The sequence below is a fragment of the Streptomyces sp. NPDC059649 genome (assembly GCF_042734445.1).
Taxonomy (GTDB): Bacteria; Actinomycetota; Actinomycetes; order Streptomycetales; family Streptomycetaceae; genus Streptomyces.
Map to the genome: position 1 here is coordinate 1 of NZ_JBHWDV010000011.1, position 55593 is coordinate 55593.

Here is a 55593-nt window from a genome sequence, read left to right on the forward strand (position 1 = left end):
ATCAGGCCAGCCCCCACTGAGCTCTCACCTCCTACTCACGGGAGGGGCTGGACCGGAGGACGAAGTCTGGAGGGCCGGCACCGCACCCGACAACACCACGCCCGCCGCTGGGGGCACCTCCCACGCCCTTTAGGCAGTGGGGGAGCTACGGCGAGACGCCCCGCGGCGGGACGGCCAGGTACGCGGGAGGGAACAATGGACGCATGTCCAGTCCCCGCCGTGCGTGCCCCGTCTGTGTCCGAGAGATCGCCGTGGTCGGCGGCCGCTTCGCCCGGCATGATCCGCCGGGGCGGCGTACGGGCCTGGAGCTGATCTCCTGCCCGGGGTCACGCCGGATCGCACCGTTGATGGCCCCCGCAGAGCGGCTCTTCGACCCCGAGGAGCCGCCGTTCCCGGGCCAGCAGCCGCTGTTCTAGGCCGGCGCGCGCTCCCTTACGGGCACTCCCACGGTCCGATCGTTTTTCCCCCAACGGGAGGGGCTGGACCGGAGGACGAAGTCTGGAGGGCCGGCACCGCACCCGACCACCACCCAGCCCGCCGCAGGCGCAACGGCGGGCAACACCCGTGGCGGGACAGACAGGTACGTGGGAGGCGCCGCCAAGCGCAGCGGCCAGGTACGTGGGAAGGCCCAACTACGGCGCGAGGACGTCCAGTTCTGCCATGGCCCCCGTCGTGATCTCGCGGGTCAGCCGCTCCGCGGTGTCCGCGTCGCCGGTGCGGACCGCCTCGGCGACCTGGACGTGGAGGGTGACCGCCGCCGGGTCGGGGTCGGTGAACATGACGTGGTGGTGGGTGCGGCCGGTGAGGACGGCCGCGACGACGTCCGCGAGGCGGGCGAACATCTCGTTGCCCGAGGCGGTCAGGATCACCCGGTGGAAGGCGACGTCGTGGACCAGGTACGCGTCGAGTTGCTGGCCGCGCGAGGTGGCGACCATGCCCATCGCGTGCTCGGTGAGTTCGGCGCACTGCGCGGGGGTGGCGTGCTCGGCGGCGAGCCCCGCGGCGATGGGTTCGACGGCCGAGCGCAGCACGGTCAGTGAGCGCAGCTGGCGGGGGCGGTCCCGGCCGGCCAGTCGCCAGCCGATGACGCGCGGGTCGTAGACGTTCCACTCCTCGGTGGGGCGGACGGTGACCCCCACCCGGCGCCGGGAGGCGACCAGTTGCATGGATTCCAGGACCCGGATCGCCTCGCGGATGACCGTGCGCGAGACGTCGAAGCGCTGCGCGAGTTCGTCGGTGCGCAGGACCGTGCCCGGAGGGTGGTCGCCCGCGGTGATCTCGGGCCCGAGGGCCTCCAGCACGCGGCCGTGCAGGCCCTTCCCCTCGTTCTCCATGGGGTAAGGGTACGTTCCCGCATCCCGGCCAATTAAGTATGACGTTTGCATCACAGACTCTTGAATACGTCGTATGTAATGGGCTTCAGTGTGGGGGCACGGGTCAAGGAAGACAGTGAGGTAACCCGGGATGAGCACTCCCGACGCCGCCCCTGACGTCATCGTCGTGATGGGCGTGGCCGGCACCGGCAAGACCACCATCGGCCCGCTGGTGGCGGCCGAACTGGGCGTCCCGTACGCCGAGGGCGACGACTTCCATCCCCCGGCCAACATCGCCAAGATGACGGCCGGTATCCCGCTGGAGGACGCCGACCGCGGCCCCTGGCTGGACGCGATCGGCGCCTGGGCGCACGACCGCGCCGGGCGGGGCGGCGTGGTCAGCAGCTCGGCGCTCAAGCGGGCCTACCGGGACCGGCTGCGGGCCGCCGCCCCGGGCCTGGTCTTCCTGCACCTGACCGGTGACCGCGCGCTGATCCAGGCGCGGATGGCCGAGCGCAAGGGCCACTTCATGCCGACCGCGCTGCTCGACTCGCAGTTCGCCACGCTCGAACCCCTCGGGCCGGACGAGGCGGGCGTCGCGGTCGATGTCTCCGGTACCCCGCAGCAGATCGCCGGGCGGGCGGTGGCCGCGCTCCGTGCGCTGGCCGCCTCCGCCGGGTAGCCCCCTTCTTCCCCACCCGCTCACCCAAGTCCCCCCTCCCGTCCAACCAAGGGAAGCGCCGTGTCCCATCTCAGCGTCGAGATGCTCGCAGCGGACGCGACCGTGCCGATCACCTCGGCCGGTCACGCACAGCTGGGCATCGCCGTCCTGGCCGGCATAGCCGCCATCGTCCTGCTCATCACCAAGTTCAAGCTGCACGCCTTCCTGTCGCTGATCATCGGTTCGCTGGTGCTCGGCGCGGTGGCCGGGGCACCGCTCGACAAGGTCATCGCCAGCTTCTCCACGGGGCTGGGGACGACCGTCGCCGGGACCGGGGTGCTGATCGCGCTCGGTGCCGTCCTCGGCCGGCTGCTCGCCGACTCCGGGGGCGCGGACCAGATCGTCGACACGATCCTGGCGCGGTCGAGCCGGCGGGCGATGCCCTGGGCGATGGTGCTGATCGCCGGGATCGTGGGGCTGCCGCTCTTCTTCGAGGTCGGCATCGTGCTGCTGATCCCGGTGGTCCTGCTGGTCGCCAAGCGCGGCAACTTCTCGCTGATGCGGATCGGCATCCCGGCGCTGGCCGGACTGTCCGTCATGCACGGGCTGATCCCGCCGCACCCCGGCCCGCTGGTGGCGATCGACGCGGTCGGCGCGAACCTCGGCATCACCCTGGCGCTCGGCGTGGTCGTCGCCGTGCCGACCGCGATCGTCGCGGGCCCGCTGTTCTCCCGTTACGCGGCCCGCTGGGTGGACATCAGCCCGCCGGAGAAGATGACCCCGGAAAGGGCCTCGGACGACCTGGAGAAGCGGCCGGGCTTCGGGATCACCGTGGCCACCGTGCTGCTGCCGGTCGTGATGATGCTGGCCAAGGCCCTGGTGGACGTGGTCGTCGACGATCCGGAGGCCGGTGTGCAGCGGGTCTTCGACGTGATCGGGTCGCCGCTGATCGCGCTGCTGACCGCGGTGATCGTCGCGATGTTCACGCTCGGCCGGGCGGCCGGTTTCAGCCGCGGGCGGACCGCGGCCACGGTGGAGAAGTCGCTCGCCCCGATCGCCGGGGTGGTGCTGATCGTCGGCGCGGGCGGCGGCTTCAAGCAGACGCTGGTGGACTGCGGTGTGGGCCAGATGATCCTGGACGTCTCCAAGGGCTGGCATCTGTCGACGCTGCTGCTGGCCTGGCTGATCGCGGTCACCATCCGGCTCGCGACCGGCTCGGCGACGGTGGCGACCATCTCGGCCGCCGGTCTGGTGGCGCCGCTCGCCGCGGACCTGAGCACCCCTCACGTGTCGCTGCTGGTGCTGGCGATCGGCTGCGGCTCGCTGTTCTTCAGCCATGTCAACGACGCCGGATTCTGGCTGGTCAAGGAGTACTTCGGGATGAGCGTCGGGCAGACCCTGAAGACCTGGTCGGTGATGGAGACGCTGATCTCGGTGGTCGGGATCGGGTGCGTGCTGTTGCTCTCCCTGGTCGTGTAGCCGCCGGCCGTGGACCTTTCGGGCGGACCCCTCCCGCCCCGGGTGCCTCCCCCCCCTCAGGTGCCCGTTCCCGGCGCGAGGCCGTACGAGCGGAGTTCCCGCTCGTACGGCCTCGCGCGCTCAGGGACCGCGGGTCAGGCGGCCGGCTGCGGGGTGGGTGTGCCGGTGTACGTGGCGAGGACGGCGGCCACCGCGGTGGTGGCGTCGGTGGCCGGGGCGGCGAGGGCGAGGTAGCCGTCCGGACGGACGAGAAGGGCCGCGGGGCCGTCCCCGTAGGCGGCGCGGAGGTGGCCGTCGGTGTCGATCAGATCGGGGTCCGGGCCGCCGGCGCGGACGATCCGCAGCAGTGCCGGATCGGCGGGCAGCGCGGCGGCGTCGAGGTCGGTGTCGCCGAGGACGAGCAGGGTGAAGTGCGGGCCCCGGTAGACGTCGAAGAGCCGGACGGCCTTGCCGTCGGGGGTGTGGCAGGGGGCGTCGGGCGCCCGGTCGCCGGCCCGCAGGGCGTTCTCCGGCAGGCCCGTGCGCAGCTCCCGGGTCAGCGGGCCGTCGGGGTAGCCGATGTCGAGCTGGTGCAGGTCGCGGCCGCGGCGCAGCGAGCGCGTGCGGTGCAGCCGGGTGCTGGTGTCGAGGATGCGCTCGGCTATCGGGCGGCGCTCGGCCTCGTACGTGTCGAGCAGGGTGTCCGGCGCGCCGTACCGCAGCACCTGGCCGAGCTTCCAGCCGAGGTTGTAGGCGTCCTGGACGCTGGTGTTGAGGCCCTGGCCGCCGGCCGGCGAGTGGATGTGCGCGGCGTCACCGGCAAGGAAGACCCGGCCGGTGCGGTAGGTGTCGGCGAGGCCGACCCGGGGCCGGAAGACGGAGGTCCAGACGACGTCGGTGATCTGCTCGGCGGTGAGGTGGGTGTGTGCCGCGAGCGCCGCCCGGACCGTCTCGGGTGAGCTGTCCGGGGCCTCGCCGAAGGCCGCGATCACACCCTGGAAGAGGTCGGTGCCGGCGAGCGGGAGCAGGGCGACGAAACCGCCCTGCGGCAGTTCCCAGCGGTGCCAGTGGTCGCGGTCGAGGCCGCTGATCCGGACGTCCGCGAGCAGGGCGGCGCCCGGCTCCAGCTCCAGTCCTCCCGGTCCGCTCATCCCGGTGCCGAGCGCCCGGCGGACCGTGCTGCGCCCGCCGTCGGCGGCGACCAGATAGGCGGCGCGTACGGAGTGCGGGGTGCCGTCGGCACTGAGGAGACGGGCCGTCACCCCGTCCGCGTCCTGGGTGAAATCGGTGAGTTCGGTGGCGAGGAGGACGCTGCCGCCGAGCTCGGTGAGCCGTTCGTGCAGCAGCTCCACGTTGCGGAACTGCGGCACCATCATCGCGTTCGAGTGCGGGGTGGCGGGCGTCGGATCGACCCGCTCGATCATCACCTCGGTGCCGATGATCCGGCCGTTCTCCCAGCGGGCCGTGACCGGGTAGTCGCCGCCGGCCGCGCGGATCGCGTCCAGCACCCCGAGGTCTTCGTAGACCTCCTGGGTGCGCGGCTGCAGGCCGGTGCCGCGGGCGCCGGGGGAGAGGCGGTCCTGCCGCTCGACGATCAGGGCGCGCACGCCCCGGCGGGCGAGGTCGATGCCCAGTGCGAGGCCGGTCGGGCCCGCTCCGGCGATCAGTACGTCGACGGCCGCGGGGAGGGTTTCCGGCTGGCCGCTCATGTCCTTAACGCTGTTAAGTTCCATGCTTCCGAGGATCGCCTTAACGGTGTTAAGTTGTCAACATGGTTTCGCGCATCGACCGAAAACAAGTGGTCACCACCGCCCTGCGGCTGCTGAACGAGGTCGGCCTGGACGGCCTGACCCTGCGGAGGATCGCCAAGGAGCTGAACGTCCAGGCCCCCGCGCTCTACTGGCACTTCAAGAACAAGCAGGAACTGCTCGACGAGATGGCCACCGAGATGTTCCGGCGGATGGCCGCGCCCTTCATGGGGCAGGGGGCGGACGGGCCGGGCCACGACGGGACCTGGCAGGACGTCCTGCTCACCACCTGCCGGAGGCTGCGCCGGGAACTCCTCGGCTACCGCGACGGCGGGAAGGTCTTCAGCGGGACGCGGATGACGGACACCAGCTACGCCCAGCCGTTCGACGGCTTCCTGCGCCGGCTCACCGCGGCCGGATTCACGCTGGGCGAGGCGGCGCACGCGTGGTGGACCGCGTACAACTTCACCATCGGGCTGGTGATAGAGGAGCAGTCGGTGCACCCGGAGCCCGGCCGGCCGGAGGCCCGGGACCCCGCCTACGACCTGGACGAGCGCGAGGAGAATCTGGGCGAGCGCTATCCGCTCGCGGCGCGCGCCGGCCGGGAGATGTTCGGTGACCTCGACCGCAGCTTCGAGGCCGGCCTGCGGATCATCCTCGCGGGGATCGAGGCGACGGCCGGCCCGGAGGCCCGGGCCGGCAGGTGATCAACGCCGCGGGTCGAGCGCCCGCTTCAGACGGGGCGTCAAGGGGCGCTCCACGCAGCGGTACAGCACCCACGCCAGCAGCAGCATCAGACCGACCGTGAGGATCAGCGTGCCGGCGGACGGTATGCCGAGGGTGCGGTGCAGGGCCCGCACCACGACCCAGCCCAGGTGCTCGTGGACCAGGTAGAAGGGGTAGGTGAGCGCGCCGGCGACGGTCAGCCAGCGCCAGTCCGCCCACCGCAGGGCGCCCAGCGCGACCGCCCCGACCAGCACGAAACCGAGGGTGACGACGGCGATGATGCCGGCCGTCGAGCGGTAGGAGAAGGCGTGCACCGACGCGGCGTGCCAGAGCCCGGCGACCGCGTAGTGCTGCCCGAGCAGCCAGCTGACCAGCACGATCGCCCAGGCGACCGGGTCCCGCGGGCCGTAGCGGTGCAGCAGGTAGAGTCCGATGCCGCCGATGAAGAACGGTGCGTACTCCGGCATCAGGACGACGTCCAGCAGCGGCTGGTGCGCGGCCTGGGCCAGCGCGGCGGCCAGCGTCCAGCCGGCGCAGAAGAGGACCACCCGGCCGCGGGTGGCGCCCGGCAGGACGACGCAGAGCGCGAAGAGCGCGTAGAAACGCATCTCCGCCCAGAGGGTCCAGCACACGCCGAGCACCCGGTGCACGCCGAGCGGCTGCTGGAGCATGGTGAGGTTGGTCAGCACCTCGCTGGGCGCGAGCGCCTTGTAGGCGACGAAGGGGAGTGCGAAGACCGCGGTGACCAGCAGGATCGCGGCCCAGTAGGCGGGGTAGAGACGGGAGATGCGGGAGGCGATGAAGGCCCGCAGGGTCCGGCCCCAGCCGGACAGGCAGATCACGAACCCGCTGATCACGAAGAAGATCTGGACACCCAGGCAGCCGTAGGCGAACAGCGGTGCCAGCGTGGGGAATTGATGGGCCGGGGAGCCGCCCCAGGCCCCGGCTATCTCGCCGCCGCGCCCACCGTAGTGGTACGCGGCGACCATCAGGGCGGCCAGCAGCCGCAGCCCGTCGAGGGCGCGCAGCCGGGACGGTCCTCCGTCACGGCTGCGCCGTCGTATCAGGCGCTGCGGGGCGGTGGTGACGAGATCCGGCGCGACGGGTGGCGCGCCGGTCGCCAGCGGCGGGGTCGTCGTCATCCGAAGACGGCCCGCTTCTTCAGCCGCCGCTGCACCGCCCGGGCCCGGCGGGCGACCCGGCGGACCGCGGCGTTGCGCGGGAGGAACGAGAGCTGGGAGGGGATCGCACCGGGCAGCGCCAGCGCGGTCAGTCGGCGGCGCTTGAAGTAGCGCCAGGTCCGCGCGTCGAGGTGGGCGGCGAGATAGCGCTCGGCGTCCGGCCGCAGACCCGGGTAGATCTGGTGCTGCATGGCATAGCCGACCGCGGCGACCAGCCCCTCGACGGACGCCGCGGTGGCGACCGTACGCCGCTGCCCGCCGGTGTCCTCCAGATCGGGGACCAGGGCGTCCACCAGCGTCACCGGGATCCGGTTGCTGTTCTGGTACGGCGTCAGCCGCTCCAGCAGCAGATCGGTCCCGGTGCGGGCGACCGGCAGGTCGTAGAAGGTGGCCGCGGTCAGCAGGGCGGTGGAGAAGCAGCCGACGACCAGCGCGGGCCGCATCCGCTGGTAGACCACCTCGGCCAGCACCGGGCTGTCGAGCACGGTCAGCGTCACGTCCAGCTTCGCCGCCTCCCGCTCCAGCAGCCGCGACCAGCGGGCCGGCGCGGACGGGTGCGGCTTGAAGACGATCTCGCGGTGCCCGCGTCCGACGGCGCCGCGCACCATCCGCACATGCAGTTCCTCTTCCTCCTCGGGAGTGAGGATGCCCAGCGCGGAGAGGTACTGGCCGAGGAGCAGCGCCCCGCCCTCGGGCACGTCGAACTCGCCGCTCACCTCGCCGAGTTCGGACAGCACCTTGGTGAAGGCGTCGGTCGGGACGGTCTCGGCCGGTACGTCGAACTCGGTGAGCAGCAGCGGCGACAGGCCCGGCACCAGGTCCAGGTGCAGCAGCCGGCCGATCCGGGTGCCGACCAGCGGGTCGAGCTTGTTGCGGGTCGGGCCGTAGCTCATCAGCCCGTCCGCGTAGACCTCGATCGGCGCGTCCGGGAAGAGCTGGGCGATCGCCAGTGCCGGATTGACCTGGATGGACTCCACGACCAGCTCGACCTGGTCGTCGCCCAGGCCCCACAGCAGCCGCAGGTACCGCTCCCACAGCGGGACGTCGTCCGCGCGCGGGGACCAGCCGCCGGGGTGGAAGGGGCTGATCGTGTCGTTCCACGACAGCACCCGGTCGAAGCGGCCGCGCAGCCGCTCGAAGCCGGGCATGGTGTCCAGCGACGCGGTGGTCTCCGGAGTGGTGGCGTTGTTGCTGAGCAGCAGCAGCCGGCGGCCGGCCGGCGCGAACCGGTCGGCGTCCAGCGCCGCGGCGAGCGTCGCCGCCCCGTACAGCGTGGACGCGACGAAGATCTGGGTGCGGGCTCGGGTGGGCATCAGGCGGCCACCTCGGCAGGGACCGGACGACGGCGCAGCCGCCGCAGTCGGGACGCACGCTGCACATCCATGGAATCCAGGGCTTCCTTCAGTACGTCCTGCGGCATGCGTTTCATGGCCGCGGCACTCATCGAACGCAATTTACGGGCCACCTGCGGCTCGAATCGTTCGATCGAACCGAGATGGTGGGAAATGATCGCGCAATAGGTCCGGACCGCTTTCGGCAGCAGCCGGTCCGCATCGCGATCTTGTGCGGTTTCCTCGATCACCTGGTCGAATGCCCGGATGAAATCCAATTGCCGCACGTCGCCGATCTGGGTGAGCGAGGAGGCCACCCCGCGCCGGTAGAAAACGCCGAGCAGGCCGACCACCGCCATGGACTTCGCCTCGCGGTGCAGCCGCCAGATCCACGGCCGGTCCTCGGCGGTGCGCAGACCGTCCTTGAAATGCAGCACCCCGTCGTCCAGCAGCCGGCGGTGGTAGATCCCGGCCCAGGCGTAGGCGTAGTCGACCGAGGTGGAGCGGTCCGCGGGCAGGATCATGTCGCGCGGATCCATCACCACCCCGCGCCGGCCGTGCGGGACACGGTGCACGGTGCGCGCCCTGGCGGTGCACTGGACATGATCGGTGCGCACGAAGTCACACCCCAACTCCTCGATCGCGCCGAGGAGTTCGGTGAAGTAGCCGGGCGCCAGCCAGTCGTCGCCGTCGAGGAAGGTGAGGTACTCCCCGCGTGCCTGGTCCAGGCCCGTGTTCCGGGCGGTGGCCAGGCCGCCGTTCTGTTCGTGCCGCAGCACTCTGGCGCCCGGCAGCTCGCGCTCGGCGCGCGCAAGGATCTCCGGGGTCTCGTCGCGCGAACAGTCGTCGACGAGCAGGAATTCAAAGTCGTCACGGGCGTTGGCCGCGAGGCTTTTCAGGGTGTCGGGCGCGTATGTCTGCACGTTGTAGAACGGCACGATGACGGAGAGCTTAACCACCCGGGTGACGTTAGGTGCCGGTCCGGCATTCGTCTTTACGCGGTGGGGACACCGGGGTGAACGAAGAATGGCGGGATGGTTAACCAGGCCGGTAATCGGGCCGGTTCGCCATTCGTCGACCCGCTGTTAACCCTTTGTTGCGGCCCAGTTGGCCCGACAAACGGAATGCCTTCCTAGCGTCTTCGACGTGCCATCACGTACCGCTTCCTCGCCGCGAGTCGCCGTGCTCGCCGACTCGGATACCCGATGGAAATGGGGCGCTTTGACAGCGTACCGAATCCAATCGGACATCCGCCTCGACGGGTATCTGCTCCGCGGCCGCGCCACTCCCACGGTCCGCCAGCTCGACGAGGTCGGTGCCCGGGCGGACGCGCTGCGCGAGATCCGGGGCGTCGACTTCGTGCGCACCATCGACCGCACGCGCTACGACGTCGTCGTGCTGGCCTGCGTCGGCGGCGCGGTACAGGCGATGCTGCACGGCCTCGCCCGTGCCTGGGAGGGCGCCGAGCACCGCCCCGTGGTCGTCACCGGCTACGTCGGAGTGGTCTACGAGAAGCTCGCCGACGGGCTGCTGCTGCGGCACGGCGCGGACGTCGTCCTCGCCAACTCCCGGCACGACGCCGACCGGTTCCGCGCCGTCTACCGCGGGGTCGGCGCCGACGACGACAGCGTCGTCGAATGCGCCCTGCCGTTCCTCGGCGGCGACCGCTACACCGCCGAACACGACCCGTACACCGTGGTGTTCGCCGCCCAGCCCTCCGTCCCGGAGAACCGCGCCGACCGAACGTACCTGCTGCGCCGGGCCGTTGAGCACGCCCGCCAGCACCCCGGCCGCGAGGTGCTGATCAAGCTCCGCAGCAAGCCCGGCGAGCACACCACGCACATCGAGGAACTGCCCTACCAGAAACTCGCCGCCAAGATCCCCGGCGGACTGCCCGCCAACTGCCGCCTGGTGTACGGCAACATGGGCGAGGTCCTGGACCGCACCGACCTGCTGGTCACGGTCAGCTCCACCGCCGCCCTGGAGTCCCTGCACCGCGGCATCCCCACCGCCGTCCTCACCGACCTCGGCGTCCGCGAGGTCCTCGGCAACCACCACTTCCTCGGCTCCGGCTGCCTGGCCTCCTGGGACGAGCTGGACGCCGGCCACCGCCCGGCACCCGACCCGGAGTGGCTGGCCCGCCAGGGAGTCGCCGCCGACGGGGAGTACGAAAGCGCCTTCGACGCCGCCCGCGCCCGGGTCACCGCCCTCCGCGAGGCCGAGAGCCTGCCGCCGCTGCGCCCGTACTACACACCGCGCACCGCCCCCGGCTACCTGCCCGGCATCCTCGCCCGGCACGGCCTGGACCCGCGGGGCGCCCCGCTCCCCGGCCACACCGACGCCCCCGAGGAGACCGGCGGACTGCGCCGGATCGCCCGCGAGACGGTCCGCGAGGCCGCCCGCGGCGCCTACCGCCACGGCGTCCAGCGCGTCGCCCCCGCCATCCGCCGCTGGGGGCAGCTGTGACGTCCCCCGGCCCGACCAAGGAGCCCGCAATGCCACCCACCGTGGTTGCCGTCATCCCCGCCCGCGGCGGATCCAAGGGCGTGCCCGCCAAGAACCTCGCCGCCGTCGGGGGCGTGCCCCTGGTGGCCCGCGCGGTCCGTGAATGCCGCGCCGCCCGCCTGGTCACCGATGTCGTGGTCTCCACCGACGACGCCGGGATCGCGGCCGCCGCGCGCAGCGCCGGAGCCGTCGTCGTCCGGCGCCCCGGCGACATCGCGGGCGACACCGCCACCAGCGAGGCCGCCGTCCTGCACGCCATGGACGCGTACGAGGCCGAGCAGGGCACCACCGTCGACGCGGTGCTGCTGGTCCAGTGCACCAGCCCCTTCCTGGTCCGCGAGGACGTCGACGGGGTGGCCGCCGCGGTCGTCGAGGGCGGCGCCGACAGCGCGCTGACCGTGGCGCCCTTCCACGGCTTCGTCTGGCGCGACGCCGAGCCCGCGGTGGGCGGCGCGACCGCCACCGACGGCGGCAACGGCGTCAACCACGACAAGTCCTTCCGGCCGCGCCGCCAGGACCGCCCCCAGGACCTGCTGGAGACCGGCGCCGCCTACGCCATGGACGCGGCCGGCTTCCGCGCCAGCGGCCACCGCTTCTTCGGCCGCACCGAACTCGTCCGCACCGACCCGGCCCGGGTGCTGGAGGTCGACGACCCGCACGACCTCGCCCGCGCCCGTGCGCTGGCCCCGCTGCTGGACGCCCCGCGGCCCGGCGCGCTGCCGACCCGCGACGACATCGACGCCGTCGTCCTCGACTTCGACGGCACCCAGACCGACGACCGGGTGCTGATCGACGCCGACGGACGGGAGATCGTCGCGGTCCACCGCGGTGACGGCCTGGGCATCGCCGCCCTGCGCCGGGCCGAGCTGAAGCTGCTGATCCTGTCCACCGAGACCAACCCGGTCGTCGCCGCCCGGGCCCGCAAGCTGAAGGTGCCCGTCCTGCACGGCATCGACCGCAAGGACCTCGCCCTCAAGCAGTGGTGCGAGGAGGCCGGAGTCGCGCCCGAGCGCGTGCTCTACGTCGGCAACGACGTCAACGACCTCCCGTGCTTCGACCTCGTCGGCTGGCCGGTGGCGGTCGCCGGGGCGCACGACGTGGTGCGCGGCGCGGCCCGCGCCGTCACCGCCACGCCCGGAGGCAGCGGCGCGATCCGCGAGATCGCCGGCTGGCTGCTGGGCCCCTCCCTCTAGCCCACCCCACCCCACCCCCTGACCCCCACTCCGCACACCCCTTATCCACACGAAGGAATCTCCCATGAGCACCAACTCCCGCCTCCGCAAGCTCGGTGACCGCGAGGCCGGCCCCGGCCGCCCCGTCTACGTCACCGGCGAGATCGGCATCAACCACAACGGCGACCTGGAGAACGCCTTCGCGCTGATCGACGCCGCCGCCGACGCCGGCTGTGACGCGGTGAAGTTCCAGAAGCGGACCCCGGAGGTCTGCACCCCGCGCGACCAGTGGGACATCGAGCGCGACACCCCCTGGGGCCGGATGACCTACATCGACTACCGCCACCGCGTGGAGTTCGACGAGGACGGCTACCGCGCCATCGACGAGTACTGCAAGAAGCGCGGCATCGCGTGGTTCGCCTCCCCGTGGGACGTGGAGTCCGTCGCCTTCCTGGAGAAGTTCGACGTGCCCTGCTACAAGGTGGCCTCCGCCTCGCTCACCGACGACGAGCTGCTGCGCGCCATGCGCGCCACCGGCCGCACCGTCATCCTCTCCACCGGCATGTCCACCCCCAAGCAGATCCGGCACGCCGTCGAGGTCCTGGGCAGCGACAACATCCTGCTCTGCCACGCCACCAGCACCTACCCGGCCAAGGCCGAGGAGCTCAACCTGCGGATGATCAACACCCTGCAGGAGGAGTACCCCAACGTCCCGATCGGCTACAGCGGCCACGAGACCGGTCTGCAGACCACCCTCGCCGCGGTCGCCCTCGGCGCCACCTTCATCGAGCGGCACATCACCCTCGACCGCGCCATGTGGGGCTCCGACCAGGCCGCCTCCGTCGAGCCCGGCGGCCTGACCCGCCTCGTGCGCGACATCCGCACCATCGAGGAGTCCCTCGGTGACGGCGTCAAGAAGGTCTACGAGTCCGAGCTCGGCCCGATGAAGAAGCTGCGCCGGGTCGCCGGCGTGGTCGCCGAGGCGGAGGCCTCCGAGGCCCAGCCCGCGGCAGTCTGACACCGGCACCCAGCCGACGGGAGACAAGGTGAGCTCACCTGAGGGGATCCGCGCCGCGCCGTTCACGCGAGGCGCCGAGGTCCCGCCCCAGGGGACGACGGGTACTCCCGCCCGTCGTCTCCTGGGGGTGCCGCGGCAGCGCCACCGCATCCGCACCGCAGCCGCCGGTGCCACCGCCCGCGCCGCCGCCCCCGGCACCGGCACCCTCGCCTTCGTCGAGAGCCCGGTGCAGCTGCTCAACGTCCTGGAATGGGCGCACGCGGCACTGCCGGAGGCCGACGCACTGGACGCCGCGGCACCGGATGCCGCCGCATCGGATGCCACCGCATCGGATGCCGACGCACCGGACGGCATCGGCGCCGGCCGGGCGGCCACCGCGGTCACCATCGTCGTGCTCTCCCCGCACGACCCGATGACCCGCGGCCAGCTGCGCCGGATGGCCGAACTCGCCCGCGACGAAGGGCACACCGTGCGCTGGGAGGAGGCCCGCGGCGGCCCCACCGCGCCGCTGCGCACCATCGGCGGGCTCACCCCGATGCTGCGCCGCGCCCGCCGGATCGTCATCGGCGACCCGTTCTCCCGCTACGTCCAGCTGCTCCTCGCCCTCACCGGCGCCCCCGACCTGGTCGTGGTCGACGACGGCACCGCCACCATGGAGTTCATCTCCCAACTCGCCCGCGGCGAACGGCTGGTGCGCTGGCACCGCAGCGGCGGCGGGCGCGGCGCCCGGGACCTGGTCTTCGCCCCGTTCTCCGCCACCGCGCGCCGCCGGCTCACCCCGCCGCCCGAGGGCGGCCGGCGCACCGTCGGCGTCTTCAGCTCGATGCCCGTCGAGGCCCCGCCCGGTGTGCACCTCGTCCGGAACGACTTCGCCTGGACCCGGGCACGGTTCGGCCCGCCCCGCGTCATGGGCGCCGCCGACATCGTCGGCACCTCGCTCGTGGAGACCGGCGTCGTCGACGCCGACCGCTATCTGGCGGCGGTCGCCACCCTGGCCCGTACGCACGGCGCCACCCGCTACTTCGCCCACCGCCGCGAGAGCACCGACAAGCTGCACCGGCTCGCCGGCGCGACCGGCCTGGAGATCGTCCGCCCGGACCTGCCGCTCGAACTCATCGCCCGCCGCGGCCCCGTCGGACGGCTGATCGTCAGCTTCCCGTCGACCGTCGTGCACACCCTGCCGCTCGCCCTGGCCGGTACACAGGTCCGGGTCGCGGTCTGCGACATCGACCCGGAGTGGCTGACGGCCGAGGCTTCGCCGCGCGCCCAGGGTTTCCTCGACGGGGTCACCGGGACCGCCCGCGACGTGCAACGACTTCCGTTCGGACAGCGGATGGCCACCGGCTGACCGGGGCGATGACCGGGGCGCGGACGGGGCGATGACCGGGGCGGTGACCGCGGTGCGGACCGGGCGATGAATGGCGAGGACCGTGGCGGGAAGCCGTACTTCATACCCCTCTCATAAACCGTCCATGCGCCGAGCGGCCTAGATTTTCTTCCCCTAAGGGGCTGAACTTTTGTTGATCGAGGGACAGTTGCCCCATCGGTGGCCGTAACCTTCAACAGGTGAACCAACTGATGTCCCGCGATTCCGACGACGCCGACGCCCCCGCCGACACCGCCGCCGGGGCCCCGCTCCCCGGCACGCTGCCCGAGGCGCTGTGTGCCGAACTCATCGACTTCCGCCGCGACTTGCACCGCCACCCGGAGCTCGGCAACCAGGAGTTCCGGACCACCGCGGCGATCAAGGAGCGGCTGGAGGCGGCCGGACTGCGCCCCCGGGTACTCGCCACCGGCACCGGCCTGATGTGTGACATCGGCACGGACACCGCGTACGGCGACGGGACCGCCCCGCTGCTCGCCCTCCGCGCGGACATCGACGCCCTTCCCATCCCGGACACCAAGACCGTGGACTACGCCTCCGTGGTCCCCGGCCGGGCGCACGCCTGCGGCCACGACGTGCACACCACCGTCGTGCTCGGCGCCGGGCTGGTGCTGGCCGGGCTGGCCCGTAGCGGCGCGCTGCCCCGCCCGGTGCGGCTGATCTTCCAGCCCGCCGAGGAGGTGCTGCCGGGCGGTGCCGCGGACGCCATCGAGTCCGGGGTGCTGGACGGCGTCGGCCGGATCCTCGCCGTGCACTGCGACCCGCGCGTCGACGCCGGCAAGATCGGGCTGCGGACCGGCGCGATCACCTCGGCCTGCGACCGGCTGGAGGTCGAGCTGGACGGCCCCGGCGGGCACACCGCCCGCCCGCATCTGACCACCGACATGGTCACCGCCGCCGCCCGGGTCGCCCTCGACGTGCCGGCGCTGATCGCCCGCCGGGTCGACGCCCGGGCCGGGCTCGCCGTGACCTGGGGCCGGCTGTCGTCCGGGCACATCTGCAATGTGATCCCGCAGCGCGCCGAGCTGTCCGGCACCGTCCGGTGCCTTGATCTCGACGCCTGGCGCAAGGCCCCGGACATGGTGCACGCCGCCATCGACGAGGTCGCGACGCTGTACGGCGCCAAGTCGCAGATCAACTACGTGCGCGGGGTGCCGCCGGTGGTCAACGAGGCCGACAGCGTGACGCTCCTCAAGGACGCGATGACCGCCCGGCGCGGCGCCCACAGCGTGGAGGACACCGAGCAGTCCCTGGGCGGCGAGGACTTCTCCTGGTACCTGGAGCACGTCCCCGGCGCCATGGCCCGCCTCGGCGTCCGGCGCCCCGGCGAGCTCGGCCGGTACGACCTGCACCGCGGCGACTTCGACGTCGACGAGCGGGCCATCCAGGTCGGTGTGGAGCTCTTCACCGCCGCCGCCCTGCTGCCCCACGGCTGAGGCAGATCCGACAGAACCAAACATTTCCGGCCGCCGTCGATCGCCCCGACGGCGGCCGTGAAGATCGTCCGGGCCCCGTACGCCTCGAATCGATAACGGCTTTCCACCTGCCCTTTACCTGACATCTACGCGCGTTACGATTCCGCGGAATCAGCGCCAATGGAGGCGCTACGAGTCGAAGGGGCCCCTCGTGCACCGGGTATCCAAGATCGTTGCCGCGGGCATAGCCACCGCGGCCCTCTCCGTTTCACTGACCGCCTGCGGCGAGTCCTCCACCGAGGCCGGTGGCAAGGACAAGGGCATCGGACTCGCCTTCGACGTCGGCGGCCGGGACGACCACTCGTTCAACGAGGCGGCGGCTCGTGGCGTGGACAAGGCCGAGAAGGACTTCGGCGTGAAGTCCAAGATGATGACCGCCAAGAACGGCGAGACCGAGGCGGACCGCGAGCAGCGGCTGTCGTCGCTGGCCGAGGCGGGCTACAACCCGGTCATCGGGGTCGGCTTCAACTACGGCAAGTCCGTCAACAAGGTCGCCAAGCAGTTCCCGAAGACCACCTTCGGCGTCGTCGACTCCCCCTCCCAGGCCAAGAACGTCTACGGCATGGTCTTCGCCGAGAACGAGGCGTCCTACCTCGCCGGTGTCGCCGCCACCCTGAAGAGCAAGACCCACAAGGTCGGCTTCATCGGCGGTGTGAACAACGCGCTGATCCAGAAGTTCCAGGCCGGCTTCGAGCAGGGCGTCAAGGACACCGACCCCAAGACGAAGGTCACCTCCGAGTACCTCTACGCCAACGACGACAAGGGCTTCAACGACCCGGCCGCCGCGAAGGGCAAGGCCAAGGGCATGCTCGACGCCGGCATCGACGTCATCTACACCGCGGCCGGCCAGTCCGGCAACGGTTCGATCGAGACGGTCGCCGGCAAGAAGGGCACCTGGGCGATCGGCGTCGACTCCGACCAGTACCTCCAGCCGGGCCTGGCCCAGTACAAGAACTCGATCCTCACGTCGGTCATGAAGAACGTCGACGTGGCGGTGTACGACCTGGTCAAGAGCGTGCATGACAAGAAGCCGCTGACCGGCAACAAGAGCTACACGCTCAAGGACGACGGCGTGCGGCTGTCCACCTCGGGCGGTTTCATCAAGGACATCCAGGCCAAGATCGACGCGGCGAAGAAGAAGATCGCGTCGGGCGAGGTGAAGGTCAGCGACACCCCTGCCAAGCAGTAGTTGTTCGGCGGGTCGGGCGCGGCGGCCAGCACGTCGCCGCGCCCGATCCGTTCGCCGGACCGACCCGGCAGCAAGGCGATGTTCGGCGTCAACGCTACGCGCGTAGCGTGGAGTTGGCGCGATATCGTCACCTCCCCGCTCTTCCTTACCACTCCCTGCTCCCGAGGAGAGTGCGCCATCAAAGCGTCCAGCAGTCCCCAGGCAGACAGCGCCCCCGCCGCGGCACCGGCGGTGGAACTCCGCGGGATCACCAAGCGGTTCCCGGGTGTCGTCGCCAACCACGACATCGACATCACCATCGGCCGCGGCACCGTGCACGCCCTGGTCGGCGAGAACGGCGCGGGCAAGTCCACGCTGATGAAGATCCTCTACGGCATGCAGAAGCCGGACGAGGGCACGATCGGCATCGACGGCGAACAGGTCAGCTTCCACAGCCCGGCCGACGCCATCGCCCGCGGCATCGGCATGGTGCACCAGCACTTCATGCTCGCCGACAACCTCACCGTCCTGGAGAACGTCGTTCTCGGCGGCGAGAAGCTGCACGGCATCGGCGGCAAGGCCCGCGCCGAGATCCTCAAGATCTCCGACCGTTACGGCCTCGGCGTCCGCCCCGACGTCCTCGTCGAGGACCTCGGCGTCGCCGACCGCCAGCGGGTCGAGATCCTCAAGGTCCTCTACCGCGGCGCCCGCACCCTGATCCTCGACGAGCCGACCGCCGTGCTGGTCCCGCAGGAGGTCGACGCGCTCTTCGACAACCTGCGCGAGCTCAAGTCCGAGGGCCTGACCGTCATCTTCATCTCCCACAAGCTGGGCGAGGTGCTCTCGGTCGCCGACGACATCACCGTCATCCGGCGCGGCACCACCGTCGCCTCCGTCGTCCCCGGCGAGACCACGCCCAAGCAGCTCGCCGAGCTGATGGTCGGCAGCGAACTGCCCTCGCCGGAGACCCGCGAGTCCACCGTCACGGACGTGGAGATGCTCAAGGTCGAGGGGCTGCGGCTGGCCACCGCCGACGCGGAGGGCATCGAGCGCACCGTCCTGAACGATGTCTCGCTGACCATCCGCAAGGGCGAGGTCCTGGGCATCGCGGGCGTGGAGGGCAACGGCCAGGCCGAACTGGTCGAGGCCATCATGGGCATGCGCGACCCCGACAGCGGCACCATCACGCTGGACGGCGTCGACATCAGCCATCTCCCCACCCGCACCCGGCGTGAGGACGGCATCGGCTACATCCCCGAGGACCGCCACCGGCACGGCCTGCTGCTGGAGGCCCCGCTGTGGGAGAACCGCATCCTGGGCCATGTCACCGAGAAGCCCAACGCCAAGGGCCGGCTGCTCGACCTGAAGGCCGCCCGCGCCGACACCGAGCGAATAGTCGTCGAGTACGACGTCCGCACCCCCGGCATCGAGGTCACCGCGGCCTCGCTCTCCGGCGGCAACCAGCAGAAGCTGATCGTCGGCCGCGAGATGAGCCACCACCCCAAGCTGCTGATCGCCGCGCACCCGACCCGGGGCGTGGACGTCGGCGCCCAGGCGCAGATCTGGGACCAGATCCGCGCCGCCCGCCGCGAAGGCCTCGCCGTCCTGCTGATCTCGGCCGACCTGGACGAGCTGATCGGCCTGTCCGACGGCCTGCGGGTGATGTACCGCGGCCGGCTCGTCGCGGACGCGGACCCGGCCACCATCACCCCGGAGGAGCTGGGTTCGGCCATGACCGGCGCCGCCAGCGGCCATCTGACCCACTCCGACAGCGACACCGCCGCAGACCCGGAGCCGCGCTCGTCCCAGGAGGGAGAGTCCGAGTGAAGAAGCTCGACAAGAACAAGCTGATCCTGGGCATCGCCGCGCCCGTCCTGGCGATCGTCGCGGCGCTGGCCATCACCTCGGTGATCATCCTGGCCACCGGCAAGGACCCGATCCACGCCTACCTGGTGATGGCCGACTTCGGCTCCAAGAGCGACAGCCAGGTCTGGATCATCAACAAGGCGGTCCCGTACTACCTGTCCGCGCTGGCCGTCGCCATCGGCTTCCGGATGAACCTGTTCAACATCGGGGTCGACGGCCAGTACCGCATCGCGGCGTTCTTCGCCGCGGTGGTCGGCGGCGCGCTGACCCTCCCCGGCTTCCTCCAGATCCCGCTGATCATCATCGTCGCGATGCTGGTCGGCTCGGTCTGGGCCGGTATCGCGGGCCTGCTGAAGACCACCCGCGGCGTCAGCGAGGTGATCACCACGATCATGCTGAACGCCATCGCGGCCGCGGTCATCGGCTACTTCCTCCAGGACGGCCGGCTCGCCGTCAAGGACGGCAACCTCTTCCACACGCCGAACCTCCCGGCCTCCAGCCACTTCTTCACCATCCCGACCCAGCCCGCCCCCCTCGACGGCTTCCTGGTCGTCGCCGTCGTCGTCGGCCTCGCGTACTGGTTCGTCCTCAACCGCACCCGCTTCGGCTTCGACCTGCGCACCGTCGGCCAGTCGGAGTCCGCGGCCGAGGCGGGCGGCGTCAACGTCAAGCGGATGATCGTCACCTCCATGCTGCTGTCCGGCGCCGCGGCCGGCCTGATCGGCATGCCGACGCTGCTCGGCGTCTCGTACAACTACGGCACCGACTTCCCCATCGGCATCGGCTTCACCGGCATCGCCATCGCGCTGCTGGGCCGCAACCACCCGATCGGGATGGCCGCCGGCGCACTGCTGTGGGGCTTCCTCGAACGCACCGGCACCCAGCTCGAATTCGAGGACTACGAGCAGGAGATCGTCGGCGTGATGCAGGGCGTCATCGTGCTCTGTGTCGTCATCGCCTACGAACTCGTGCGCCGCTACGGCCTCAGACTCCAGCAGCGGCAGGTCGGCGAGCAGCTCGCCGCCCAGGCCCGCAAGACCGAGAAGGCGGAGGTGTCCGCGTGAGCACGAACCTCACGGCTCCGGTCGACCAGAGCCCCCAGCACCACAAGCCCAAGACCGCCCGGGCCCGGCTCAGCTACCCCAAGGTCCTGCTGATCATCTCCGGCAGCCTGATCCTGCTGTCCCTGCTGCGGATCGTCACCGGCGCCACCAACCTGACCGAGTCCGGCCAGTACATCGCCGCGCTCAACGCCGCCGTCCCGATCGGCCTCGCCGGTCTCGGCGGCCTGTGGGCCGAGCGCTCCGGCGTCATCAACATCGGCCTCGAAGGCATGATGATGCTCGGCGCCTTCTCCGCGGGCGCGGTCGGCTGGCAGCACGGCCCCTGGGCCGCGGCGCTGGCCGGCGTCATCGGCGGTGCGCTCGGCGGACTGCTGCACGCCATCGCCACCGTCACCTTCGGCGTCGACCACATCATCTCCGGCGTCGCGATCAACATCATGGCGCTCGGCCTGACCCAGTTCCTGGCCAAGCTGTGGTTCGGCGCGGACGGCAGCGCGGCCGCGGCGGCCGGCGGCAACGACAAGCAGTCGCCGCCGATGCCCGACATGCCGACGTTCACCGTCCCCGGCCTGTCCGACTGGCTGCACTCCATCGAGCAGCACCACTGGTTCCTGGTCTCCGACACCGCCGGTATCGCCGGTTCCCTGGTCACCAACGTCTCCTGGCTGACCGTGGTGACCGCCGCCCTGTTCGTGCTCACCTTCTACGTCCTGTGGCGCTCCGCCTTCGGCCTGCGGCTGCGCTCCTGCGGCGAGGGCCCGATCGCGGCCGAGTCGCTGGGCGTCAACGTCTACCGCTACAAGTACGCGGCGGTGCTCGTCTCCGGCGCACTGGCCGGCCTCGGCGGCGCGTTCCTGGCGATCTACGTCCACATCTACCAGGACGGCCAGACCGGCGGCCGCGGCTACATCGGCCTCGCCACCATGATCTTCGGCAACTGGCGGCCGGGCGGCGTCGCCATGGGCGCCGGCCTGTTCGGCTTCATGGACGCGCTCCAACTGCGCGGCGGCGGCCCCACCGTCCACGCGCTGCTGCTCCTGCTCGCCGTGCTGCTGGTCGGCCTGGCGGTGTGGAAGGTGCGCGGCGGCTACCGCACCCAGGCCGTGCTCAGCCTGGCCGCGGCCGCGCTGCTCGCCCTGTGGTACACCACCACCGACACGGTCCCGCTGGAGATCGTCGGTGTCGCCCCGTACATCGCTACGCTGCTGGTGCTCTCGCTGGCCGCACAGCGGCTGCGGGTACCGAAGGCGATCGGCAAGATCTACCGAAGAGGCCAGGGCAAGTGAACCAAGCTCCCGACTGGGAGTCACTGCGCGCGCAGGCCCGGGACACGATGTCCCGGGCCTACGCCCCGTACTCCGGCTATCCCGTGGGCGCGGCCGCCCTGGTCGACGACGGCCGCACCGTGACCGGCTGCAACGTCGAGAACGCCTCCTACGGCCTGGGCCTGTGCGCCGAATGCGGCCTGATCTCCGCCCTGTTCGCCACCGGCGGCGGCCGCCTGACCGCCTTCACGTGCGTCGACGGCACGGGCGAGCTGCTCGTCCCCTGCGGCCGCTGCCGCCAACTCCTCTGGGAACACGGCGGCCCCAACCTCCTGGTGGACACCCGAGCGGGCATCCGCCCCCTGTCGGAGCTCCTGCCGGACGCGTTCGGGGCGGGGCATCTGACGGGATGACGGCGGGCTGACGGGCGACAGCCCTTGTTGTACGGCCCCAGGGGTGCCATCGGCCCCCTTAGGGCATGGCACCCCCGCCACCCACCCCCGCCACCCACCCCCGCCACCCACCCCCGCCACCCACCCCCGCCACCCACCCCGCTCGCGAACGCCGGGTTTTCGTAGTGCTCACCCCGCCTGCGCTCAGTCCCCGCCACCCAGGTGATCTGGCGACGGCTGTGAACTGCGGTTCGGCGACCCGGGTGTCTACCTCCAGCCGTCCAGCGATACCTGTTGCCCCTTGGCCAGGTAGTGATGAAGAGCGCTGGCGGTGGTGGCGACGAACTCGTCGGGGATGGCATCGGTGTCGATCCAGCACACCTGGTCGTGCTTCCGCGGTTCCCGGTTCTCGGGTTCGCCGGTCCATTCGTGGGCGGCGAAGACGACGGTGAGGAAGCCGTTGGGGGCTTCGACGCCCCAGGCGCCGTGGATGATGTGGGCGACCTTCAGCGCCTCGGGCTTCACGGTCAGACCGGTCTCCTCGTACAACTCGCGTACGGCGGTTTCGGTGATCGGCTCGCCGGGCTCGCTCTTGCCGACGGGGAGGTCCCACATCCCCTGTGCGAACTTGGCGTTCCGGCTGCGTTGAAGGAGGACGACGCGGTTGGCGGCCGTGTCGTGGACGATGACGGCGGCGACCAGCAGGGTCATGGCTTCGAGGGCGGGCTTGAGTGCTTTGGCCTGGTCGTCGGTCTTCGGCTGAGCCACGGTGCATCCCTTCGTCGGCCGGTTGATCGGCAGCTTAGGCCAGCGCTTCTCGTGCGCGGCGGGCGAGATTGCGGGGGGCTGGCTGACTGAGGATCGGAGCCACCCACCCCCATCCACCCACCCAAAGTTCCGTTGAACGCATGAAGTACCCCTGGGCCGTCAGTTCGCCCCTACAGTCGCCCCATGACTGACTTTCTTCAGGTATCCGCCGCAACGGAGAACCACGAAGCGGCTGTGAAGCTGGCGCAGTCGGTAGTCACCGCACGACTCGCAGCCGGGGCGCAGATCGTCGGGCCGGTCGGTTCCGTGTTCTGGCACCAGGGAGAGTTCGGCTCAGGCGGGGAATGGCAGCTCGTCCCCAAGGTCCGCGCGGACCGGTACGACGAGGTCGAGGCGCATCTGCTCAAGCACCACCCCTGGCAGAACCCGGAAGTCTCCGCAGTACCGATCGTTGCCGGGGCGGATGCCTATCTGCGCTGGCTGGAGACGACCACGGCACCGGACTGACCTGAGGTCCGTGCCAGTTCCAGGACCTCGGCCACGGCGGGCAGTGCGCGGTGAAAGCAGTGTCTCAACGCCGCGTATCACGGCCGGGTCAGCCGAGCCGCCGACTGCTCCGTTCACCCTTGGCACTTCGATCGCGAGACCTACCATCGGGGTACAGCCACTGAGCCTGAGCAACCCACCGAGGTGATCGTGAGCAACTGGGCCGACCTTACGAACGGCAAGCGCATCAAGCACCTACGAGGCTCCGATCTCACCCAGCAGGGGCTCGCCGACGCGGCAGGCGTCTCGCTCGCCCTGGTGCAGAAGGCCGAGCAGGATCGCGGCGAACTGTCCGTCGGCTCGCTGCTCAGACTGGCGAACGCGCTCAAGACCGACGTTGCGGTGATCCTCGGCCAACAGGCACCGCGGCGGGGAGCGAGCCGGGACACCCGGGCCGCTCTGCGGCGACTTTCCGACGCGGTACACGACAGCGCTCTCGGGGACTGGAACGGTATCGAAAGGCCGAGCTCGTTCGTCGAACTGTCGAGTGCTCACGATCGTGTGTGTGCCGCCTACTGGCGGGGCGATTACGGGGTGTTCAGCGAGCTCATCGCCAAGGTGTTGCTCGAAGGGGGCAGCCGGTACGGGCAGGCGACGGGGTACGAGCGCGAGCAACTGGGCTCGCTCCTCGCCAACACCTACCAGTTCGCGTCCTCGGCCGCCATCCTGCTCGGGCAGCGTGATCTTGCGTTCAGCGCGATCACATCAGCGCGCCGACTGGCGAAGGACTCCGGTGACGACGTGCTGGCAGCCCTCCTGGAATCGACGCTGTCATGGATTCACCTGCGGAGTGCGAAGGTTCCCCGAGCAGTTGCTGTTGCGGAGCGCGCGGCCTTGCACATCGAGCCGTCGTTCAGCAGGGCGTCCCGCCCCCAACTACTCGCGTTCGGCCGGTTGATGACCTCTGCGGCGGTAGCGTCCTCACGTCGAGGAGACGCCGCTTCCGCGGATGACTATCTGGCACAGGCACATGCGGCAGCGGCTCGGCTCGGTCATGACGAGGCCTTGTACGGCACGCATTTCGGTCCTACCGCCGCGAAGACCGAAGCGGTGGGAATCGCTGTGGCCCTCGGCAACTACGGAAGGGCACTGCAGCTCGCTGCTCACACCGAACTGCCTTGCTCCATGCCCAAGCTCGCCCGCAACCGCTACAAGCTCGATGTCGCCCTGGCCCAGTGCGAGGCGAAGCTGTACGACCGAGCCGCCGACACCCTCACAGAGGTGGCTCTCGACGCCCCGGAGTGGGTCAAGCACCAAGCGCTGCCCGGCGTCATCGGGAAGCGTCTCGCCAAGGTCTCCACCGCCCGCGTGCGGAACATCAGCGAACTGATCGGCGTACCGCTGATCGCGTAGGTCCTACGGAGCGTACGATTCGGGGCCGAGCCTTCTCGCCCGGTCCTACGCCCCATCTCTTCACTAAGAGTGATCGCGCGGGCACGATCGACGCATGCTCAGCATCGAGTACGGAAACAGGCAGGGGTCGACGACTGCCCGCCGAACCGAGGGCGACGTGAGACGGCGTCAGGCCCTCGCGGACGCGGCGTCGGGCATGAGCCCCGGCGCGATCGACTTACCGACCAAGGCCGCGAAGATCGAGCGGTTCCGCTGTGTGATCTACCTGTGCAGTGTCCCGCACGCGAACATCGCGGAGCTTCGCGAGGAGTGCACCGAGTACGCCGAGGCGTTCTGCTGGGAGATCACGGCCGTGATCGAGGACCGCGAGGGATCGCTGGCGCCTGAGGGCCGCGACGGGCTCAGGCAGGCGATCGACCTCATCAAGTCCGGCCAGGCCGGGGCGGTCGTCACCGCGTGGCGATCGATGATCTCCCCCGCTGCGCAGGAGTACGACCAGGTCGCTCGCGAAGTCGAGAAGGCCGGCGGCTTCCTGCACGCCATGGCCCCGACGTGTGGCGAGGACGGCAACCGGCGCGGATGACGCCGACGACGCCTCAGAAGATTCCACAGGCGCATGCAGGACCCCCGCGACCGTCCGACCGGCCCGGGGGCATGGCCATCAACTACCAAGGAGTTGACAACGTGACCCACGCTACAACGAGGTTTTTCATCCTGCTGCTGCGGCTGATGCTTCCGGCGCGGGGCCGCCACCGGACGCACCGCGCGCTGCCGGAGGCGCGGTGCGTGGACGCGTCGTCGCTCGCCCCGCACCGCAGGCCCGTCCGGCAGCCTGGACCGCTGTGTGGCGAGGACTCGGCCCTGGTACGCCCGTATCTGCTCACGCCCGCAGAGCTGCAAGAGCGCCGCTCACAGCACCAGCGGCGACAGGTGCTGTGGCTGGCCCCAGGAGGCATCGAGGTCGGGCCGTACGAGAGTCACGCTGTGGGGGCGACAACGTGATCAACCCCATGGACAACGCGCGACTGCTGCCGTGGTCCAGCCCGGACGGGAAGCCGTGCTACCTGGCAGGCGATGGCAACGGATACGTGTCCCGTCTGGCCGACGAGATCGAAACCGCGCAGCTCGCTTCGGCTGCCGAACTCATCAAGGAAGCACAGCGCGCCCTTGAGGCTCGTACAGGGAAGCCCGGAGAAGATCACCTGCTGGATGCCATGACCGCATCCCTGGCCGATGTACACCGGGTAGCGGAGAGCAGAGGCGCGCGGCTTCCCGCCCCGGACGATGACGAACCCGACGGCGATGCCGCTCCCGGCGGCGGCGATGACGGCCAGTCGCGGCTTCCTGCAGACGCGTTCGACTGATCCGGGCGCGGTGCACACTCACCCGCCGGAGCGGCTGTCGACCATCACGGCCGACAGCCCAACCGATGGCGGAGCTCGATCCGTGGCGACGGACGGGCAACTCCCGTGCCCAGCCGGGCCGGGACCGACGAGAGAAAGGGGGCGCGGCATGGCCGCGACCGCTGAGATCGAGAGCGCCACGTCCGCTACGCACCTCACCCACACTCGCCCCTGGGGGGCCGGCCGACTCGCGCCGTACCCGACCACATGGCGCCGCCCGCACGCCACGGTCACCGTCGACCCCGCCACACAACTGGGCGTGTTCCGCGACCACGCCGGTCGGGTGGTCGAGATGGGCAAGCACGGCACCAGCTCCGGCACCGAGACGTCCACGACAACGAACTCGGACTCGCAGAACGACCAGGGCCACGACCAGGACAGCCAGCAGGACTGATGCCCGCGATCGAGGAGCGGCCGGTACTGGTGGCCACCGAGGCGGACGATGTCACCGCCGACATGGTGATCACCCAACTCAACCGGCGAAACGTGCCGGTGGTCAGGTTCAACCCCGCCGACCTCGGCGGCCGCCTGACGGTCTCGGCCCGGTTCGGCGCCTGCCCGGCCCCGGTGGCCGGGCAGGTCCGCACCTTGTCGAGAACCGTCGACCTGGATCACGTGCGAGCGGTGTACTGGCGCCGCCCCGTCTGGCCCGACTTCCCGCACTTGAGCGATGACGATGCGCGGTTCGCCGCCGCGCAGGTTCGCTACGGGCTCGGCGGCACTCTGTACGCCCTTGACGGCCCCCTATGGGTCAATCATCCCCTTCGTAACGCGGCGGCCGACTACAAGCCCGCTCAACTCGCCGTCGCCCAGCGGCTCGGTCTGACAGTGCCGTCGACCCTCGTGACCAATGACCCCGAAGAAGCCCGGGAGTTCATCGCCGCACACGGCCAGGTGATCTACAAGACCCTGCGGTGGACCTCGTACGAGCGAGACGGAGTTCCGGTCACAGGGTGGGCAGACCCGGTCACCGCCGCGGAGATCGATGACAGCGTGCGCGTGACACCGCACCTGTTCCAAGCCCGCGTGGACAAGGTCGCCGACGTGCGTGTGCTGGTGGTCGGCGGGCGAGCGTTCCCCGTGCGGATCGACTCCGACCTCCTGGACTGGCGCAAGGACTACTCCGCCCTCACCTACAGCGTGGTAGGCCTGCCGGACCATGTGGAGGCGGCGCTCCTTGCCTACTTGGACCACTTCGGGCTGGTGTCCGGGAGCTTCGACCTCGCCGTTGACCGGGCGGGTGACCACTGGTGGCTGGAGCTGAATCCGAACGGCCAATGGGGGTGGCTGGAAGAGAAGACCGGCCTGGAGATGTCCGCCGCATTCGCCGACCTGCTGACCCGAGGAGAGCCCGCCCCATGACGGAAACCGCATCCGCGCGATGTGCCCTGGCCGACCGGCTGGAGAGGGCCGGTGTCCTCACGACCCCCCAATGGCGGGCGGCGGTCGAGGCCGTACCGCGTGAGCTGTTCTTGAACCCCGGGGTCTTCCTGCCCGTGGACGGTGGCCGCTGGCGACCGGTCACAGCGGTGGGAGCCGACCCGGCGGAGTGGGCGGAGATCGCCTACAGCGACCGGTCCCTGACCACTCAGCTCGATGGTCACCTCACCGCGGACCAGGCCGCTGACCTCGTGACAGGCACGCCCACGTCCTCATCCACCACCCCCGTCACCGTAGTTGGCATGATCGAGAGCCTGGATGTGGAAGAGGGGCACCAGGTGCTGGAGATCGGCACCGGCACCGGTTACTCCGCGGCCCTGATGTGCCACCGCCTCGGCGAGGACAACGTCACCACGGTCGAGGTGGACCCCGAGGTGGCAGCCCGTGCCGACGCCGCGCTGGAAACAGCGGGGTTCTCGACCTGGACCGTGACGGGGGATGGGCTCCTGGGGCATCCCCGCCGCGCCCCGTACGACCGGGTGATCGCCACCTGTGCCGTACGCCGCATCCCCCACGCCTGGATCCGGCAGACGAAGCCGGGCGGCATCATCCTTGCGACCATTGGCTCCTGGCCCTACGGCACGGGTCTGGCAAAGGTCACGGTGGGCGAGAACGGGACCGCCGAGGGGCGGATCATCGGCCGTTCCTCCTTCATGCAGGCCCGGGCACAAGCCGTGGTCCCGCCGGCCGGCGACCTGTCCGCGCGCACGGCCTACGCCGACAGCGAGCGCCCGACGAAGGTAGCGCCGATCAGGCTGGAGGAGTGGATGCCCGCCTTCCTCGCCCAGCTTGCCGCGCCCGGCGCACACCTCGTTCGCGCCTCGACGCGCGAGGGACCGGAGCTCCTGTATCTCTTCGACCCGGAGCGCGAGTCCTTCGCCCACTTCACGCCCGACGGCGAGGGCTGGACCGTCCACCAGGGCGGCCCGGTGGCCCTGTGGGACGACATCGAGCAGGCCCTCACCGCATGGCAGGACGCGGGAAGCCCCGACATCACCGCCGTACAGCTCCAGATCGACAACAAGGCCCACACATATGGGATCGATGGTATCGATGGGATCGAGGACAGCCCGTCGCTGCGCTGGCACCACCGCCTCGTATGAACGAGCGCGAAGCGATCAACCCCGGCGGCCCCCTACCCTCCTGGGGAGCGGCCGCCGAATCGTAAGGACGCGCAATGGACGACGAACCGTTGTCGGAATGGGCGGAGCGCCGTTACGCGAAGGTCGGACGGCTCCGCGCGGTTCCGCTCGTCACCGGTGACGGCCCCAAAGCCTCGCATTTGCACCCAGACGCACCCCGTGCCATCCAGCGGTGGAACGGATACTCCTGGGAACCGCACGGATTCGCGTCCAACCTCGCCGAGGCACGACAGATCCTGTACCCCGAGGTCATCAAGCCCCCGGCCGCGGGGCCGGCGCCCCAGCTCGGCGCAGGCACCGGCAAGCACCGCAAGCCCCGGGCGCCAGGGCCGGAGCGCTAGGGACCGGCCGGCCGCGTGACCTACACCGTGCCCGCCGGACGGTTCACCGCTGGACGAGGTAGCCGACATCGGAGACAGGCGAAGCCCACCGCACCTCAGGGGCCGAGCCCCCAGGGCCGCCGCGAGGGTTCGTCCGCCCACATCTGGCCACCCGACATCTATGCGTGTAGAACGGGACCGGACCCACCCGTTCGAAAGGAACCGTCCATGGACGCCATCTCCGTCATCCGTACCAAGCGCGACCGCGGCGAGCTGACCCCGGGTCAGATCGACTGGGTCATCGACGCCTACACCCGCGGTGAGGTCGCCCATGAGCAGATGTCGTCCCTGGCGATGGCGATCTTCCTCAACGGCATGAACCGCAAGGAGATCGCCCGCTGGACCGCCGCGATGATCGCGTCCGGTGAGCGGATGGACTTCTCCTCGTTGCCCCGCCCCACCGCCGACAAGCACTCCACCGGTGGCGTCGGCGACAAGATCACCCTGCCGCTCGCCCCGCTCGTCGCCGCGTGCGGCGCCGCCGTACCCCAGCTCTCCGGCCGCGGCCTCGGCCACACCGGCGGCACCCTCGACAAGCTGGAGTCCATCCCCGGCTGGCGCGCCCACCTCAGCAACGCCGAGATGCTGGACGTGCTCCGTGACGTCGGTTCGGTCATCTGTGCCGCCGGCGACGGCCTCGCCCCCGCCGACAAGAAGCTCTACGCGCTGCGCGATGTCACCGGCACCGTCGAGTCCATCCCGCTGATCGCCTCCTCGATCATGTCCAAGAAGATCGCCGAGGGCACCGGCTCCCTCGTCCTCGACGTCAAGGTCGGCTCCGGCGCCTTCATGAAGCACCTCGACGACGCCCGTGAACTCGCCTCCACCATGGTCGAGTTGGGCACCGACCACGGCGTGCGGACCGTCGCGCTGCTCACCGACATGGCCACCCCGCTCGGCCGCACCGCCGGCAACGCCCTCGAAGTCCGCGAGTCCGTCGAGGTGCTGGCCGGCGGCGGCCCCCAGGACGTCATCGACCTCACCCTCGCCCTCGCCCGCGAGATGCTCGACGCCGCCGGGCTGCCGGACGCCGACCCGGCCAAGGCGCTCGCCGACGGCTCCGCCATGGACCACTGGCGCCGCATGATCAGCGCCCAGGGCGGCGACCCGGACGCCCCGCTCCCGGTCGCCCGCGAACAGCACACCGTCACCGCCGCCGCCACCGGCACCCTCACCACCCTCGACGCCTACGCCGTCGGCCTCGCCGCCTGGCGCCTGGGCGCCGGCCGCGCCCGCAAGGAGGACCCGGTGCAGGCCGCCGCCGGCATCGAACTCCACGCCAAGCCCGGCGACCGCGTCACCGCCGGCCAGCCCCTCCTCACCCTCCACACCGACACCCCCGAAAAGCTCCCCTACGCCCTGGAGGCCCTGGACGGCGGAGTGCTCATCGGCGCCCCGGACGCCACCTTCACGGCGAGCCCGGTGGTCCTGGAACGCATCGGCTGACCTGCGGTTTCCTCGTACGGGTGAACGGGATCGGTGGACCGGCGCCGGTCCCGTTCGGCATGCTGGGATCGGTGACGTACCGATAGAGGAGACCGCCATGAGCGCACTCACCGTCGACCACCCGTCGGGCAACGGCCCCGAGTGGGACGACCTCGTCCGCATCTGGGAACAGGCGGACGCACGCGAGGGCTGGAAGGTGGAGATCATCGAGGGGATCGTCACTGTGTCGCCGCCGCCCGACAACAATCACAACTTCATCGCCGCGAAGGTCCAACGCCGTCTGTACTCCGTGCTCCCGGAGGACTGGGACATCTACCAGACTCTGGGCACGGGAATCCCCCTGCGCAAGGGCCTTTACATCCCGGACGTCGCCGTGGTCCCGGACGATGTCGTGCTCGACAAGACCGGCGAGTATGTTCCGGCGTCCACCGCCAAGCTGATCGTCGAGGTCACCTCGAAGTCCAACGCGAGCAATGACCGGATCGCGAAGGCGGCGGGCTATGCCCGGGCCGGCGTTCCGCTCTATCTGCTTGTTGACCGCTGGGCCCCTGCCGGTCCGGCGGTCACCCTCTACGGCGAACCGGTCGGCGACGTCTTCCGTGTGCTGCAGACCGTGAAGTTCGGCGATGAACTGCAACTTCCCGCCCCGTTCGAACTCACCCTGGACACCGGCGTCTTCCCTGTCGACTGACGACGCACCGCCCGATCCACAAGACCGCGCACAACGAAGGGCCCGCCCCACCAGGACAGGTGACGGGACGGGCCCTTCGGCTCAGGGGCGGGCGGGGCGTACAGCGACCCCGGCCGCCAGGGGTTACGCCGCCCGGGCCAGGTGGAGCAGGCGGCGTTCCGCCACGGCCTTGCGGGTGGCGTAGAGGGTGATGGACGCGGCGCCGAGCATGGCGGCGAGGCCGAGGAGGACGGTGCCCTGCCAGCCGACCGCGTGGAAGGCGGCGGCGCCCAGTGCGCCGCCCAGGCTGCTGCCGACGTAGTACGCGCACTGGTAGAGGGCCGACGCCTGGGCGCGGGCCGTCTTGGCGGTGCGGCTGACCGACGACGAGGCCACCGCGTGGCCCGCGAAGAAGCCGGCGGTGATCAGGACCAGGCCCGCGAGCACCGCGGCGACCGAGTCGGCGAGGGAGAGCAGCAGGCCCGTAGAGGTGGTGCCGACGGCCAGGTAGAGCGCGCCGCGGCGGCCCACCCGGGCGACCAACTGGCCGGCCGCCGCCGAGGAGACCGTACCGACGAGGTAGACCACGAAGATCGAACCGATGATGCCCTGCGGGAGGTTGAACGGCTCGGCGACCAGGCGGTAGCCGATGACCGTGTAGACCGCGCCGAAGACCGTCATGAACAGCGCACCGATGCCGTAGAGCCGGCGGAGCAGCGGATCGGCGAGGTGGCCGCCGAGCGTACGGGCCAGCGCCCGCGGGCCCACCGAACGGGGCACGAAGTGCCGGGCCTTGGGCACCAGCAGCCGGAACGTCACCGCGCACACCACGGCCATCAGCCCCACCGCGCCGAGCGCGGCCCGCCAGCCCCAGGCCTGGGCGACCCAGCCGGTCACGATCCGGCCGGACATCCCGCCGATGCTGTTGCCGGCCACGAACAGGCCGATGGCCGCCACCAGCGCCCTGGCGCGTACCTCCTCGGCCAGGAAGGCCATCGCCGACGCCGGCAGCCCGGCCAGCGCCACGCCCTGGACGGCGCGCAGCGCGATCAGCACGCCGAGCGACGGTGCGAACGGCACCAGCAGGGCGATCACCGTGGCCACCGAGAGCGACGCGGTCATCAGCGTGCGCCGCCCGAAGCGTTCGGACACCGCGCTGAGCGGGATCACGCCGAGGGCCAGTCCGAAGGTGGCCGCCGAGACGGTCCAGCTGGCCTGGTCCGGGGAGACCCCGAGGTCGCCCGAGATGGCGGGCAGCAGTGCCTGGGTGGAATACAGGAGGGCGAAGGTGGCCACTCCGGCGGCGAAGAGGGCGAAGCTCATCCGGCGGTAACCGGGGCCGCCCGGCCGCAGCTTGCCCGCTTCGGGGTCGGGAGCGGCGGCGGAGGAAGAGGAGCTGGTGGACAACTGGGGAGAGGCGGCCGCACGGTCGGTGACGGACGCCCCGGTATCAGCGGGAGGCATACGTCGACCGTAGGGCGCCGCATTTCATGCGTCCAATGCATGGAAACCGCATAATCGATTCCGTGCAGCATGAGCAGAGGTCAGAGGGGTCGCTGTTGCAAGGCCGCAACAGAAAAGACATTGAGGCAACGGGGCGCGGCCGAGCTGGGGCAGCGGGTCGGGGCCGGAGCGGGGCGGTCGGTGCGGAGTCCGGCGAGGCGGCCGAGCTCGGCGTCGGGTCGTGGGCGGCGGTGCTCGCCCCGCGGCTCGCCCAGTTCACCGCCGTGGCCCGGCACGAACACGTCACCCGGGCGGCGCAGGAACTCGGCGTACCGCAGCCGACCCTCAGCCGCGCCATCGTCCGGCTGGAGGACGACCTCGGTGTCGCGCTCTTCGCCCGGCACGGCCGTACGCTCTCCCTCACCCCGGCCGGCCGGTCCTTCCTCGCCTCCGCCGAGCGGGCGCTGACGGACCTGGAGCGGGCCACCGAGTCCGTACGCGCCGACGTCGACCCGGCCGCCGGCAAGGTCGCCTTCGGGTTCCTGCACACCCTCGGGTCGGAGACCGTACCGGGGCTGATCCGCAGCTTCCGCGCGGACCACCCCCGGGTCCGCTTCCAGCTCGTGCAGAACTACGGCGAGGCGATGATCGAACGGCTCCGCGCCGGCGACCTCGACCTGTGCCTGACCTCGCCGGTGCCGGACTACCCGGACCTGGTCGCCCGCCGGCTCGACGAGCAGAAACTGCGGCTGGTCGTCCCGGACGACCACCCGCTGGCCGCCCGCAAGCGCATCCGGCTCGCGGAGGCCGCCGGCGAACTGTTCGTCACCCTCGAACCGGGCTACGGGCTGCGCCGGATCACCGACGCGCTGTGTGCCGAGGCGGGTTTCACCCCGCGCGTGGCGTTCGAGGGCGAGGAGGCCGAGACCCTCCGCGGCCTGGTCGCGGCCGGCCTCGGCGTGGCCCTGCTGCCGCCACCCGCCGTACCCCGCCCGGGAGTTGCCGAACTGACGGTTACGGCCCCGCGCGCGGTCCGCGAGATCGGCGTGGCCTGGCTGGACGGCCACCCCGACACCCCACCGGTCGCCGCCTTCAAGAAGTTCCTCCTGAGCCGGCGGGGGCGGCTGCTGCCGCGGTGAGGGGGGCCGGTGCGGTGGAAGTCGCCGCACCGGCACCCGGGTTGGGCCGCCGCTCAGTGTCGTAGCGATGCCCCGAAGCCCGTGGCCAGGGGCATGCGGAGGCCGAGGGGTGGGGGTGCGGCGAAGGCGTCCTTGAGGGGGCGGGCGTAGTCGTGGGCGAAGAGGGAGCCGAGGAGGAAGTCGGTGGCCAGGGCGAGGACTTCGGTGCGGTGCTGGTGGAGGGAGTGGCCGTCGGAGTGCACCTCGAAGCGGCAGGTGTCGCGGTTGATCTTCTTGGCGCGCTCGGCGTAGCGGTAGGACAGGTCGGGGTCGTGGCGCTCGTCGTTGGTGCCGTGCACGAGCAGGACCTGGCGGCCGACGAGCTGTTTCACCGGATCGGGTTGTTCGCCGGTGGTGCGGTGGTCGGGCAGCCAGGGTGCGATGGCCAGTACGGAGTGGACGGCCGGGTGGCCGGCGGCGTGCAGGGCGGCGCGGGCGCCCATGCCCGTACCGACGAGGCAGACCGGGACGTCGCCGTAGCGGCGCACCACTTCTTCCAGGGCCCAGGTGGCGTCCCGCGCGGGATGGGCGGCGGAACCGTTCCAGCCGCGGCAGCGGTAGTGCACGACATGGGTGGCCAGGCCCTCGGGGCGGCCCGCCCGGGCCAGCCGGAGGGCGAGGGGGCGTACCGCGAGCGCGGTCACCGGCGACGGTCGGCGTACCCCGGTCGGTCCGCCTCCTGGCAGTAACAGGGCGACGCCGCTGACCGGGCCCGCCCCTCGCCCGCCACCACCCTTCCGCCGGAGCGCTTCGCGCGCCCCTTCTTTGCCGTTCGCTCCCAGCGGTTTTCCCAGCCGGGCCTCGCGCACCGGCAGCGCTTGCTGAGCCATGACCAGAACGATGGCAGAAGGAGACGTGCCCGCCACCCTGTGGACGGGTCACTGTTACGTATCGTTCGGTGCTATCTACGCGCGTAGGGGCTACAGTGCCGAGATGACGAGCGAGACCACCACCCTTCCGAGCAGTGAACAGATCCGCCGCGCCCCCAAGGTGCTGCTGCACGATCACCTCGACGGCGGCCTGCGCCCCGCCACGGTCGTCGACCTGGCCCGCGAGACCGGATACACCGGTCTGCCCGAGACGGACGCCGAGAAGCTGGGCATCTGGTTCCGCGAAGCCGCCGACTCCGGCTCGCTGGAGCGCTATCTGGAGACCTTCGCGCACACCTGCGCCGTCATGCAGACCCGCGACGCACTGGCCCGGGTGGCCGCCGAGTGCGCCGAGGACCTGGCCGCCGACGGCGTGGTCTACGCCGAGGTCCGCTACGCGCCCGAGCAGCACCTGGAGCAGGGGCTGACCCTCGAAGAGGTCGTCGAGGCCGTCAACGAGGGGTTCCGCGAGGGCGAGCGGCGGGCCCGCGAGAACGGCCACCGGATCCGCGTCGGCGCCCTGCTGACCGCCATGCGGCACGCCGCCCGCGCCCTGGAGATCGCCGAACTCGCCAACCGCTACCGCGACTCCGGCGTCGTCGGCTTCGACATCGCGGGCGCCGAGGCCGGCTACCCGCCCACCCGCCACCTCGACGCGTTCGAGTACCTCAAGCGGGAGAACAACCACTTCACGATCCACGCGGGGGAGGCCTTCGGGCTGCCCTCCATCTGGCAGGCGCTCCAGTGGTGCGGCGCCGACCGCCTCGGCCACGGCGTCCGCATCATCGACGACATCGAGGTCGCCGACGACGGCTCGGTCACGCTCGGCCGGCTCGCCTCCTACGTGCGCGACAAGCGGATCCCGCTGGAGATGTGCCCCACCTCCAACCTCCAGACCGGCGCCGCCCCCTCCTACGCCGAGCACCCCATCGGCCTGCTGCGCCGGCTGCAATTCCGCCTCACCGTGAACACCGACAACCGGCTGATGAGCGGTACGAACATGTCCCGGGAATTCGAGCACCTGGTCAAGACATTCCGCTACACGCTCGATGACATGCAGTGGTTTACAGTCAATGCGATGAAATCAGCGTTCATTCCTTTCGATGAACGTCTGGCGATGATCAATGACGTCATCAAGCCCGGTTACGCGGAACTGCGGGCCGAGTGGCTGTTCCGCCCGATGGGCTCAACATCCGCTCCCAGCAGCGCTTCTGACCGTACGTAACGGGGACAGCGCGAGCATATAGCGCAACGGCCGGTGGAATGTCCACCGGCCGTTTTTTGTTTCCTTTTGGCTGTTTGCGGCGCCGGTTGCCGCATCACTAGGTTGATGGGCCGGTCAAGCCCCCATCAATGAGGACGTAATTCGATGAAGCAGGGAACGATCAAGACTCTCGGTGTCGCCGCCCTCGGTGCCGCCTTTGCCGTCACCGCCGCGGGCGCCGCCTCCGCCGCCCCGGCGGCCGGTGCCGCCGACACCACCGGCGGTCTGCTGCACAGCGCCACCGACACCGTCTCGGGGGCCACCAAGAGCGTCAACAGCGGCACCAACGCCAAGCCGGGCAACCACGACGTCAAGACGCACCTGAACTCCAAGGGCAACAAGCTCCTCGGCGGCCTGCCCACCGGCGCCGTCGGCAAGGCCCTCCCGCTGGGCTGAGCCCCGCACCCCCGCCGCCCACAGGGGCGCGCGGCGCACCGTCCCCGGCCCGTACGCCTCGGCAGGCGTACGGGCCGGCGGCTTGTCGAGGCACGGTGGCTCGCCCGGCGCGCGGGCCTGATCGGCGTGCGGGCCCGCTCGGCGTGCTGGCCCGCTCGGCGTGCTGGTCTGCCCGGCTCGGGAGCCTGCCCGGCTCGGGGGCTACCAGGCGGCGGCGCTGTGTGCCTTCTCCTCCGAGGGGAGGAGTATCCACAGGGCGAGGTAGACCAGGAACTGCGGGCCGGGAAGCAGACACGACACCAGGAAGATCACGCGCATCGTGGCCGGTGTCGTACCGAAGCGACGGGCCAGGCCCGCGCACACTCCGGCGATCATTCGGTTGTCGCGGGGACGGACCAGTGCGGCGGCCATGAGAGGTAGCTCCTTTGCGACTACGTGGGGCGTTTGACCGATGCCTCAAAGGTAGGTCCGGCTGCCCGAGAGCACGTCAGCCTGTGGTGTGACGCCGACCCTGGAGATCTTCGGGGGCGCACCCCCGAGACGCTCGTACCGCCGGCGGAGCCGGCACCGGGCCCCGGGAACGACCGCCAGGTGCACCACCGCCACACCCAGGGTGCTCAGCAGCACCGAGTCGACATCGGGGACCCGTCCGGGGATCCCTGACTGCAGCAGTTCGATGGCCAGCGCGATCATCGCGCCGGCGAAGACGGTACGGGTGAAGGAGACCAGCGGGGAAACGTTCAGGCGGCCGGCGGAGAGCGGCAGCAACACGCCCAGCGGCGCCAGCAGCAGCACCGAGCCGCCCAGATGCTGCACGGTCTCCCACGTCGCCCCGTGCGCCAGCTCGGCCCGGATCGTCGCCAGCGGTTCGAGGTTCGCCGCCGGTACCCAGGGCACGGTCCGGGGACGCAGCGTGAGCCATCCGACGATCAGCAGATGCGCCACAAGGAGAAGAAGTCCGGTGACGCGCATTCGGGGGGAGGCGGTGGTGCCGTGGCCATGACGCTGCACAAAGCCCAGGACGCCAGGACCGGTGGCCATGGTTCCGCCCTATTGCACCCGCCTTGGGGTGTGGGGCGTCCTTGGTGGGGCGTGCGGCGTGCGGCGTGCGGCGTGGGGCCGGGGGGCGTGCGGCGTGGGGCGTGCGGCGTGAGGCCTCCTCATCCCCCCACCCCCGAACCCACCCCCCGCCCCCTCCCCCGAAGGGGGAGAGGGGGAGGGGGCGGGGGGAAGCCTCGGCGCGCCCCGCGAGTCCCTCAGCCCTCGCCCCACACCTGCCCCTGAGCCCCCCACAGCCCCTGCCCCTGAGCCCCTCACTGAGCCCCCAGCCCGAGCCCCTCAGCCCGAGCCCCTCAGCCCTTTCTCGTCAAGGTGTCGCCCCACCCTGTGTGTTCCGCGATGTCCGGGTTGGAGAGGACGTCGGCGGAGCAGTCGTAGCGGTGGGGGGTGGTGTGGTCGGGGCCGGAGAGGACGGCTGCGTGGGTGCGGCCGAGGGCCGGGCTGGCGCCGTAGGTGCACACCAGTTGGGCCAGTGCGAAGGACGGCAGGTCGTCCGGGGGGAGGCTGAGGCGGAGGGCGTCCGCCGGGTCTCCCGGGTGCGGGCCCTCGACCTTCAGGTCGGCGGGCAGCGCGCTGCTGAAGCCCGCCTTCTCCTCATCGGGGGAGGGCGGCTGCTGCAGCGCCCGGAGGAGGGCGCGGGCGGTCCGTAGGCGGACCTCGGCGGTGGCCGTGCCCTTGGCCTGCGGCATCGTCCGCCGCACCTGGGCCAGCGCGGAGCCGCACACCAGGTACAGCGTGGCCTGGGTGCTCCCGCCGGGTGCGGCCTCGTCGGCCGGCGCCTTGCAGCTGACCCGCGCGGGCGCCCCGCCGGCGTCCACCGGCACGGACGTACCGCGGATCCCACAGCCGGTGGCCGCCAGCGTCAGCAGCGCCACCGCCCCGGCGGTACGCCGCCACCCGCCTCCGGCCGGACGTCCGCCCGTCTCCCCGGCCGGACGTCCGCCCGTCTCCCCGGCCATGCGCCCGTCCGGCTGCCCGGTCATGCGCCCGTCCGGCTGTCCGGTCATGCGCCCATCCGGCTGCTCCACCGGCTGCTCCGCCGGGCGTCCCGCCGACTGTCCCACCAGGCGTCCCGCCGGCTGCCCCGCCAGACGTCCCGTAGTCCGCCCCCTCACCTCTCCCCTCCTCCTCGCCTCTCCGCTTCCCCCTGTCAGGTCTCCCCTCCCCGTCATCTCCCGCCCCCCGTACCGTTGTTGCCGGGCCCGGCCGGTCGGGCGGGGCCCTCCGGGGAGCCGTCCTGGCGGTCGTTGTCGGTGAGCGGGGACGCGTCCATGGGCAGTCGCAGGGTGAAGACCGCGCCGCCCTCGGGGAGGTTGGCGGCGGTGATCTCGCCGCCGTGGATGTGGGCGTTCTCCAGGGCGATGGAGAGGCCCAGACCGCTGCCCTCGGAGCGCGGCCGGGAGGCGCTCGCCTTGTAGAAGCGGTCGAAGACGTGCGGCAGGACCTCTTCGGGGATGCCGGGGCCGTGGTCCCGTACGCGGATCACCAGCTGTCCGCCGCCCGGCCGGGCGCCGTCCGTCGGCTGTCCGGGCCCCTGCGACCCGTCGGCGGCCTGCTCCGGCCCGTCCGCGGTACGGCACGACCCCGCCGGGCCGTTCCCCGCCGCGGGGCCCTCCTGGTCGGCGCCGCCCGGTGTCTCCGGGCCGGCCGGGCCGTCGGGCTCCGCGCCCGCCGCGTGCTCGGTACGCACCGACACCCGGACCGGCGAGCCGCCGTGTTTGAGGGCGTTGCCGATCAGGTTGGCCAGGATGACGTCGAGCCGCCTCGGGTCCAGCCGGGCCACGATGCCGCGGTCCGCGTCCAGGTCCACCGCGTCCAGCCAGGCCCGCGCGTCGATGCACGCCGTGACCTGGTCCGCGACGTCGACGTCGTCCAGCACCAGCCGGGCCGTCCCCGCGTCGAAGCGGGTGACCTCCATCAGGTTCTCCACCAGGTCGTTCAGCCGCCGGGTCTCGCTCACCACCAGCTTCACCGCGGGGGCGATCATCGGGTCCAGGGAGTCCTGCTCCTCCTCCAGCACCTCCGTGACCGCGGTGATCGCCGTCAGCGGCGTGCGCAGTTCGTGCGACATGTCCGCGACGAAGCGGCGGGAGGCCGCCTCCCGGCCGCTCAGCTCCTCGACCCGCTGTTCCAGCCGCTCCGCCGTGCGGTTGAACGTCCGGGAAAGATCGGCGAGTTCGTCGGTGCCGGTCACCCGCAGTCGGGTGTCCAGCCGCCCCTCGCCGAGCTGCCGCGCCGCGTGCCCCAGCCGCTGTACGGGCCGCAGTACGGTCGTCGCGGCGGCCTGTGCCAGCAGCGCCGAGCCGACCAGCGCGAGCGCGGTCGCGATCCCCAGCGACCAGGCCAGCGAGTTGAGGTCCTGGCCCTCGGTGGCCAGCGACTTGATCATGTAGCCGGTCGGCCCGCCGCCGATCACCTTCGCCCCGGCGACGAGGTACGGGGTGTCCCCGATCTGCTTGCGCTGCCAGTACAGGTGGTGCGGGTAGCGGTTGGACTCGTCGACCGGGCGGACCTCGTTCACCGCCTTGCGCAGCGACTCCGGCACCGTCGCCAGCGTCAGCAGGTCCTTGTCCGTGGTGGCCGCGCAGTCCTTGCCCGACCGGTCCACGCCGATCAGCAGCACCGCGTAGTTCTGCGGCCCGGCCGCCATCTGCCGTGCCGCGTCCTGCAGTTCGGCGCACCGCGGACGCAGCGGCAGCGACCGCGTACTGTCCTCCAGCGACTTGCGGAAGTCCTTGAGCACCGCGTTCTGGGTGCGGTCCAATACGGTGTTGCGGTTCAGCCAGTACGCGATGCCGGACGCGGACACCGCCGCGGTCAGCGCCACCAGCGCGAAGACCACCACCAGCCGCAGCCGCAGGCTCGTCCAGCGCAGCAGCCCCGGTGTCCGGCCGAGCATCCGCAGCAGCCGGCGGCCCGGCCCGGACGCGGGTGCGTCGGGGCCGCCGGCCGGGCCCCGCGCGTCTCGCTGCGCCGTCCTGCCGTCCGTGCTGGCTTCCCTCACTGCGGCGAGTCCAGCCGGTAGCCGACGCCGCGGACCGTGCGGATCAGCGTCGGCGAGGACGGCACGTCCTCCACCTTCGCCCGCAGCCGCTGCACACAGGCGTCCACCAGGCGCGAGTCGCCCAGGTAGTCGTGCTCCCACACCAGCCGCAGCAGCTGCTGCCGGGACAGCGCCTGGCCGGGGCGCCGGCTCAGCTCCAGCAGCAACCGCAGCTCGGTCGGTGTCAGTTGCAGATCCTCGCCGTTCTTGGTGACGGTCATCGCCGACCGGTCGATCACCAGCGAGCCGAAGGTCGCCGAGTCGCTGGACTCGCGTTCCCCGCGGCGCAGCACGGCCCGGATCCGGGCGTCCAGCACCCGCCCCTGGACCGGTTTGACGACATAGTCGTCCGCCCCGGACTCCAGTCCCACCACGACGTCGATGTCGTCGTTGCGCGCGGTGAGCAGGATGATGGGCAGCTGGTCCGTACGCCGGATCCGGCGGCACACCTCGAAACCGTCGATGCCCGGCAGCATCACATCCAGCACGATCAGGTCCGGGCGCTGCTCGCGCAGCAGCTTCAGACCGTCCTCACCGGTCGCCGCGGTCACCACACGGTGACCCTGGCGGGACAGCGAGAGTTCGAGGGCCGTGCGGATGGCGTCGTCGTCCTCGATCAGCAACAGGAAAGGCACGGCAGCCATTCTGGCCCATGGGACGCCGGGACATCGACCAGTGACCCCTGCGTACCCGGGCCACCGCCCCCGCGAACCGCCCGCCGCGCCGGACCTGCCCCTGTGACAGGGCTGTGACAGTCGGCGGACAACGTGATGAAACTGCGTTGGCAGGCTTTGGGTCACCGGGAGAGATCAACACCGATCTCCCCCGGGACACCGAATCGGACCGAACGAGCCGGCTCTACGACGGGGGGCGCGAGATGACCACACTGCACGGCACCACTTCCAGCGCAGTTATCACGCGACTCCACGACGTCGTGCGGACACCGGAGAAGTCCGGTGCCGTGGGCGTGCGGGGGTGTGCTCGCGGCATCGGGCGTCAGCGGCCGCCGTACATGGTGGCCATCGACGCGACGACGGTGGAGATCAACGGGGGAACGGGACGGCACGGGGGAAGCGCCGTCCACGGGGGGAACAACGGGGGAGCGGAGTACGGGGAGGGCACGGGGGAACGGCGTTCCGCGTCGGAGGCGGCCGAGGCCGAAGCGGCCTTCACCGCCTACGTCCAGGAGCGCCGCGCCTCCCTGTACGCCACCGCCTACCACCTGACCGGCGACCGCCACGAGGCCGAGGACCTGCTGCAGAGCGCGCTGTTCTCGACCTACCGGGCCTGGGACCGGATCAGCGACAAGGCGGCGCTCGGCGGCTATCTGCGCCGCACCATGACCAACCTGCACATCAGCGCCTGGCGTCGGCGGAAGCTGAACGAGTACCCGACGGAGGAGCTGCCGGAGACCGCCGGCGACGTCGACGCGATGCGCGGCACCGAGCTGCGCGCGGTGCTGTGGCAGGCGCTGGCCCGGCTGCCCGAGACGCAGCGCACCATGCTGGTGCTGCGCTACTACGAGGGCCGCACGGACCCGGAGATCGCGGACATCCTCAACATCAGTGTCGGCACGGTGAAGTCGAGCATCTGGCGCGCGCTGCGACGGCTGCGCGACGACGAGGTGCTCAGCTTCGGCCGTGACGAGGAAGAGTCCTTCGGCGAGCTGGTGGCCTGAAGGAACGGCGCGGCCCGCCGGGGGAACGGGCCGCGCCACGGGGGAAACACCCGAGGGGGCACCTGAAGGGGACGCCCGAGGGGGGAAAGGCCCGAGGGGGATCGGGATACGGGGGAACACGGGGGAAGTACGGGGGATGCGCGGGTTCGGGCGGCCGGGGGGTCTGCCCGAGCCCGCTTTCCGTGCGTCCGCGTCCGCCCCCGGTCACGCGTCGCCCGCCGTTACGCCGCCCGCACCGTCACCACCGGCTCGTGCCGGACCGGGAAGTTCACCGAGTTGGCGATGAAGCACTTCTCATGGGCGTCGCCGTGCAGCGACCGGGCCCGTTCGAGGTCGTCCGCCGACGCCACCTCGACGCGCGGCCGCAGCACCACCTCCGCGAACCGCCCGCCGCCCTTGCCGTCCTCCGCCATCGTGCCGGCCGCGTCGTCCGCGTAACCGGTCACCACCACGCCGGCCAGTGCGCACAGCGCCAGATACGACAGCATGTGGCACTGCGCCAGAGAGGCGAGCAGGAGCTGCTCGGGGTTCCAGCGGTCGGCCGTCCCGCGGAACGCCGGGTCCGCGGTGCCCGGCAGCGGCGGCAGCCCCTCGGCGGTCACCTCGTGGTCCCGCCCGTAGGCCCGGTAATTGCTGGTCCCCGTTCCGTTGTTGCCGGTCCAGGTGACCGTCGTGCGGTAGTGGTGCTCCCTCGGCATCGCCGCGTCCTCCCGTCAGTTGCGGGCACCCGGAGTGCCCGCCCGGTGGTCAGGAGCCTACGGCCGCCCGCTTCACACCGGCGGCACGGGCCGCACCCGCCGCGGAAATACGGGCCAGCGCCTCCGGCCTCGCGCACGGGTGGGCGCCCAGCGCCGTGTGGCGGGCCACCACCGACCGCTCGGCGCGCAGCAGCCGCAGCCCCCGGCGGATCAGGTACGGGACCGGTTTGCGGGCCTCCCGCAGGTCCCGCCGCAGCCGCCGGCGGAAGGTGGTGACCGGACGCCCGCGCAGACACAGCGCATCGGCCAGCAGACCGGCCGCCCGGCACGCCGCGATCACATCGGCGGCGAAGATGCCCTCGGCGATGAACAGCGGGGCGCCGCCGAGATCGAGCTCCGCGGCGCCGACCCGGGCGCTGAGCGAGATGTCGTACACCGGGACGTCCGTACGCCCCGTACGGCACAGCGCCTCGATCGCCGCGACGGCGGCACCGGCGTCCCACGAGAGCGGCGAGTCCCAGTCCGCGCCGCCGCCGTCCGGCAGTTGGGGCAGCGTCGGGTCGGTCCCCTCCTTGTAGAAGTCGTCGAGACGGAGCACGGGCAGACCGCTGTGGGCGGCCAGTGACGTCTTGCCGGTGCCGGAGGGGCCGGTCAGCAGGACGACGCGGGTACGGGCACCTCCCGGCTCGACCGGGGTCGAGCGCGCGGGGGAGGACGGCCGGGTGATGGAGTCGGAGGTCACGGACAGCCATTGTCCCGTATTGCGCCGTGTGGGCTACCCCTGGCGCGCGAGCTGGCCGCCCGCCCGCGGCTCAACTACGCTTCGCGGTCAGACGATTACCCAGCGCCCTTGGAACGCCCCACGCTTCCGACGCATTCCGACGCTCCCGAACCACAGGCAGGTGGCAGATGCCCTCCCACGCACGTCCCAAGCCCAGCCGCGTCCCGCGCACCCTGCTGCGCGCCGGCCTGGTGGTCTCCGCGGCCGGCGCCGCGCTCGCGGGGGGCGGTGCGGCGACGGCGGGCGCGGCCCCCGCCTCCACCCCCCACCACGGCCCGGACCACAACGGCCCGGACCACCACGGTCCCGACCGGCAGAGCACTCACCGGCACAGCCCCGAACGGCACGGCACCGACACCGGCGCCACCGCCTCCGCGCTGACCGGCGCGCTGCTGCACTCCACGGCCGGCGGTGTCGGGCCGCTGAAGAACATCCAGGTGGACCCGCTGGCCAACACCCCCGTCGACCCGCTCGCCAACGCCGTCGGCACCCAGATCGCCGACTTCAAGCCGCTCAGCACCACCCTCCTGACCGGCAGCCTCTCGCGCGGCGCGGCGGTCCGCGACGTCCCGCTGGTCAACAAGGTCGAACGGGTCCTGCCCGGCTAGCCGCACACCCGTCCTCCTCGGGACGCACGACCGCCCCGGGTGCCGCGCGGCACCCGGGGCGGTCGTGCGTCGTGACCGGAGTCGTGGACGCGCCGGATCAGACACCCATCGGGTGCCAGACCGTCTTCGTCTCCAGGAAGGCCAGCAGCCGGTCCGTGCCCGGGTCGGCGCTCCAGTCCTCCGTGCGCGGGCGCAGCACCCGCTTGAGGTTGTCGGCCGCCGCGGTCTCCAGCTCCTTGGCCAGTCCGGCGTCCGCGCCCGCGAGGTCGAGCGCGTTGACGTCCTGGTGGGCGGCGAGCGGCGCGGCGAGCTCCGCCGTACGGCCCGAGAGGACGTTGACCACACCGCCCGGCAGGTCGGACGTGGCCAGCACCTCACCCAGCGACAGGGCCGGCAGCGGGGCCTTCTCCGAGGCGACCACCACGACGGTGTTGCCGGTGACGATCGCCGGCGCGAGCACCGAGACCAGGCCCAGGAACGACGACTCCTGCGGGGCCAGGACCGCGACCACACCGGTCGGCTCGGGCGCGGAGAGGTTGAAGTACGGGCCGGCGACGGGGTTGGCCCCGCCGGCGATCTGGGCGACCTTGTCGGACCAGCCCGCGTACCAGACCCAGCGGTCGATGGCCGCCTCCACCTGGGCGGTGGCCTTGGACTTCGACAGCCCCTCGGCGTCGGCGACCTCGGCGGCGAACTGGCCGCGGCGGCCCTCCAGCATCTCGGCGATGCGGTAGAGGATCTGGCCGCGGTTGTACGCCGTGGCGCCCGACCAGCCACCGAACGCCTTGCGGGCGGCGACCACCGCGTCCCGCGCGTCCTTGCGGGAGGACAGGGGTGCGTTCGCCAGCCAGTTGCCCTTCGCGTCACTCACCTCGTACACCCGGCCGCTCTCGGAACGCGGGAACTTCCCGCCCACGTACAGCTTGTAGGTCTTGAAGACCGACAGACGCTCAGACATCGAGGTACGCCTCCAGACCGTGCCGGCCGCCCTCGCGGCCGAAGCCCGACTCCTTGTAGCCGCCGAACGGCGAGGCCGGGTCGAACTTGTTGAACGTGTTGGACCAGATGACGCCCGCACGGAGCTTGTTCGCCATCCACAGGATGCGCGAGCCCTTCTCCGTCCAGATGCCCGCGGAGAGACCGTACGGGGTGTTGTTGGCCTTCTCCACGGCCTCGGCCGGGGTGCGGAAGGTCAGTACGGACAGCACCGGGCCGAAGATCTCCTCCCGGGCGATCCGGTGCGCCTGGGTGACGCCGGTGAAGAGCGTCGGCGCGAACCAGTAGCCGGAGGACGGGAGTTCACAGGCGGGGGCCCAGCGCTCGGCGCCCTCGGCCTCGCCCGCGTCGGCCAGCGCGGTGATCCGGGCCAGCTGCTCGGCGGAGTTGATCGCGCCGATGTCGGTGTTCTTGTCCAGCGGGTCGCCCACGCGCAGGGTCTGCATCCGGCGCTTGAGCGCGTCCAGCAGCTCGTCGTGGACCGACTCCTGGACGAGGAGGCGGGAGCCGGCGCAGCAGACGTGGCCCTGGTTGAAGAAGATGCCGTTGACGATGCCCTCGACGGCCTGGTCGAGCGGTGCGTCGTCGAAGACGATGTTCGCCGCCTTGCCGCCCAGTTCGAGGGTGAGCTTCTTGTCCGTGCCGGCGACCGTACGGGCGATGGCCTTGCCGACCTCGGTGGAACCGGTGAAGGCCACCTTGTTGACGTCGGGGTGGGCCACCAGCGCCGCGCCCGTCGAGCCGTCTCCCGTGAGGATGTTGACGACGCCCTTGGGCAGGCCCGCCTGGCGGCAGACGTCCGCGAAGAACAGGGCGGACAGCGGGGTGGTCTCGGCCGGCTTCAGTACGACCGTGTTGCCGGTCGCCAGCGCCGGGGCGATCTTCCACGCCAGCATCAGCAGCGGGAAGTTCCACGGGATGACCTGGCCCGCGACGCCCAGGGGGCGCGGGTCCGGGCCGTGGCCGGCGTGGTCGAGCTTGTCGGCCCAGCCCGCGTAGTAGAAGAAGTGCGCGGCGACCAGCGGCAGGTCGGCGTCGCGGGACTCGCGGATCGGCTTGCCGTTGTCCAGCGACTCCAGGACGGCCAGCTCGCGCGAGCGCTCCTGGATGATCCGGGCGATCCGGAACAGGTACTTGGCGCGCTCGGCGCCCGGCAGCGCGGACCACTTCTCGAACGCCTTGCGGGCGGCCCTCACGGCCCGGTCGACGTCGTCGGCGGTGGCCTGGGCGACCTCGGAGAGGACCTCCTCGGACGACGGGGAGACGGTCTTGAAGACCTTGCCGTCGGCGGCCGGGGCGAACTCGCCGTCGATGAACAGCCCGTAGGACGGCGCGATGTCGACGACCGCTCGGGACTCGGGTGCGGGTGCGTAATCGAAGGTCATGGGTGCCTCAGTCCACCGTGACGTAGTCGGGGCCGGAGTAGCGGCCGGTGCTGAGCTTCTGGCGCTGCATCAGCAGGTCGTTCAGGAGGCTGGAGGCGCCGAAGCGGAACCAGTCGGGGGTCAGCCAGGGGTCGCCGAGCGTCTCGTTGACCATCACCAGGTACTTGATCGCGTCCTTGGTGGTGCGGATCCCGCCGGCCGGCTTCACGCCGACCTGCACGCCGGTGGCGGCGTGGAAGTCGCGCACCGCCTCCAGCATCAGCAGGGTGACGGGCGGGGTGGCGTTCACGGCCACCTTGCCGGTGGAGGTCTTGATGAAGTCGGCGCCGGCCAGCATCGCCAGCCAGGAGACCCGGCGGACGTTGTCGTACGTCTGGAGCTCGCCGGTCTCGAAGATGACCTTCAGGTGGGCGGCGGTCCCGTCGGGCCGGGCGCAGGCCTCCTTGACGGCCTTGATCTCCTCGAAGACCTCCAGGTAGCGGCCGGAGAGGAAGGCGCCCCGGTCGATCACCATGTCGATCTCGTCGGCGCCGGCCGCGACCGCGTCCCGGGTGTCGGCCAGCTTGACCGGCAGCGCGGCGCGGCCGGCCGGGAACGCGGTGGCGACGGACGCGACGTGGATGCCGGAGTCGCCGAGCGCCTCCTTGGCCGTCGCGACCATGTCGGGGTAGACGCAGATCGCCGCGACCTTGGGGGTGGTGCGGTCGGTGGGATCCGGGTTGATGCCCTTGGCGCACAGCGCCCGGACCTTGCCCGGGGTGTCCGCGCCTTCGAGGGTCGTCAGGTCGATCATCGAGAGGGCGAGGTCGATGGCGTACGCCTTCGCCGTGGTCTTGATCGAGCGGGTGCCGAGGGTGGCGGCGCGGCCTTCGAGGCCGACCGCGTCGACGCCGGGGAGGCCGTGGAGGAAGCGGCGCAGCGCACCGTCGTCGGCGGTCACGTCCGCCATTGACGCCAGACGCCCCGCGGCTTCCTTGCCGTATGCGGGAACAGTGATGGGCATGGTCACGAGGGGAGCATATCTACGCGCGTAGCGCAATGTCATCCCCCTGGAGGCCGCCATTCCGGCCACTCCGCCTGAATGATGCCGTACCGCAATGTCCGGCATCCGGACGGTCGGGCAGAATCGGCGGCATGACGCGCCAGGACCGGACCACCCCGCCACCGCAGCAGTACGCCGAGCGCAGCTACCGCTCGCCCGCGTCCCTCGTCGGCGGCGTCCTGCTCCTGCTGCTCGGCGGCTGGCTCGCCGTCGACGCCCTGCTGCGCGGCACCCCGCACACCAAGCTGACCACGCTGTTCGCCCTGCTCCTCGGCGTCCCGCTGGTGGTCGCCTTCACCCTGCGGCCGCTGGTACGGGCCGGCGACGAGCGGCTGATGGTGCGCAACCCGTTCCGTACGATCACGCTGCCCTGGGGCGCGGTCGAGGAACTGCGGGCCTCGTTCTCCACCGAGGTGTTCACCACCGCCGGGAAATTCCAGCTGTGGGCGATCCCCGTCTCGCTGCGGCAGCGCAAGAAGGCGAACCGGCAGGCCCTGCGCGGCGCCGGTGCGGACGCCCCCCGGTTCGGCCCGGACGCCGGCGCCGGACCGGTGCCGCGCGCCCTGGCCGACCAGGCGCTCGACGAACTGCGCGAGATCAAGGAACGCGTCGGGGCCCGGGCGGACGCCCAGGGCGAACCGGTGGTCCGCTGGGCGTACGAGATCCTCGCGCCCCTCGTGGCGGGCGCGGTGGGCCTGGCCGTGCTGCTCGCCCTCTGACGGACCGGGCCCCGATCCGGTACCGCTCCACCCGTACGCCAAAGGCCCCCCGCCCACGGGCGAGGGGCCTTTCGAGCCGTCGGCTCAAGGGCTCTGCGAGCGGTCGGCGCCGGACCGCCGGGGGCGCGTGGGACCGTCAGATCCCGGCCGCCGCCGACACGTCCTCCTTGATGGCGGCCAGGGTGGCGGCCGCCTTCGTACGCGCCGCGTCGAGCGCCTCCGGACCGGACACCGGCGCGACGACCTCCAGGTAGCACTTCAGCTTGGGCTCGGTGCCACTGGGGCGCACGACCACCCGGGCGGACTCGATACCGGCCTCCGGGGAGCCGGAGAGGTAGTAGCGCAGCCCGTCGGTCGGCGGGAGCGTGTCGGTGCCCTGGTTCAGATCGTCCGCCCGGGTCACCGCCAGAGAGGCCAGCGCGGCCGGCGGCTGCTCGCGGAGCCTGCGCATCGCGTCGGCGATCAGCGTCAGGTCCTCGACCCGCACCGACAGCTGGTCGGTCGCGTGCACCCCGAACTCCACCGCGAGGTCGTCCAGCAGATCGGTGAGCGTCCGGCCGGCCCGCTTGAGCTCCGCGGCCAGCTCGGCGACCAGCAGGGCGGCGGTGATGCCGTCCTTGTCGCGGACGCCCTCCGGGTCGACGCAGTAGCCGAGCGCCTCCTCGTAGGCGTACCGCAGACCGTCCACCCGGGCCAGCCACTTGAAACCGGTCAGGGTCTCCTCGTAGGGCCGCGCGGCGGCCGCGGCGATACGGGACATCAGCTGCGAGGAGACGATGGTCGTCGCGAACGTGCCGGCCGCCCGCTTGCTGACGAGGTGGGCGGCGAGCAGCGCGCCGACCTCGTCACCGCGCAGCATCCGCCAGCCCTCGGGGGTGCCGGGGGCCGGGACGGCGACGGCGCAGCGGTCCGCGTCCGGGTCGTTGGCGATCACCACGTCCACGTCCGCGCCCCGCGCCCGGGCGGTGGCGAACGCGAGGTCCATCGCGCCCGGCTCCTCCGGGTTGGGGAACGCGACCGTCGGGAAGTCCGGGTCCGGCTCGGCCTGTTCCTGGACGACCACGGGGGCCGGGAAGCCGGCCCGGGCGAAGGCGGCGGTGAGCACGTCGCGGCCGACGCCGTGCAGGGGCGTGTAGACGACGTTCAGGTCCCGCGCCGAGCCGGGCGTCAGCACCGCGTCGGTACGCGCCAGATAGGCCTCCAGCACCGCGTCGTCGAGGGTCTGCCAGCCGGACTCCGGGCGGGGTACGTCCGCCAGCGAGCGCACCGCGGCGATCTCCGCGGCGATCTCCCCGTCGGCCGGCGGCACGATCTGCGAACCGTCGCCCAGGTACACCTTGTAGCCGTTGTCGCGCGGCGGGTTGTGGCTGGCGGTGACCTCGACGCCGGCCACCGCACCCAGGTGCCGGATCGCGAAGGCCAGGACGGGGGTGGGCAGCGGGCGCGGCAGTACCGCGGCGCGCAGCCCGGCGCCGACCATGACGGCAGCGGTGTCCCGCGCGAAGTCGGCGCTCTTGTGGCGCGCGTCGTAGCCGATGACGACCAGGCCGGAACCCTCGCCCTTCGCCCGGAGGTACCCGGCGAGCCCGGCCGCGGCCCGGATGACCACCGAACGGTTCATCCGCATCGGGCCCGCGCCCAGCTCCCCGCGCAGCCCGGCCGTGCCGAACTGCAGGGTGCCGGCGAACCGGGCCGCCAGCTCGTCGGTGTCCTCGGCCGCGATCAGCTTCGCCAACTCGTCCCGGGTCTCCGGGTCGGGGTCCTCGGCCAGCCAGGCCCGGGCCCGGTCGATCAGCTCCGCGGATTCGGTAGCCACGTCATGCTCCTGCCTGTGGATGCGGTGGGTGAGGTGGATACGAGGAACCACCGGCCGGCCCCGCCGGACCAGGACCGGGCCTCGGTGGTCCGACCATGGCGGGTGGCGTCCGCCCATGGCCGGCCCTCGGTCGGACTCAGATCTTGCTCAGGACCTGTCCGAGCAGGGTCCCCATCCGGGTCGCGGAGTCGCGGCCGGCCTGCAGGACCTCTTCGTGGTTGAGCGGCTCACCCGTCATGCCGGCGGCGAGGTTGGTCACCAGCGACAGCCCGAGCACCTCCGCACCGGCCTCGCGGGCCGCGATGGCCTCCAGGACGGTGGACATGCCGACCAGGTCGGCGCCGAGGGTCCGGATCATCTTGATCTCGGCCGGGGTCTCGTAGTGCGGGCCGGGGAACTGGGCGTAGACGCCCTCCTCCAGGCTCGGGTCGATCTCCTTGCACAGCGCGCGCAGCCGCGGCGAGTACAGGTCCGTCAGGTCGACGAAGTTCGCGCCGACGATCGGGGAGGTGGCGGTGAGGTTGAGGTGGTCGCTGATGAGGACCGGCTGGCCCGGGCGCATGCCCGCACGCAGGCCGCCGCACCCGTTGGTGAGGACGACGGTCTTGCAGCCGGAGGCGACGGCGGTGCGGACGCCGTGCGCGACGGCGGCGACGCCCCGGCCCTCGTAGTAGTGCGTACGGCCGAGGAAGACCAGGGCGCGCTTCTCGCCGACCTGGTAGGAGCGGATCTTGCCGCCGTGGCCGGCGACGGCCGGGGGCGGGAAGCCGGGCAGCTCGGTGACGGGGAATTCGTGCTCGGGCGCGCCCAGGGCCTCGGCTGCCGGCGCCCAGCCGGAGCCCATCACCAGGGCGACGTCGTGGGTCTCGGCGCCGGTCAGCTCGCGCAGGCGGGCAGCGGCGGCGTCGGCGGCGCCCTGGGGGTCGCGCGCGATGTCCGGGGTAACAGATGCGTTCACGCGGACGAGGGTAGCCGGTAATCCCCTACGCGCGTAGATGTCGCTGCTCACGGTGCTGGGAACGTCGTCTTGTGGCTTTTGACGAATGGCGTACCGGGACGTGTCGCGGGCGCGACCGGACGTGACGGGAGCGCGACCGGTCGGCACCGGGTCGGCGGGCCGGGCCGCCGACGCACCTCAGCAGGGCCGCTTGCGGAGTTCCATGACGTAGTCGTGCGGGGCGCCGGCGGATTCCGCGGCGTCGGCGATCTCGCCCAGGTAGCGGGCGGAGGGGAGGCCGCCCTCGTAGCCGTTGAGGACGTAGATCCAGGCGGTCTCGTCGCCTTCGAGGGTGTGCACCCGGACCCGCATCCGGCGGTAGATGCCCATGCCGACGCCCTCCCACCGGTCCATGGACTCCTCGTCCATCGGGGCGATGTCGTAGAGCGCGACGAAGAGCTGGGAGTCGGGATCCTCGACGACCGTCGCGAGGGCGCCTTCCCAGCCCATCTGCTCGCCGCCGAAGGTGAGCCGCCAGCCGCTGAGCCAGCCCGTGCCGCGCAGCGGCGAGTGCGGTGCGCGGCGGGACATCAGCCGCGCGTCGAGGTTGCCGGCGTACGCGGCGTAGAGCGACATGGTTCCGAGGGTACGGGAGGAAGCCCGTCGGGCTCTTGGTACCGGAGGTTCGTACAAGGGCGGGGCAGCGCGCGCCGCGGCGCACGTGGGGGCCGCACTCCGCCCCCCGGGCGCGAGGGACGGACGGGCGTGCGGGACAATGGAGTACGTGACTCGGATCGTGATCATCGGTGGCGGACCCGGCGGATACGAAGCGGCCCTGGTGGCTGCCTCTCTCGGCGCGGAGGTGACCGTCGTCGACTGCGACGGTCTGGGCGGGGCGTCGGTGCTCACCGACTGCGTACCGTCGAAGACCCTGATCGCGACGGCCGAGGTGATGACCACCTTCGACTCGTCCTACGAAGAGCTCGGCATCATCGTCGAGGACGACACCCCGTACAACGAGCGGCCGGCCCGCGTCGTGGGCGTGGACCTGGGGAAGGTCAACCGACGGGTCAAGCGGCTCGCGCTCGCCCAGTCGCATGACATCACGGCGTCGGTGACCCGTGCCGGCGGCCGGGTCCTGCGCGGCCGCGGCCGGCTGGAGCCGGGCCAGGCGCCGGACGGTTCGCGCAAGGTGACGGTGACCGCGGCGGACGGTACGACCGAGGGCCTGATCGCGGACGCGGTGCTGATCGCCACCGGCGCGCACCCCCGCGAGATCCCGGACGCGCTGCCCGACGGCGAGCGGATCCTGAACTGGACGCAGGTCTACGACCTCGACGAGCTGCCCGAGGAGCTCATCGTGGTCGGTTCGGGTGTCACGGGCGCCGAGTTCGCCGGTGCCTACCAGGCGCTCGGCTCGCGGGTCACGCTGGTCTCGTCCCGGGACCGGGTGCTGCCGGGTGAGGACCCGGACGCCGCCGCGGTCCTGGAGGACGTCTTCCGGCGGCGCGGCATGAACGTCATGGCGCGGTCGCGGGCGCAGTCCGCCAAGCGGGTGGGCGACCGGGTCGAGGTGACGCTGGCGGACGGCCGGACCATCTCGGGTACGCACTGCCTGATGGCGGTCGGCTCGATCCCCAACACCGAGGGCATGGGCCTGGAGGGCGCCGGGGTCAAGCTGAAGGACTCCGGCCATGTCTGGACGGACAAGGTCTCGCGGACCAGCGCCCCGGGCGTGTACGCGGCGGGTGACTGCACCGGCGTCTTCGCGCTGGCGTCGGTCGCGGCGATGCAGGGCCGGATCGCGATGTACCACTTCCTCGGTGACGCGGTCGCGCCGCTGAACCTCAAGACGGTTTCCGCGAACGTCTTCACCGACCCGGAGATCGCCACGGTCGGTTATTCGCAGGCCGACGTCGACGGCGGGAAGATCGACGCCCGGGTCGTGAAGCTTCCGCTGCTGCGCAATCCGCGGGCGAAGATGCAGGGCATCCGCGACGGTTTCGTGAAGCTGTTCTGCCGTCCCGGCACCGGCATCGTGGTCGGCGGTGTGGTCGTTTCCCCGCGCGCCAGCGAGCTCATCCACCCGATCTCGATCGCGGTCGACAACAATCTGACCGTCGAGCAGATCGCCAGCGCGTTCACCGTGTACCCGTCGCTGTCCGGTTCGATCGCCGAGGTCGCCCGGCAGCTGCACGCGCGGAAGACGGGCAGCGAGTAGGCGGGCGGCCGGTTCGCGGCCGGGGTGCGGTCGGACGACGGTGAACAACCGATAAAGCGCCGATATGCGGCCGGCGAACGGCGATTGAAAACTTTGTGCCCTCGGTGAGCACTTGGGATGAAACGTCCCTGCAGTCCGCTCCGGCGCGGGTGGCCGCGGGGTCGTCGTCCGCTTCCCGGCCGCCCGGCCGGCAGGCCGGTTGACCAGGCAGCAAGCGGTTGGCGGCGCAAGGGAGTTCGACGTAGGCGCGACATATGCACCGCGCATACCACGTCACGCTGTGCGGTGTGAACAACTTCCGTTAATTGGTGCAACCTGCTGAAAACAGACGGTCGTTGGCGTTACTGTCAGTTTCGTGTTCGCTGCAGAACGTCGCCAATTGATCCTTGAAATGGTGCGTGCCAACGGGGCGGTTTCGCTCCGTGAGCTCGCCCGCGTCGTCCAGACCTCCGAAGTGACCGTACGGCGGGATGTGCGGGCGCTGGAGGCAGAGGGACTGCTCGACCGCCGGCACGGCGGTGCGGTCCTCCCGGGAGGCTTCACCCGCGAATCCGGATTCCCGCAGAAATCCCATCTAGCGACCGCGGAGAAAACGGCCATCGCCGATCTCGCGGCCGGTTTCGTCGAAGAGGGCGAGGCCATCGTCGTCGGCGCCGGGACGACCACCCAGGAGCTGGCCCGCCGGCTCGCCCGGGTGCCCGGGCTGACCGTCGTCACCAACTCCCTGCTCGTCGCCCAGGCGTTGGCGCACGCCAACCGCGTCGAGGTGGTGATGACCGGGGGCACCCTGCGCGGCTCCAACTACGCGCTGGTCGGCAGCGGTGCCGAGCAGTCCCTGCAGGGCCTGCGGGTCTCCCGCGCCTTCCTGTCGGGCAGCGGGCTGACCGCCGAGCGCGGGCTGTCCACGTCCAACATGCTCTCCGCGAGCGTCGACCGGGCGCTGGTGCAGGCGGCGGGGGAGGTGGTGGTGCTCGCCGACCACACCAAGCTCGGTTCCGACACGATGTTCCAGACCGTGCCGACGGATGTGATCACCCGTCTGGTGACGGACGAGCCGCCGGCCCACGACGACCGTGCCGCGACGGAGCTCCAGGCGCTGGCCGACCAGGGCGTCCAGATCGCCGTCGCCGGCGGTACGGGGGCCGGGCACGGTGCCGGCCAGCCGGGCCTGGACGGCGGGGCGGGTGACCGCCGGGGCCCCCGGCGGGACGTTCCGCTGCCCGGCCAGCGGCGCAGCCACGGGCCGGCCGGGGGCGGGGGGCCGCAGCTGCGGTCGGCGCCGTCACTGTCCGAGGCGCCGGGCGGCCGGGTCGCGGACCTCGCCCCACGGCGGCGCTGAGGAAGCGCGGCGCCAGGGTTACGGCCCGGTCAGGGCTTCAGGCCGGTCAGGGTCAGGGTCAGCAGCCGGTCGGCGAGCTTCGGGTCGTCCGGGGACTCCTCGACGGCCAGCGCGATGCCGTTGGTCAGCTGCATCAGATCGCTGATGTTCACATCGGGCCGTACCGCCCCGGCCTCCTGGGCGCGGGCCAGCAGCGCGCCGCCGGCCTCCCGCATCGGCACGCTGCACCGCGCCATCCCCGAGCTCTCGTCCGCCGACGCCGTCATCAGGGCGCGGGACAGTCCGCGGTAGGTGCTGGCGTGGGTGATGATCGCGCGCAGCCAGTCGACCAGCGCGGCGCACGGCTGCGGGGCGTCGGCGAGTTCCCTGGCGTAGGCGAGCAGGGCGTCGACCTCGCCCTGGAAGACCGCGCCCATGAGGGCGGTGCGGTTGGGGAAGTGCCGGTAGAGGGTGCCGATGCCGACGCCGGCGCGGCGCGCGATGTCCTCCAGTGAGGTGTCCGTGCCGTGCTCGGTGAAGGCGGTACGGGCCTCGGTCAGCAGCCGTTCGTAGTTGCGCCGGGCGTCGGCCCGCATCGGTCGCACGTCCGGTGACCGCACCGCCGCGGTCGCCGGCGGGCCGCCCACCTGCCGCTGCCCTGCCGTCTCGGTCGCCATCGCCGTCCTCCCTCGACCCGGCCGTTCGCGGCCCGGTGGCTCCAGGATGCCATTGCCGGATCGCGGGGTGATCCGGTGCGGTACGCAAGGAATTCCGGGACGGGGCGGAGGAGCCCTCCGCTTGTCGTCGCCCCGTCCCTCGTGGGCCCTCCCCGCCGCGCCCGCGCGCCGCCCCCGTAGCCACCCGGCAACCCCCGCATGAAATCCCGGCGTACCGCGGTGGGCGCGCGGCCGAACTCCTGCGGGGGGTCGCAACGCCGGGGCGTCAAGGGACATCAAACCTGGCGCAATGAGGTCTTCCGGGCGCTTCCGGAGGACCGCGGGATACGCCGTGGCGGGCCGCCGGGGGAGTGGCGCACGGCGCGGGACGTCTGGGGAAATTCGTCATGGGACTGACCAGCCGGTCGCTGTTGTACGCCATGGCCGCGGTCGCCGTGGTCTGTGTGGCGCTCACGCTCTGGCTGTGGCCGCGGTTCGCCGGGCGCGGCCCGCGGGCGATGCTGGGGCGGCTCGGTTCGATCGTGGTGACCCAATTGGCCGTCGTCTCGGCGCTCGGCCTGGCCGTGAACGCCAACTTCCAGTTCTATGCG

At 71.7% G+C, this 55593-nt stretch carries 56 protein-coding genes (1 of these 56 only partly in view); 34 read left to right on the forward strand and 22 right to left on the reverse strand.

Annotation, left to right across the window (positions count from 1 at the left end; translation table 11 throughout):
• Positions 1–203: 203 nt before the first annotated feature.
• Positions 204–416: a hypothetical protein gene (locus ACFV1J_RS15030; protein ID WP_385857942.1), complete on the forward strand. Its 213-nt coding sequence runs from the start codon at positions 204–206 to the stop codon at positions 414–416.
• A 216-nt stretch (positions 417–632) separates the two neighbouring features.
• On the opposite strand, the gene ACFV1J_RS15035 is transcribed toward ACFV1J_RS15030, so the two are convergent.
• Entirely contained in the window at positions 633–1334 is a 702-nt protein-coding gene (locus ACFV1J_RS15035) for a FadR/GntR family transcriptional regulator (protein ID WP_385857945.1), read from the reverse strand.
• Positions 1335–1464: 130 nt separating this feature from the next.
• Between ACFV1J_RS15035 and ACFV1J_RS15040 the strand changes: the two genes are divergently transcribed.
• Together ACFV1J_RS15040 and ACFV1J_RS15045 are read left to right on the forward strand one after the other, a co-directional pair.
• Entirely contained in the window at positions 1465–1995 is a 531-nt protein-coding gene (locus tag ACFV1J_RS15040) for a gluconokinase (RefSeq protein ID WP_385857947.1), read from the forward strand.
• Between the two features lie 60 nt (positions 1996–2055).
• Positions 2056–3453, forward strand: coding sequence for a gluconate:H+ symporter (locus tag ACFV1J_RS15045; RefSeq protein WP_385857950.1), 1398 nt, complete (start codon positions 2056–2058; stop codon positions 3451–3453).
• 134 nt (positions 3454–3587) lie between these two features.
• Here ACFV1J_RS15045 and ACFV1J_RS15050 read toward each other — a convergent pair whose 3' ends face one another.
• On the reverse strand, positions 3588–5141 hold the full coding sequence (locus ACFV1J_RS15050) for an FAD-dependent monooxygenase (RefSeq protein ID WP_385857953.1): 1554 nt from the start codon (positions 5139–5141) through the stop codon (positions 3588–3590).
• A 62-nt stretch (positions 5142–5203) separates the two neighbouring features.
• Here ACFV1J_RS15050 and ACFV1J_RS15055 point away from each other — a divergent pair, with 62 nt between their 5' ends.
• Positions 5204–5887 (forward strand): TetR/AcrR family transcriptional regulator C-terminal domain-containing protein, encoded by a 684-nt coding sequence (locus ACFV1J_RS15055; protein ID WP_385857955.1) that lies wholly within the window; start codon positions 5204–5206, stop codon positions 5885–5887.
• On the opposite strand, the gene ACFV1J_RS15060 is transcribed toward ACFV1J_RS15055, so the two are convergent.
• The 3 genes from ACFV1J_RS15060 to ACFV1J_RS15070 are packed head-to-tail and all read right to left on the reverse strand — an operon-like array spanning position 5888 to position 9377.
• A complete protein-coding gene (locus tag ACFV1J_RS15060; RefSeq protein ID WP_385857957.1) occupies positions 5888–7048 on the reverse strand; it encodes an acyltransferase family protein in 1161 nt (386 codons plus the stop codon).
• Entirely contained in the window at positions 7045–8400 is a 1356-nt protein-coding gene (locus ACFV1J_RS15065; RefSeq protein WP_385857960.1) for an alpha-2,8-polysialyltransferase family protein, read from the reverse strand. The genes ACFV1J_RS15060 and ACFV1J_RS15065 overlap by 4 nt, the downstream gene beginning before the upstream one ends.
• Entirely contained in the window at positions 8400–9377 is a 978-nt protein-coding gene (locus ACFV1J_RS15070) for a glycosyltransferase family 2 protein (RefSeq protein ID WP_385857962.1), read from the reverse strand. Before ACFV1J_RS15070 ends, ACFV1J_RS15065 begins: the two co-directional genes overlap by 1 nt.
• 223 nt (positions 9378–9600) lie before the next feature.
• Between ACFV1J_RS15070 and ACFV1J_RS15075 the strand changes: the two genes are divergently transcribed.
• From ACFV1J_RS15075 to ACFV1J_RS15120, 10 genes are all read left to right on the forward strand, one after another.
• On the forward strand, positions 9601–10884 hold the full coding sequence (locus tag ACFV1J_RS15075) for a DUF6716 putative glycosyltransferase (RefSeq protein WP_385858242.1): 1284 nt from the start codon (positions 9601–9603) through the stop codon (positions 10882–10884).
• 29 nt (positions 10885–10913) lie between these two features.
• Positions 10914–12116, forward strand: coding sequence for a cytidylyltransferase domain-containing protein (locus ACFV1J_RS15080; RefSeq protein WP_385857964.1), 1203 nt, complete (start codon positions 10914–10916; stop codon positions 12114–12116).
• Positions 12117–12180: 64 nt separating this feature from the next.
• Positions 12181–13113: an N-acetylneuraminate synthase family protein gene (locus tag ACFV1J_RS15085; RefSeq protein ID WP_385857966.1), complete on the forward strand. Its 933-nt coding sequence runs from the start codon at positions 12181–12183 to the stop codon at positions 13111–13113.
• Positions 13114–13261: 148 nt separating this feature from the next.
• Positions 13262–14461 (forward strand): hypothetical protein, encoded by a 1200-nt coding sequence (locus tag ACFV1J_RS15090; protein WP_385858244.1) that lies wholly within the window; start codon positions 13262–13264, stop codon positions 14459–14461.
• Between the two features lie 230 nt (positions 14462–14691).
• The gene (locus tag ACFV1J_RS15095; RefSeq protein WP_385857968.1) at positions 14692–15933 is read left to right on the forward strand and encodes an amidohydrolase; all 1242 of its coding nucleotides are present in this window, start codon (positions 14692–14694) and stop codon (positions 15931–15933) included.
• A 190-nt stretch (positions 15934–16123) separates the two neighbouring features.
• Entirely contained in the window at positions 16124–17161 is a 1038-nt protein-coding gene (locus ACFV1J_RS15100; protein WP_385857970.1) for a BMP family protein, read from the forward strand.
• Positions 17162–17338: 177 nt separating this feature from the next.
• On the forward strand, positions 17339–18967 hold the full coding sequence (locus ACFV1J_RS15105) for an ABC transporter ATP-binding protein (RefSeq protein ID WP_385858246.1): 1629 nt from the start codon (positions 17339–17341) through the stop codon (positions 18965–18967).
• Positions 18964–20070: an ABC transporter permease gene (locus tag ACFV1J_RS15110; protein ID WP_385857972.1), complete on the forward strand. Its 1107-nt coding sequence runs from the start codon at positions 18964–18966 to the stop codon at positions 20068–20070. The genes ACFV1J_RS15105 and ACFV1J_RS15110 overlap by 4 nt, the downstream gene beginning before the upstream one ends.
• Complete coding sequence (locus ACFV1J_RS15115) at positions 20067–21356, forward strand: ABC transporter permease (protein ID WP_385857974.1); 1290 nt, start codon at positions 20067–20069, stop codon at positions 21354–21356. The genes ACFV1J_RS15110 and ACFV1J_RS15115 overlap by 4 nt, the downstream gene beginning before the upstream one ends.
• The gene (locus tag ACFV1J_RS15120; protein WP_385857976.1) at positions 21353–21748 is read left to right on the forward strand and encodes a cytidine deaminase; all 396 of its coding nucleotides are present in this window, start codon (positions 21353–21355) and stop codon (positions 21746–21748) included. The genes ACFV1J_RS15115 and ACFV1J_RS15120 overlap by 4 nt, the downstream gene beginning before the upstream one ends.
• A 246-nt stretch (positions 21749–21994) precedes the next feature.
• Here ACFV1J_RS15120 and ACFV1J_RS15125 read toward each other — a convergent pair whose 3' ends face one another.
• Positions 21995–22528 carry an NUDIX domain-containing protein gene (locus ACFV1J_RS15125; RefSeq protein WP_385858248.1) on the reverse strand — a complete coding sequence of 178 codons (534 nt, stop codon included), beginning with the start codon at positions 22526–22528 and terminating at the stop codon, positions 21995–21997.
• Between the two features lie 150 nt (positions 22529–22678).
• On the opposite strand from ACFV1J_RS15125, the gene cutA reads away from it, so the two are divergent.
• The 11 genes from cutA (at position 22679) to ACFV1J_RS15180 (ending at position 30896) form a co-directional block, all read left to right on the forward strand.
• The gene (cutA, locus tag ACFV1J_RS15130; RefSeq protein WP_385857978.1) at positions 22679–23002 is read left to right on the forward strand and encodes a divalent-cation tolerance protein CutA; all 324 of its coding nucleotides are present in this window, start codon (positions 22679–22681) and stop codon (positions 23000–23002) included.
• A gap of 189 nt (positions 23003–23191) precedes the next feature.
• Complete coding sequence (locus tag ACFV1J_RS15135) at positions 23192–24394, forward strand: helix-turn-helix domain-containing protein (protein WP_385857980.1); 1203 nt, start codon at positions 23192–23194, stop codon at positions 24392–24394.
• 94 nt (positions 24395–24488) lie between these two features.
• On the forward strand, positions 24489–24977 hold the full coding sequence (locus ACFV1J_RS15140; RefSeq protein WP_385857982.1) for a hypothetical protein: 489 nt from the start codon (positions 24489–24491) through the stop codon (positions 24975–24977).
• 101 nt (positions 24978–25078) lie between these two features.
• Positions 25079–25396, forward strand: coding sequence for a hypothetical protein (locus ACFV1J_RS15145; protein ID WP_385857984.1), 318 nt, complete (start codon positions 25079–25081; stop codon positions 25394–25396).
• A complete protein-coding gene (locus tag ACFV1J_RS15150) occupies positions 25393–25758 on the forward strand; it encodes a hypothetical protein (protein WP_385857986.1) in 366 nt (121 codons plus the stop codon). Before ACFV1J_RS15145 ends, ACFV1J_RS15150 begins: the two co-directional genes overlap by 4 nt.
• Before the next feature lie 148 nt (positions 25759–25906).
• On the forward strand, positions 25907–26191 hold the full coding sequence (tgmA, locus tag ACFV1J_RS15155; RefSeq protein ID WP_385857988.1) for a putative ATP-grasp-modified RiPP: 285 nt from the start codon (positions 25907–25909) through the stop codon (positions 26189–26191).
• Entirely contained in the window at positions 26191–27159 is a 969-nt protein-coding gene (gene tgmB, locus ACFV1J_RS15160; RefSeq protein ID WP_385857990.1) for an ATP-grasp ribosomal peptide maturase, read from the forward strand. The genes tgmA and tgmB overlap by 1 nt, the downstream gene beginning before the upstream one ends.
• On the forward strand, positions 27156–28340 hold the full coding sequence (gene tgmC, locus ACFV1J_RS15165; RefSeq protein ID WP_385857992.1) for an ATP-grasp peptide maturase system methyltransferase: 1185 nt from the start codon (positions 27156–27158) through the stop codon (positions 28338–28340). The genes tgmB and tgmC overlap by 4 nt, the downstream gene beginning before the upstream one ends.
• Positions 28341–28414: 74 nt before the next feature.
• Positions 28415–28720: a DUF6087 family protein gene (locus tag ACFV1J_RS15170; RefSeq protein ID WP_385857994.1), complete on the forward strand. Its 306-nt coding sequence runs from the start codon at positions 28415–28417 to the stop codon at positions 28718–28720.
• A gap of 207 nt (positions 28721–28927) precedes the next feature.
• The gene (locus tag ACFV1J_RS15175) at positions 28928–30205 is read left to right on the forward strand and encodes a thymidine phosphorylase (protein ID WP_385857996.1); all 1278 of its coding nucleotides are present in this window, start codon (positions 28928–28930) and stop codon (positions 30203–30205) included.
• Positions 30206–30302: 97 nt separating this feature from the next.
• Positions 30303–30896 (forward strand): Uma2 family endonuclease, encoded by a 594-nt coding sequence (locus ACFV1J_RS15180; RefSeq protein WP_385857998.1) that lies wholly within the window; start codon positions 30303–30305, stop codon positions 30894–30896.
• Between the two features lie 123 nt (positions 30897–31019).
• Here ACFV1J_RS15180 and ACFV1J_RS15185 read toward each other — a convergent pair whose 3' ends face one another.
• Positions 31020–32339 (reverse strand): MFS transporter, encoded by a 1320-nt coding sequence (locus tag ACFV1J_RS15185; protein ID WP_385858000.1) that lies wholly within the window; start codon positions 32337–32339, stop codon positions 31020–31022.
• A gap of 35 nt (positions 32340–32374) precedes the next feature.
• On the opposite strand from ACFV1J_RS15185, the gene ACFV1J_RS15190 reads away from it, so the two are divergent.
• The gene (locus ACFV1J_RS15190) at positions 32375–33457 is read left to right on the forward strand and encodes a LysR substrate-binding domain-containing protein (protein WP_385858002.1); all 1083 of its coding nucleotides are present in this window, start codon (positions 32375–32377) and stop codon (positions 33455–33457) included.
• 53 nt (positions 33458–33510) lie between these two features.
• Here the strand turns inward: ACFV1J_RS15190 and ACFV1J_RS15195 are convergent, their stop codons facing one another.
• Positions 33511–34326 (reverse strand): alpha/beta hydrolase, encoded by an 816-nt coding sequence (locus ACFV1J_RS15195; protein WP_385858004.1) that lies wholly within the window; start codon positions 34324–34326, stop codon positions 33511–33513.
• 103 nt (positions 34327–34429) lie between these two features.
• Here ACFV1J_RS15195 and ACFV1J_RS15200 point away from each other — a divergent pair, with 103 nt between their 5' ends.
• Both ACFV1J_RS15200 and ACFV1J_RS15205 read left to right on the forward strand, forming a co-directional pair.
• Positions 34430–35590 carry an adenosine deaminase gene (locus ACFV1J_RS15200; protein ID WP_385858006.1) on the forward strand — a complete coding sequence of 387 codons (1161 nt, stop codon included), beginning with the start codon at positions 34430–34432 and terminating at the stop codon, positions 35588–35590.
• A 144-nt stretch (positions 35591–35734) separates the two neighbouring features.
• Positions 35735–36025, forward strand: coding sequence for a hypothetical protein (locus ACFV1J_RS15205; protein ID WP_385858008.1), 291 nt, complete (start codon positions 35735–35737; stop codon positions 36023–36025).
• 201 nt (positions 36026–36226) lie between these two features.
• On the opposite strand, the gene ACFV1J_RS15210 is transcribed toward ACFV1J_RS15205, so the two are convergent.
• From ACFV1J_RS15210 to afsQ1, 5 genes are all read right to left on the reverse strand, one after another.
• On the reverse strand, positions 36227–36436 hold the full coding sequence (locus ACFV1J_RS15210) for a PspC domain-containing protein (protein ID WP_385858010.1): 210 nt from the start codon (positions 36434–36436) through the stop codon (positions 36227–36229).
• Positions 36437–36481: 45 nt separating this feature from the next.
• Positions 36482–36997, reverse strand: a complete 516-nt coding sequence (locus ACFV1J_RS15215) for a VanZ family protein (protein WP_385858250.1) — start codon at positions 36995–36997, stop codon at positions 36482–36484.
• A 380-nt stretch (positions 36998–37377) separates the two neighbouring features.
• Positions 37378–38091, reverse strand: coding sequence for a hypothetical protein (locus tag ACFV1J_RS15220; RefSeq protein ID WP_385858012.1), 714 nt, complete (start codon positions 38089–38091; stop codon positions 37378–37380).
• A gap of 161 nt (positions 38092–38252) precedes the next feature.
• Positions 38253–40088 (reverse strand): ATP-binding protein, encoded by a 1836-nt coding sequence (locus ACFV1J_RS15225; RefSeq protein WP_385858014.1) that lies wholly within the window; start codon positions 40086–40088, stop codon positions 38253–38255.
• Complete coding sequence (afsQ1, locus tag ACFV1J_RS15230; protein ID WP_026169550.1) at positions 40085–40762, reverse strand: two-component system response regulator AfsQ1; 678 nt, start codon at positions 40760–40762, stop codon at positions 40085–40087. The genes ACFV1J_RS15225 and afsQ1 overlap by 4 nt, the downstream gene beginning before the upstream one ends.
• A gap of 242 nt (positions 40763–41004) precedes the next feature.
• Here afsQ1 and ACFV1J_RS15235 point away from each other — a divergent pair, with 242 nt between their 5' ends.
• Positions 41005–41805 carry a SigE family RNA polymerase sigma factor gene (locus tag ACFV1J_RS15235; RefSeq protein ID WP_385858017.1) on the forward strand — a complete coding sequence of 267 codons (801 nt, stop codon included), beginning with the start codon at positions 41005–41007 and terminating at the stop codon, positions 41803–41805.
• 221 nt (positions 41806–42026) lie between these two features.
• Here ACFV1J_RS15235 and ACFV1J_RS15240 read toward each other — a convergent pair whose 3' ends face one another.
• Positions 42027–42503: an OsmC family protein gene (locus ACFV1J_RS15240; protein WP_385858019.1), complete on the reverse strand. Its 477-nt coding sequence runs from the start codon at positions 42501–42503 to the stop codon at positions 42027–42029.
• 49 nt (positions 42504–42552) lie between these two features.
• Positions 42553–43230, reverse strand: coding sequence for an ATP-binding protein (locus ACFV1J_RS15245; RefSeq protein WP_385858253.1), 678 nt, complete (start codon positions 43228–43230; stop codon positions 42553–42555).
• 182 nt (positions 43231–43412) lie between these two features.
• Here ACFV1J_RS15245 and ACFV1J_RS15250 point away from each other — a divergent pair, with 182 nt between their 5' ends.
• Complete coding sequence (locus tag ACFV1J_RS15250) at positions 43413–43892, forward strand: hypothetical protein (RefSeq protein WP_385858021.1); 480 nt, start codon at positions 43413–43415, stop codon at positions 43890–43892.
• Between the two features lie 97 nt (positions 43893–43989).
• Here the strand turns inward: ACFV1J_RS15250 and ACFV1J_RS15255 are convergent, their stop codons facing one another.
• Genes ACFV1J_RS15255 through deoC form a run of 3 tightly spaced genes read right to left on the reverse strand, consistent with a single transcriptional unit; the run spans position 43990 to position 47276 of the window.
• The gene (locus tag ACFV1J_RS15255) at positions 43990–44850 is read right to left on the reverse strand and encodes an aldehyde dehydrogenase family protein (protein ID WP_385858024.1); all 861 of its coding nucleotides are present in this window, start codon (positions 44848–44850) and stop codon (positions 43990–43992) included.
• Entirely contained in the window at positions 44843–46273 is a 1431-nt protein-coding gene (locus tag ACFV1J_RS15260) for an aldehyde dehydrogenase family protein (RefSeq protein WP_385858026.1), read from the reverse strand. The genes ACFV1J_RS15255 and ACFV1J_RS15260 overlap by 8 nt, the downstream gene beginning before the upstream one ends.
• 7 nt (positions 46274–46280) lie before the next feature.
• Entirely contained in the window at positions 46281–47276 is a 996-nt protein-coding gene (gene deoC, locus ACFV1J_RS15265) for a deoxyribose-phosphate aldolase (protein ID WP_385858028.1), read from the reverse strand.
• A 131-nt stretch (positions 47277–47407) separates the two neighbouring features.
• On the opposite strand from deoC, the gene ACFV1J_RS15270 reads away from it, so the two are divergent.
• A complete protein-coding gene (locus ACFV1J_RS15270) occupies positions 47408–48034 on the forward strand; it encodes a PH domain-containing protein (protein WP_385858030.1) in 627 nt (208 codons plus the stop codon).
• Between the two features lie 136 nt (positions 48035–48170).
• On the opposite strand, the gene ACFV1J_RS15275 is transcribed toward ACFV1J_RS15270, so the two are convergent.
• From ACFV1J_RS15275 to ACFV1J_RS15285, 3 genes are all read right to left on the reverse strand, one after another.
• Positions 48171–49850 carry a phospho-sugar mutase gene (locus ACFV1J_RS15275; RefSeq protein ID WP_385858032.1) on the reverse strand — a complete coding sequence of 560 codons (1680 nt, stop codon included), beginning with the start codon at positions 49848–49850 and terminating at the stop codon, positions 48171–48173.
• A gap of 136 nt (positions 49851–49986) precedes the next feature.
• A complete protein-coding gene (locus ACFV1J_RS15280) occupies positions 49987–50808 on the reverse strand; it encodes a purine-nucleoside phosphorylase (RefSeq protein ID WP_385858034.1) in 822 nt (273 codons plus the stop codon).
• Between the two features lie 177 nt (positions 50809–50985).
• Positions 50986–51423 carry a gamma-glutamylcyclotransferase gene (locus ACFV1J_RS15285; RefSeq protein WP_030413146.1) on the reverse strand — a complete coding sequence of 146 codons (438 nt, stop codon included), beginning with the start codon at positions 51421–51423 and terminating at the stop codon, positions 50986–50988.
• Positions 51424–51562: 139 nt separating this feature from the next.
• Between ACFV1J_RS15285 and ACFV1J_RS15290 the strand changes: the two genes are divergently transcribed.
• Both ACFV1J_RS15290 and ACFV1J_RS15295 read left to right on the forward strand, forming a co-directional pair.
• Positions 51563–53008: an NAD(P)H-quinone dehydrogenase gene (locus ACFV1J_RS15290; protein WP_385858037.1), complete on the forward strand. Its 1446-nt coding sequence runs from the start codon at positions 51563–51565 to the stop codon at positions 53006–53008.
• A 355-nt stretch (positions 53009–53363) separates the two neighbouring features.
• On the forward strand, positions 53364–54347 hold the full coding sequence (locus ACFV1J_RS15295) for a DeoR/GlpR family DNA-binding transcription regulator (RefSeq protein ID WP_360945665.1): 984 nt from the start codon (positions 53364–53366) through the stop codon (positions 54345–54347).
• A 29-nt stretch (positions 54348–54376) separates the two neighbouring features.
• Here ACFV1J_RS15295 and ACFV1J_RS15300 read toward each other — a convergent pair whose 3' ends face one another.
• Entirely contained in the window at positions 54377–54922 is a 546-nt protein-coding gene (locus ACFV1J_RS15300; protein WP_385858255.1) for a TetR/AcrR family transcriptional regulator, read from the reverse strand.
• A gap of 467 nt (positions 54923–55389) precedes the next feature.
• Here ACFV1J_RS15300 and ACFV1J_RS15305 point away from each other — a divergent pair, with 467 nt between their 5' ends.
• A protein-coding gene (locus tag ACFV1J_RS15305) for an alpha/beta hydrolase (RefSeq protein ID WP_385858040.1) crosses the window boundary here: on the forward strand, positions 55390–55593 show its 5' portion. It continues 981 nt past the right edge of the window; only the first 204 of its 1185 coding nucleotides appear in the window; the start codon lies at positions 55390–55392; its stop codon lies beyond the right edge, outside the window.

What these genes read in the sequence shown, in the direction of transcription:
- ACFV1J_RS15030 (WP_385857942.1), top strand. Translation starts at nt 204, where the DNA reads ATGTCCAGTCCCCGCCGTGCGTGCCCCGTCTGTGTCCGAGAGATCGCC.
- ACFV1J_RS15035 (WP_385857945.1), bottom strand. Translation starts at nt 1,334, where the DNA reads ATGGAGAACGAGGGGAAGGGCCTGCACGGCCGCGTGCTGGAGGCCCTC.
- ACFV1J_RS15040 (WP_385857947.1), top strand. Translation starts at nt 1,465, where the DNA reads ATGAGCACTCCCGACGCCGCCCCTGACGTCATCGTCGTGATGGGCGTG.
- ACFV1J_RS15050 (WP_385857953.1), bottom strand. Translation starts at nt 5,141, where the DNA reads ATGAGCGGCCAGCCGGAAACCCTCCCCGCGGCCGTCGACGTACTGATC.
- ACFV1J_RS15055 (WP_385857955.1), top strand. Translation starts at nt 5,204, where the DNA reads ATGGTTTCGCGCATCGACCGAAAACAAGTGGTCACCACCGCCCTGCGG.
- ACFV1J_RS15060 (WP_385857957.1), bottom strand. Translation starts at nt 7,048, where the DNA reads ATGACGACGACCCCGCCGCTGGCGACCGGCGCGCCACCCGTCGCGCCG.
- ACFV1J_RS15065 (WP_385857960.1), bottom strand. Translation starts at nt 8,400, where the DNA reads ATGCCCACCCGAGCCCGCACCCAGATCTTCGTCGCGTCCACGCTGTAC.
- ACFV1J_RS15080 (WP_385857964.1), top strand. Translation starts at nt 10,914, where the DNA reads ATGCCACCCACCGTGGTTGCCGTCATCCCCGCCCGCGGCGGATCCAAG.
- ACFV1J_RS15085 (WP_385857966.1), top strand. Translation starts at nt 12,181, where the DNA reads ATGAGCACCAACTCCCGCCTCCGCAAGCTCGGTGACCGCGAGGCCGGC.
- ACFV1J_RS15095 (WP_385857968.1), top strand. Translation starts at nt 14,692, where the DNA reads ATGTCCCGCGATTCCGACGACGCCGACGCCCCCGCCGACACCGCCGCC.
- cutA (WP_385857978.1), top strand. Translation starts at nt 22,679, where the DNA reads ATGACTGACTTTCTTCAGGTATCCGCCGCAACGGAGAACCACGAAGCG.
- ACFV1J_RS15140 (WP_385857982.1), top strand. Translation starts at nt 24,489, where the DNA reads ATGCTCAGCATCGAGTACGGAAACAGGCAGGGGTCGACGACTGCCCGC.
- tgmA (WP_385857988.1), top strand. Translation starts at nt 25,907, where the DNA reads ATGGCCGCGACCGCTGAGATCGAGAGCGCCACGTCCGCTACGCACCTC.
- tgmB (WP_385857990.1), top strand. Translation starts at nt 26,191, where the DNA reads ATGCCCGCGATCGAGGAGCGGCCGGTACTGGTGGCCACCGAGGCGGAC.
- tgmC (WP_385857992.1), top strand. Translation starts at nt 27,156, where the DNA reads ATGACGGAAACCGCATCCGCGCGATGTGCCCTGGCCGACCGGCTGGAG.
- ACFV1J_RS15170 (WP_385857994.1), top strand. Translation starts at nt 28,415, where the DNA reads ATGGACGACGAACCGTTGTCGGAATGGGCGGAGCGCCGTTACGCGAAG.
- ACFV1J_RS15175 (WP_385857996.1), top strand. Translation starts at nt 28,928, where the DNA reads ATGGACGCCATCTCCGTCATCCGTACCAAGCGCGACCGCGGCGAGCTG.
- ACFV1J_RS15180 (WP_385857998.1), top strand. Translation starts at nt 30,303, where the DNA reads ATGAGCGCACTCACCGTCGACCACCCGTCGGGCAACGGCCCCGAGTGG.
- ACFV1J_RS15185 (WP_385858000.1), bottom strand. Translation starts at nt 32,339, where the DNA reads ATGCCTCCCGCTGATACCGGGGCGTCCGTCACCGACCGTGCGGCCGCC.
- ACFV1J_RS15190 (WP_385858002.1), top strand. Translation starts at nt 32,375, where the DNA reads ATGCATGGAAACCGCATAATCGATTCCGTGCAGCATGAGCAGAGGTCA.
- ACFV1J_RS15195 (WP_385858004.1), bottom strand. Translation starts at nt 34,326, where the DNA reads ATGGCTCAGCAAGCGCTGCCGGTGCGCGAGGCCCGGCTGGGAAAACCG.
- ACFV1J_RS15200 (WP_385858006.1), top strand. Translation starts at nt 34,430, where the DNA reads ATGACGAGCGAGACCACCACCCTTCCGAGCAGTGAACAGATCCGCCGC.
- ACFV1J_RS15205 (WP_385858008.1), top strand. Translation starts at nt 35,735, where the DNA reads ATGAAGCAGGGAACGATCAAGACTCTCGGTGTCGCCGCCCTCGGTGCC.
- ACFV1J_RS15210 (WP_385858010.1), bottom strand. Translation starts at nt 36,436, where the DNA reads ATGGCCGCCGCACTGGTCCGTCCCCGCGACAACCGAATGATCGCCGGA.
- ACFV1J_RS15215 (WP_385858250.1), bottom strand. Translation starts at nt 36,997, where the DNA reads ATGCGCGTCACCGGACTTCTTCTCCTTGTGGCGCATCTGCTGATCGTC.
- ACFV1J_RS15220 (WP_385858012.1), bottom strand. Translation starts at nt 38,091, where the DNA reads ATGACCGGACAGCCGGACGGGCGCATGACCGGGCAGCCGGACGGGCGC.
- ACFV1J_RS15235 (WP_385858017.1), top strand. Translation starts at nt 41,005, where the DNA reads ATGACCACACTGCACGGCACCACTTCCAGCGCAGTTATCACGCGACTC.
- ACFV1J_RS15240 (WP_385858019.1), bottom strand. Translation starts at nt 42,503, where the DNA reads ATGCCGAGGGAGCACCACTACCGCACGACGGTCACCTGGACCGGCAAC.
- ACFV1J_RS15250 (WP_385858021.1), top strand. Translation starts at nt 43,413, where the DNA reads ATGCCCTCCCACGCACGTCCCAAGCCCAGCCGCGTCCCGCGCACCCTG.
- ACFV1J_RS15255 (WP_385858024.1), bottom strand. Translation starts at nt 44,850, where the DNA reads ATGTCTGAGCGTCTGTCGGTCTTCAAGACCTACAAGCTGTACGTGGGC.
- ACFV1J_RS15260 (WP_385858026.1), bottom strand. Translation starts at nt 46,273, where the DNA reads ATGACCTTCGATTACGCACCCGCACCCGAGTCCCGAGCGGTCGTCGAC.
- deoC (WP_385858028.1), bottom strand. Translation starts at nt 47,276, where the DNA reads ATGCCCATCACTGTTCCCGCATACGGCAAGGAAGCCGCGGGGCGTCTG.
- ACFV1J_RS15270 (WP_385858030.1), top strand. Translation starts at nt 47,408, where the DNA reads ATGACGCGCCAGGACCGGACCACCCCGCCACCGCAGCAGTACGCCGAG.
- ACFV1J_RS15285 (WP_030413146.1), bottom strand. Translation starts at nt 51,423, where the DNA reads ATGTCGCTCTACGCCGCGTACGCCGGCAACCTCGACGCGCGGCTGATG.
- ACFV1J_RS15290 (WP_385858037.1), top strand. Translation starts at nt 51,563, where the DNA reads ATGGAGTACGTGACTCGGATCGTGATCATCGGTGGCGGACCCGGCGGA.
- ACFV1J_RS15300 (WP_385858255.1), bottom strand. Translation starts at nt 54,922, where the DNA reads ATGCGGGCCGACGCCCGGCGCAACTACGAACGGCTGCTGACCGAGGCC.